This is a genomic window from Hymenobacter cavernae, assembly GCF_014641455.1.
GTDB lineage: Bacteria > Bacteroidota > Bacteroidia > Cytophagales > Hymenobacteraceae > Hymenobacter > Hymenobacter cavernae.
Genome location: NZ_BMHT01000006.1, coordinates 403,580 through 461,250, shown reverse-complemented (window position 1 = coordinate 461,250; position 57,671 = coordinate 403,580). Strand labels below are relative to the sequence as shown.

41 protein-coding genes and 1 tRNA gene (2 of these 42 running past the window's edge) are annotated in these 57,671 nt (G+C 56.7%); 22 read left to right on the top strand and 20 right to left on the bottom strand.

Annotated elements, in window-relative coordinates; genetic code table 11:
* Both fabF and rnc read left to right on the top strand, forming a co-directional pair.
* Nucleotides 1-658, top strand: partial view of a beta-ketoacyl-ACP synthase II gene (gene fabF, locus IEX74_RS17970; protein ID WP_188815389.1) — the 3' portion only. 593 nt of this gene lie to the left of the window's left edge; 658 of the gene's 1,251 nt are visible here — the last part of the coding sequence; the start codon falls outside the window, past its left edge; the stop codon is at nt 656-658.
* Nucleotides 658-1,407, top strand: a complete 750-nt coding sequence (gene rnc, locus IEX74_RS17965) for a ribonuclease III (protein WP_188815388.1) — start codon at nt 658-660, stop codon at nt 1,405-1,407. Before fabF ends, rnc begins: the two co-directional genes overlap by 1 nt.
* Nucleotides 1,408-1,817: 410 nt before the next feature.
* Here the strand turns inward: rnc and IEX74_RS17960 are convergent, their stop codons facing one another.
* On the bottom strand, nt 1,818-1,997 hold the full coding sequence (locus IEX74_RS17960) for a hypothetical protein (protein WP_188815387.1): 180 nt from the start codon (nt 1,995-1,997) through the stop codon (nt 1,818-1,820).
* Nucleotides 1,998-2,321: 324 nt separating this feature from the next.
* Here IEX74_RS17960 and nadE point away from each other — a divergent pair, with 324 nt between their 5' ends.
* Together nadE and lgt are read left to right on the top strand one after the other, a co-directional pair.
* Complete coding sequence (gene nadE, locus IEX74_RS17955) at nt 2,322-4,325, top strand: NAD(+) synthase (protein ID WP_188815386.1); 2,004 nt, start codon at nt 2,322-2,324, stop codon at nt 4,323-4,325.
* Between the two features lie 121 nt (nt 4,326-4,446).
* Nucleotides 4,447-5,337: a prolipoprotein diacylglyceryl transferase gene (lgt, locus tag IEX74_RS17950; protein WP_188815385.1), complete on the top strand. Its 891-nt coding sequence runs from the start codon at nt 4,447-4,449 to the stop codon at nt 5,335-5,337.
* A gap of 51 nt (nt 5,338-5,388) precedes the next feature.
* On the opposite strand, the gene IEX74_RS17945 is transcribed toward lgt, so the two are convergent.
* Both IEX74_RS17945 and yidD read right to left on the bottom strand, forming a co-directional pair.
* Nucleotides 5,389-6,315, bottom strand: coding sequence for a hypothetical protein (locus IEX74_RS17945; RefSeq protein ID WP_188815384.1), 927 nt, complete (start codon nt 6,313-6,315; stop codon nt 5,389-5,391).
* Nucleotides 6,316-6,403: 88 nt separating this feature from the next.
* Entirely contained in the window at nt 6,404-6,625 is a 222-nt protein-coding gene (gene yidD, locus IEX74_RS17940) for a membrane protein insertion efficiency factor YidD (protein WP_188815383.1), read from the bottom strand.
* Between the two features lie 237 nt (nt 6,626-6,862).
* Here yidD and IEX74_RS17935 point away from each other — a divergent pair, with 237 nt between their 5' ends.
* Nucleotides 6,863-7,669, top strand: coding sequence for a hypothetical protein (locus IEX74_RS17935; RefSeq protein ID WP_188815382.1), 807 nt, complete (start codon nt 6,863-6,865; stop codon nt 7,667-7,669).
* The gene (locus tag IEX74_RS17930) at nt 7,666-9,804 is read left to right on the top strand and encodes a helix-hairpin-helix domain-containing protein (RefSeq protein ID WP_188815381.1); all 2,139 of its coding nucleotides are present in this window, start codon (nt 7,666-7,668) and stop codon (nt 9,802-9,804) included. Before IEX74_RS17935 ends, IEX74_RS17930 begins: the two co-directional genes overlap by 4 nt.
* A 44-nt stretch (nt 9,805-9,848) precedes the next feature.
* Here the strand turns inward: IEX74_RS17930 and IEX74_RS17925 are convergent, their stop codons facing one another.
* The 7 genes from IEX74_RS17925 to IEX74_RS17895 form a co-directional block, all read right to left on the bottom strand.
* Nucleotides 9,849-12,689 carry a reprolysin-like metallopeptidase gene (locus tag IEX74_RS17925; RefSeq protein WP_188815380.1) on the bottom strand — a complete coding sequence of 947 codons (2,841 nt, stop codon included), beginning with the start codon at nt 12,687-12,689 and terminating at the stop codon, nt 9,849-9,851.
* 75 nt (nt 12,690-12,764) lie between these two features.
* Complete coding sequence (locus tag IEX74_RS17920) at nt 12,765-13,274, bottom strand: hypothetical protein (protein WP_188815379.1); 510 nt, start codon at nt 13,272-13,274, stop codon at nt 12,765-12,767.
* A 261-nt stretch (nt 13,275-13,535) separates the two neighbouring features.
* Complete coding sequence (locus IEX74_RS17915) at nt 13,536-16,151, bottom strand: reprolysin-like metallopeptidase (protein WP_188815378.1); 2,616 nt, start codon at nt 16,149-16,151, stop codon at nt 13,536-13,538.
* A gap of 290 nt (nt 16,152-16,441) precedes the next feature.
* Nucleotides 16,442-18,388 (bottom strand): DUF3857 domain-containing protein, encoded by a 1,947-nt coding sequence (locus tag IEX74_RS17910; RefSeq protein ID WP_188815377.1) that lies wholly within the window; start codon nt 18,386-18,388, stop codon nt 16,442-16,444.
* 8 nt (nt 18,389-18,396) lie between these two features.
* The gene (locus IEX74_RS17905) at nt 18,397-20,454 is read right to left on the bottom strand and encodes a DUF3858 domain-containing protein (protein ID WP_188815376.1); all 2,058 of its coding nucleotides are present in this window, start codon (nt 20,452-20,454) and stop codon (nt 18,397-18,399) included.
* A gap of 151 nt (nt 20,455-20,605) precedes the next feature.
* Nucleotides 20,606-22,663 carry a DUF3858 domain-containing protein gene (locus IEX74_RS17900; protein ID WP_188815375.1) on the bottom strand — a complete coding sequence of 686 codons (2,058 nt, stop codon included), beginning with the start codon at nt 22,661-22,663 and terminating at the stop codon, nt 20,606-20,608.
* A gap of 139 nt (nt 22,664-22,802) precedes the next feature.
* Complete coding sequence (locus IEX74_RS17895; protein ID WP_188815374.1) at nt 22,803-23,993, bottom strand: MFS transporter; 1,191 nt, start codon at nt 23,991-23,993, stop codon at nt 22,803-22,805.
* Between the two features lie 454 nt (nt 23,994-24,447).
* On the opposite strand from IEX74_RS17895, the gene IEX74_RS17890 reads away from it, so the two are divergent.
* From IEX74_RS17890 to IEX74_RS17875, 4 genes are all read left to right on the top strand, one after another.
* On the top strand, nt 24,448-25,527 hold the full coding sequence (locus IEX74_RS17890) for a TlpA disulfide reductase family protein (protein WP_188815373.1): 1,080 nt from the start codon (nt 24,448-24,450) through the stop codon (nt 25,525-25,527).
* A 12-nt stretch (nt 25,528-25,539) separates the two neighbouring features.
* The gene (locus tag IEX74_RS17885) at nt 25,540-26,682 is read left to right on the top strand and encodes a redoxin domain-containing protein (protein WP_188815372.1); all 1,143 of its coding nucleotides are present in this window, start codon (nt 25,540-25,542) and stop codon (nt 26,680-26,682) included.
* A gap of 198 nt (nt 26,683-26,880) precedes the next feature.
* The gene (locus tag IEX74_RS17880; protein ID WP_188815371.1) at nt 26,881-28,758 is read left to right on the top strand and encodes an ABC transporter ATP-binding protein; all 1,878 of its coding nucleotides are present in this window, start codon (nt 26,881-26,883) and stop codon (nt 28,756-28,758) included.
* Between the two features lie 104 nt (nt 28,759-28,862).
* Nucleotides 28,863-29,468, top strand: a complete 606-nt coding sequence (locus IEX74_RS17875) for a DUF4136 domain-containing protein (RefSeq protein ID WP_188815370.1) — start codon at nt 28,863-28,865, stop codon at nt 29,466-29,468.
* Between the two features lie 211 nt (nt 29,469-29,679).
* Here IEX74_RS17875 and IEX74_RS17870 read toward each other — a convergent pair whose 3' ends face one another.
* Nucleotides 29,680-30,582: a hypothetical protein gene (locus tag IEX74_RS17870; RefSeq protein ID WP_188815369.1), complete on the bottom strand. Its 903-nt coding sequence runs from the start codon at nt 30,580-30,582 to the stop codon at nt 29,680-29,682.
* Between the two features lie 60 nt (nt 30,583-30,642).
* Between IEX74_RS17870 and IEX74_RS17865 the strand changes: the two genes are divergently transcribed.
* Together IEX74_RS17865 and IEX74_RS17860 are read left to right on the top strand one after the other, a co-directional pair.
* Nucleotides 30,643-31,845 (top strand): MJ1255/VC2487 family glycosyltransferase, encoded by a 1,203-nt coding sequence (locus tag IEX74_RS17865; protein ID WP_229755358.1) that lies wholly within the window; start codon nt 30,643-30,645, stop codon nt 31,843-31,845.
* Between the two features lie 110 nt (nt 31,846-31,955).
* Entirely contained in the window at nt 31,956-33,944 is a 1,989-nt protein-coding gene (locus IEX74_RS17860) for a peptidylprolyl isomerase (protein ID WP_188815368.1), read from the top strand.
* 82 nt (nt 33,945-34,026) lie between these two features.
* Here the strand turns inward: IEX74_RS17860 and IEX74_RS17855 are convergent, their stop codons facing one another.
* Nucleotides 34,027-37,017: a T9SS type A sorting domain-containing protein gene (locus tag IEX74_RS17855; protein ID WP_188815367.1), complete on the bottom strand. Its 2,991-nt coding sequence runs from the start codon at nt 37,015-37,017 to the stop codon at nt 34,027-34,029.
* A 329-nt stretch (nt 37,018-37,346) separates the two neighbouring features.
* Nucleotides 37,347-37,688 (bottom strand): cupin domain-containing protein, encoded by a 342-nt coding sequence (locus IEX74_RS17850; RefSeq protein ID WP_188815366.1) that lies wholly within the window; start codon nt 37,686-37,688, stop codon nt 37,347-37,349.
* A 205-nt stretch (nt 37,689-37,893) separates the two neighbouring features.
* Here IEX74_RS17850 and IEX74_RS17845 point away from each other — a divergent pair, with 205 nt between their 5' ends.
* Both IEX74_RS17845 and cysK read left to right on the top strand, forming a co-directional pair.
* Nucleotides 37,894-38,724 carry a serine O-acetyltransferase gene (locus tag IEX74_RS17845; protein ID WP_188815365.1) on the top strand — a complete coding sequence of 277 codons (831 nt, stop codon included), beginning with the start codon at nt 37,894-37,896 and terminating at the stop codon, nt 38,722-38,724.
* A 164-nt stretch (nt 38,725-38,888) separates the two neighbouring features.
* A complete protein-coding gene (gene cysK / locus IEX74_RS17840) occupies nt 38,889-39,809 on the top strand; it encodes a cysteine synthase A (RefSeq protein WP_188815364.1) in 921 nt (306 codons plus the stop codon).
* 234 nt (nt 39,810-40,043) lie between these two features.
* On the opposite strand, the gene IEX74_RS17835 is transcribed toward cysK, so the two are convergent.
* The 3 genes from IEX74_RS17835 to IEX74_RS17825 form a co-directional block, all read right to left on the bottom strand.
* Nucleotides 40,044-40,117, bottom strand: a tRNA-Ala gene (locus IEX74_RS17835).
* A 169-nt stretch (nt 40,118-40,286) separates the two neighbouring features.
* Complete coding sequence (locus tag IEX74_RS17830; RefSeq protein WP_188815363.1) at nt 40,287-43,679, bottom strand: TonB-dependent receptor; 3,393 nt, start codon at nt 43,677-43,679, stop codon at nt 40,287-40,289.
* Between the two features lie 152 nt (nt 43,680-43,831).
* A complete protein-coding gene (locus tag IEX74_RS17825; protein ID WP_229755357.1) occupies nt 43,832-44,452 on the bottom strand; it encodes a C40 family peptidase in 621 nt (206 codons plus the stop codon).
* Nucleotides 44,453-44,560: 108 nt separating this feature from the next.
* Here IEX74_RS17825 and IEX74_RS17820 point away from each other — a divergent pair, with 108 nt between their 5' ends.
* Nucleotides 44,561-45,970 carry an FAD-binding oxidoreductase gene (locus tag IEX74_RS17820; RefSeq protein ID WP_188815362.1) on the top strand — a complete coding sequence of 470 codons (1,410 nt, stop codon included), beginning with the start codon at nt 44,561-44,563 and terminating at the stop codon, nt 45,968-45,970.
* Between the two features lie 106 nt (nt 45,971-46,076).
* Here the strand turns inward: IEX74_RS17820 and IEX74_RS17815 are convergent, their stop codons facing one another.
* From IEX74_RS17815 to IEX74_RS17800, 4 genes are all read right to left on the bottom strand, one after another.
* On the bottom strand, nt 46,077-46,730 hold the full coding sequence (locus IEX74_RS17815; protein WP_188815361.1) for an alpha/beta hydrolase: 654 nt from the start codon (nt 46,728-46,730) through the stop codon (nt 46,077-46,079).
* A 5-nt stretch (nt 46,731-46,735) separates the two neighbouring features.
* A complete protein-coding gene (locus IEX74_RS17810; protein ID WP_188815360.1) occupies nt 46,736-47,674 on the bottom strand; it encodes a ring-cleaving dioxygenase in 939 nt (312 codons plus the stop codon).
* Nucleotides 47,675-47,995: 321 nt separating this feature from the next.
* Nucleotides 47,996-48,535 (bottom strand): cupin domain-containing protein, encoded by a 540-nt coding sequence (locus IEX74_RS17805; RefSeq protein ID WP_188815359.1) that lies wholly within the window; start codon nt 48,533-48,535, stop codon nt 47,996-47,998.
* Between the two features lie 625 nt (nt 48,536-49,160).
* Nucleotides 49,161-49,670, bottom strand: a complete 510-nt coding sequence (locus tag IEX74_RS17800) for an acyl-CoA-binding protein (RefSeq protein WP_229755356.1) — start codon at nt 49,668-49,670, stop codon at nt 49,161-49,163.
* 115 nt (nt 49,671-49,785) lie between these two features.
* On the opposite strand from IEX74_RS17800, the gene asnB reads away from it, so the two are divergent.
* From asnB to IEX74_RS17765, 7 genes are all read left to right on the top strand, one after another.
* Nucleotides 49,786-51,693, top strand: coding sequence for an asparagine synthase (glutamine-hydrolyzing) (gene asnB, locus IEX74_RS17795; RefSeq protein ID WP_188815357.1), 1,908 nt, complete (start codon nt 49,786-49,788; stop codon nt 51,691-51,693).
* An 86-nt stretch (nt 51,694-51,779) separates the two neighbouring features.
* Nucleotides 51,780-53,123 (top strand): UDP-glucose dehydrogenase family protein, encoded by a 1,344-nt coding sequence (locus tag IEX74_RS17790; protein ID WP_188815356.1) that lies wholly within the window; start codon nt 51,780-51,782, stop codon nt 53,121-53,123.
* Between the two features lie 93 nt (nt 53,124-53,216).
* Nucleotides 53,217-54,167, top strand: coding sequence for a UDP-glucuronic acid decarboxylase family protein (locus IEX74_RS17785; RefSeq protein WP_188815355.1), 951 nt, complete (start codon nt 53,217-53,219; stop codon nt 54,165-54,167).
* A 109-nt stretch (nt 54,168-54,276) separates the two neighbouring features.
* Nucleotides 54,277-54,699, top strand: a complete 423-nt coding sequence (locus IEX74_RS17780; protein WP_188815354.1) for a sugar 3,4-ketoisomerase — start codon at nt 54,277-54,279, stop codon at nt 54,697-54,699.
* The gene (locus IEX74_RS17775) at nt 54,687-55,631 is read left to right on the top strand and encodes a hypothetical protein (protein ID WP_188815353.1); all 945 of its coding nucleotides are present in this window, start codon (nt 54,687-54,689) and stop codon (nt 55,629-55,631) included. The genes IEX74_RS17780 and IEX74_RS17775 overlap by 13 nt, the downstream gene beginning before the upstream one ends.
* A 16-nt stretch (nt 55,632-55,647) precedes the next feature.
* Nucleotides 55,648-56,760 (top strand): DegT/DnrJ/EryC1/StrS family aminotransferase, encoded by a 1,113-nt coding sequence (locus IEX74_RS17770; RefSeq protein WP_188815352.1) that lies wholly within the window; start codon nt 55,648-55,650, stop codon nt 56,758-56,760.
* A gap of 93 nt (nt 56,761-56,853) precedes the next feature.
* Nucleotides 56,854-57,671: the 5' portion of a glycosyltransferase family 2 protein gene (locus IEX74_RS17765; RefSeq protein WP_188815351.1), read on the top strand. Its footprint extends 151 nt past the window's final position; only the first 818 of its 969 coding nucleotides appear in the window; the start codon lies at nt 56,854-56,856; its stop codon lies off the right edge, out of view.

Below are 57,671 nucleotides of genomic sequence, written 5' to 3'. Positions count from 1 at the left end.
GGGGGTGGGCGGCTTTAATGCCCTGAAAGCGATGAGCGAACGGAACGACGCGCCTGAGGTAGCTTCTCGCCCTTACGACAAGGAGCGTGACGGCTTTGTGCTGGGCGAGGGTTCCGGCGCGCTGGTTCTGGAAGAGTATGAGCATGCGAAAGCCCGTGGCGCCAAAATCTACGCTGAGCTAATTGGCGGCGGCATGTCGGCTGATGCTTATCACATTACGGCTCCTGATCCGGAAGGTAATGGTGTGATGCTGGTGATGAAGAACGCGCTTCGGGATGCTGGTATCAGCCCCGAGGAGGTTGACTATATCAACACCCACGGCACGAGTACGCCCCTAGGTGATGGTGCCGAAATCAAAGCCATTGAGAAGGTATTTGGCGAGCACGCCTACAACTTGAACATCAGCTCGACCAAGAGCATGACGGGTCACTTGCTGGGTGGTGCCGGGGGCATAGAAGCCGTTGCTGCCATCCTGGCGATGCAGCACAGCCTGGTGCCGCCCACGATCAATCACTTCACCGACGACCCCGAACTGGATCCGCGCCTGAACTTCACGTTCAACCAAGCGCAGGCGCGCGAAGTGAATGTTGCGATGAGCAATACGTTTGGCTTCGGCGGGCATAATACGTCGGTCATTTTCCGCAAATTCAAAGAATAATGCCTCGTTCCGGCCAGCCACTCCCGCTGTTCGGGTTTTTCCGACGGTTTCTTGGTCAAGACCGCGTCTTTCGGCAAGCAATTGCCACGGTAATCGGCCGCACGCCTGACAACGTGCGGCTTTATCATTTGGCCTTTACGCACTCCTCTCTGGTGCGGCAGCAACCCGAGCAGGGGCGCCACCAAAGCAATGAGCGCCTGGAGTTTCTGGGCGATGCTATCCTAGGTTCGGTGGTGGCGGAGTACCTGTTTCGGAAGTATCCTTACGAGCAGGAAGGCTTTCTCACCGAAACCCGCTCCCGCATTGTGAACCGGGAAAGCCTGAACAACCTAGCTTTGAAAATCGGCCTCGATAAGCTCGTGCAGCTCGACCCGACACAGGGGCGAGTGTCTAGGTCGCGTTCGGTCAATGGCAATGCGTTGGAGGCGCTCGTAGGGGCTGTATACCTCGACCACGGCTACAAGGCAGCCCGCAAGTTTGTGCTGAGTCGATTGATCAAGCCGTACGTAGACGTGAAAGCGCTGGCTACGACCACCAGTAACTTCAAAAGCAAGCTGATCGAGTGGGCCCAGCGACAGGGCAAAAACCTGCGCTACGACATTTCGGGGCAGCCACAAACAGGTGGTGCTATAGAATTTTCGGCTACGGTATTGATTGACGACGAGCCCGTTGCTACTGGGATGGGCTTATCAAAGAAACAAGCGGAGCAAACGGCAGCGGAGCGGGCGCTGGCTGTACTAGGCATTTGAAAACAGCTTCCGATAGCTAGGTTAAGCCTTTCTCTGAATACCAGGGCGATTTAGCCAGTGTCGAAAAGCTAGGGTGCCGAGCGCGTAGGCAACCACGTCAAATGGGTCGTGTACGTAATGCGAAGACCAATGCGGCACTATCGCCTCAAAGACAACTGAAACGTATATCCACGCTGCTGCCAGCCACGAGTCCGGGAAGGTGAAAGCTAGGTTTCGGGTTAGACGCCGTTGCACCACCAGTGTCAACGTCAACAGAATGGGCATGCAGACAAGGTCGGCTAAGTAGCCTGTAACGTAAGTCGACAATGTCCAAGAGCCGAAAAGTTGGAGGGCTTTGTAGAGACTATAGAGCACGGTGGCTACCACAAAAAGCGGGTGCCGCAACTCCGGCAAGGCTACCATCAGACGAGCTAGCCCGCGACTACTACTCCTAGCCAAATGAAGAAAGAAATGATAGCGGCAAAAAGCATTTGGCCGCTAAGCACAACGTATTTCCACAGGCGAGTAAAGGAACCGTCGGTCGGATATATCTGGATGAACACTTTGGGCGCTTTCTCATCCTTACGTTCCTCTTCAGCTCGGCGGAGCATACTTTGGTAAGACTGCGGGTCGAGTAACTCACCGCAATGCTGGCACCGATCTTCGTAGTGCAAGTTCCAAGCAGACCAATGCCCGCAGTGAGGACATTTTTTTGTATTGGTGCTGGAGGAGTTATCCACGGTAGGTTAGGCTAAAGGATAGACGCTTGGGCTGAACCTAAAGCAAGGAGATGACCCGCTGCAATTATGCATGAAGATAGCGTAATTACTCTGGAAATGGTAGGCTACGTACCTGAGTAATACTTGTTTTTACCCAGCAAAGACAACCTGTCGAGCCTAAAACCAGTTGTTCTCTCAAACCCTTTTCTACTGCTCATGAGAATTGCCGGCGCTGCCCTCAACCAGATTCCTTTTGATTGGCAACATAACCTCCGCAATATCGAGGAGGCGATTAAGCAGGCTAAAGCGCAAAGCGTGGAGCTGCTGTGCCTGCCCGAACTGTGCCTAACCGGCTACAACTGCGAAGACCTTTTTCTTAGCAATTGGCTACCCGAAGCTGCCTTAACGCATCTGCAAAAGATTCGGCCCTGGACACAGGGTATTGCGGTGTGCGTGGGTCTGCCGGTGCGCCTAAATGGTCGCACGTACAACACCGCCTGCGTGCTGCGCGACGGCGAAATCTTAGGTTTTGCGGCCAAGCAGTTTCTGGCTAATGATGGCGTGCACTACGAACCCAGGTTTTTTGTGTCGTGGCAGGCGGGGCAAACGGCCCAGTTCACTTGGGAAAGTGAGGAGTATACCATCGGCGACTTGGTGTTTGAGCACAAAGGCGTGAAATTCGGCTTTGAAATCTGTGAAGATGCTTGGCGACCAGCAGCTGACCGGCCAGCGGGGCGGTTGATACCACGGGGCGTGCAGTTGATTCTCAACCCTTCGGCGAGTCATTTCGCAATGAGCAAAACCGACCAGCGCTATCACATCGTGCTGGAAGCTTCGCGCGATTATTGTTGTACGTATCTGTACGCCAACCTGCTCGGAAATGAGGCGGGGCGTACGATATACGATGGCGAAATCCTGGTGGCGCGCAATGGGCACCTGATTACCCGCAACCAGCTCATGAGCTTCAAGGAAGTGGATCTGGAATGCACTGATGTGGATTTTGATGCCGATCTGCCCATTGCCGAAGAAATCACCCCATTGCCCGCCCCTGACGAATACCGCGAGCTAAACCAAGCCTTGAGCCTAGGTTTGTTCGACTACTTGCGCAAGGCACATAGCCGTGGCTTTGTGCTTTCGCTTAGCGGTGGTGCCGACTCGTGCATGTGTGCCGTAGCCGTAGCCGAGATGGTGCGGCTCGGGGTGGCGGAGCTAGGCGCGGCCGAGTTTATGCGCCGTTCAGGCTGCTTTTCGGAAGAAGATATTGCGCAATTGGCGGGTGAAGTTGATGCAGGGTTTGCCAACGTTATGAATCCAGAGAACAGCGGTAGCCAACCTAGCTCGGCTGCTCCTGGCACGGCTAAAGTTTCGCAGGAGGCAGTGGCTCGCGCTGCGACACAGCCACCGCAAGCCGCGCAATTTGCCACGGCCAATAAGCCGCTGGTGGAGCGCCTCCTGACGTGCGCTTACCAAGGCACCGTCAACTCCTCGGACGATACTTATCTGTCAGCTAAGGAGTTGGCGGATTCCATTGGCGCCGTGTTCTTCGACTGGACCATCGACGACGAGGTGAAAGGCTACGTGGGCAAGATTGAGCATGCCCTAGGTCGGCCGCTGACTTGGCAAACCGATGACCTAGCTTTGCAAAATATTCAGGCGCGGGTGCGTGCTCCTGGTATCTGGCTGGTAGCCAACGTGAAAAACTGCCTGCTCATCACGACCTCCAACCGCTCGGAAGCTTCTGTAGGCTACTGCACCATGGATGGCGATACGGCCGGCAGTATTTCGCCCATTGCCGGCGTTGATAAGTACTTCGTGAAACAGTGGCTGCGTTGGGCGCAGCAGGAGCTAGGATATACTGCCCTAGGTCGAGTAAACGACTTGCAACCCACCGCCGAGCTACGGCCTTTGGAGGAAAAACAAACTGACGAGCGCGACCTAATGCCGTACCCGTTGCTGAATCGGATAGAGCGCCTGGCTTTCTATAATCGCTTGAGCCCGAAGCAAGTGCTTGCTACGCTTACGGAGGAAGAAAAAGGAACAGAACCGGAACTGCTCAAAACCTACGTGAAGCGCTTCTACTCGCTGTGGGCGCGCAACCAGTGGAAGCGTGAGCGGTACGCCCCATCCTTCCATCTTGACGACTACAACGTGGATCCACGCTCCTGGCTGCGTTTCCCGATCCTGAGCGGTGGTTACCACGAGGAGTTGGATGCACTCTAAGAGCAAGTGTTTGTGCGTAGCTCGATAAGCTTTTAACAGGTGCAACGTTCTGGATAGGCGCGGCTGCAAGTCGCGTCTACATTCCATTACCTTTGCGCCTACCTCTTAACGCTCCTTGCTCATGCTTTCCCTTTTGGCTTACATCACCTGGACCGCCTCACCTATCATTGCTCAGCTAGGTCCGCTAACGCTGCGCTGGTACGGGCTGCTGTTCATGTCGGGGTTCGTAATCGGAACCTTCGTGCTGACGCACATCTATAAATCGGAAGGCGTGCGGCCGCACTGGGTGGATGTCATTACGGTGTACATGCTGATCGGGACGGTAGTGGGGGCGCGGCTCGGACACTGCCTGTTCTACGACCCTGACTATTATCTGGCGCACCCGCTTGACATTCTCAAGATCTGGGAAGGTGGGCTAGCCAGCCACGGAGCTACCCTAGGTATCTTGTTGGCCGTGTGGCTTTTCTCGCGCAAAAACAAGTTTGATTACCTCTGGACACTCGACCGTATCGTGATTGTGGTAGCCTCAGGCGGTGCGATGATTCGCCTGGGCAACCTGTTCAATTCCGAAATCATCGGGCGTGTGACGGATGTGCCGTGGGCCTTCAAATTTGCGCGCTACAACGAGATTCACCACGAGCTAACGAACATTCCGAATGAGCTGCGCCACCCGACGCAGATTTACGAGTCGCTGTTTTGCGTGTTCCTATTCATCCTGCTCTACTCGATGTGGAACCGCACGAAAGAAAATACGCCGCGCGGTTTGCTGTTCGGGCTGTTCGTTGTATTGCTCTTTACCTTCCGCTTTCTGGTCGAGTTCCTAAAGGAAAACCAAGTAGATTTTGAGAATAACCTGCCCCTGAACATGGGCCAACTCCTCAGTATTCCGCTGATTCTTATTGGTATTTGGGTGGTGCTGCGGGCTGGTAAGTGGCCCGGTAATCCGTTTGGCTATGCACCCCGCGACTTGGATCAGGAGTCTACAACGAAAGAAGCCGTCAAGATTAAATAGAAAAAGGCCCGCCGAAAGCGGGCCTTTTTCGTGGGCACAACCTAGGTTATGCTAGAGCTTGTACTGGTATAAGCTACCTTCCTCGGTGCTGATGACTACGGTCTGATTGTCCGTGAAGGTAATTCCTTCCGTCTGACCCGCGCCGGTTAGGTCTACGTGGCGCGGCTTGGCTTTCAGGATGGCATTGAAGTCGCTGCCTTCCAGCACGAATAATTCTTCACGAGCTAGCAACACCAGCCGACGGCCGTCGGGGCTGAGGCTGGCATCGGTCACTTCGCCGGGAATAGCTAGCTTGGCAATCAGCTTGGCCGTTTGCTGACCGGGCTGGTCATTGAGCGCGTACACTTTGCTGGTGGTTTGTTGCGCGCGGTCTTTAGTGAATAAGTACAGCTTGCCCGCATGCCAGATCGAGGCTTCACAATCAAAATTCCGGTCGTCTTTCTTTGGCGGAAACTCAGTCTGATCGGCGTAAGCAAACGGAATTTGGCTGACCTGCTGCGGCGCGGCAGGATTCACCCGGTACACGACTAAGTTCTTGCGGCTGTTGTTGTTATTACCCGCATCTACTACGTACAGGGTGCCTTTATCATCCTTGGCTAAGCTTTCCCAGTCGTGGTTGGCCACAGGCAAACTTATCTCCTGAAGCAGCTTGCCTTCCGCATTCACTTTATACAAAGTAGGCGAGTTGCCGGCATCGGCGTTGGTGTAGAACGTGCCGGGCTGATCGGCGAGGGCTAAGCTGGAGCTTTCGGGCACGTTGGAGAACGTGGCTAGCTTACTCAAGCCCGGTATAGCCACATCGATGAAGCGGTTTTCCAGGGTGTCTTCTTGATTCTTCTTGCCTTTCTTGCCGTCCTTTTTACCGCCTTTTTTTGAGTCCTTGTGCGTCTTTACGGTGCTGTCTTCGTTCTGCGCCTGCGAGCAGCTGCTGCCGCTGAGCACACCGACCAGCGCGGTAAGTACGAGAATTGTACGCATCAGTTAATTAGGTATTTATATGAAAAAGAGCTGCTCCGAACAAGTAGTCCGGGCAGCTACAGATAGGTGTTATACGGCGCTTACACGCTTAAGGTACAGGGTCGTAGCCGTGCCCGCCCCACGGGTGGCAGCGGCTGATGCGGCGCAACGCCAGCCAGCCGCCCCGCCACGGCCCGTGCTTCTGCACTGCCTGCGCCGCATAGGCCGAGCACGTTGGCTGGTAGCGGCAACTGGCCGGGGTGAGCGGCGAAATCAGATGCCGGTACACCCAAATAAGACCTAGCAGGAGTTGGCGAAAAAGGAAGTTCATAGCTGATTAGCTAAGCAGGTCATCTTTAGAACAAAATTGAGTTCCGGCATACTTGTTGGGTCTTTTTATAAAATATTTCTAAGGTAGATAACCTAGGCGCTGCCGTTTGCGCAACGCCGTGTATAGCTAGGTAAGAAGTGAAAAGTTGCAGCCTGTCGGGCTTGGCAGCTATTCGGTTATGGAGTGTTTATGAGAAAACTATACGTTCTGCTAATTAGTGCATTACTGATTGGTGCTGTGGCACAGGCCCAGGGCAATGGGCCAGGTGTGCGCGGGGCGCGGGCGGCGGGGCTGGGCAATGCCTCCGTCACGCTGACGGACGTTTGGTCGATTGGCAACAACGTGGCGGGCCTAGGTCAGGTGACGCAGAAAAGTATCGGCTTCTACGCGGCAAATCAATTTGTGATGAGTGCCCTCAGCTCCGCCGCGCTGGCTGTCGCGCTACCCATCGGCGCAGTAGCAGAAACAGATACAAAGGCAAAGAATGGAGTAGTTGGTCTTGAAGCCCAGCGCTTTGGCGATAAGCGCTACGCCGAACAGCGCCTTGGTGCAGGCTACGGCTACCGTGGCGGGCAGGTAAGCGTGGGCGTGCGCGCCGACTTATTGCAGTTGAGCATGGAAGGACTAGGTAGCCGCCGCGCCGTGGCACTGTCGTTGGGCGGACAAGCCGAGATTGTGCCGCGCCGGCTGGTATTCGGGGCTTATCTCTATAATCTCAACCAGGCGAAGCTGGCTCACTACGAAGAGGAGCGGGTGCCAACGGTATTGAAGGCCGGTTTTTCGTACCGACCTGGCAAGAAGCTGATGCTCAACGTGGAAACGGAGAAAGACGTGGAGCAGGATGCCGATTTCAAAGCAGGGCTAGAATATCAAGTTACCGAAGCATTGCACCTGCGCGCTGGGTTTTCGTCCCTCACCGAGCAGACAACCGCTGGGCTAGGTTTCCTCACCGGCCGCTTTCGCATCGACTATGCCGCAGCTTGGCAGACTGCCCTGGGTTTGAGCCAATACGTTGGCGTCAGTTTCCAAACGGCTGTCAAATGAGGCGCAGGTTAAGACGCAGCATCGCCTACATCGGCACGTTGCTGCTGGCCGCTGGGCTGGCGTTGCCGTTGCAGGCGCAGGAGTACGTGCGCCCGCCGGCTGATATCGACCGGTTGGTACAGGAACTGTTTGCCGAAATTCAAAGCGCGCAGGTGCCCTACGAAGACCTTTACGAAGCACTGCTGCAATTTTATCAGACGCCGCTCAGCCTGAACACCGCTAGTCGCGAAGAGTTACGGGCGTTGCTGCTGCTCTCCGAAACGCAGATTACGGCGCTGCTGGAACATCGGGAAAAACGCGGCGCGTTGCTGAGTTTGTATGAGCTGCAAAGTGTTCAAGGCTTTGACTTGCGCACCATTTACCGCGTTGCGCCGTTCGTGGCGGTGCAGGATGGCGGCGCAAACCGCACACGCGAACCGCTGTGGCAGCGCATCTGGCAGGAGGATAATAACGCTTTGTTCGTGCGCTATGAGCGGGTGCCGCAGCAGCGCAAGGGCTACACCCCGCCTGACACAACCAGCGGCGGCCGCCTTACAAGCCGCTACCTAGGTTCGCCGGATAAACTGCTGCTGCGCTACCGCGTGAGTCGGCCGCACGATTTCAGCGTGGGCCTGACGGCAGAAAAAGACGCCGGCGAGCCATTGCGCTGGAACTCGGCCGCAAACCAATACGGTGCTGATTTCTACTCGGCTCATCTGATGTTGCAGGAGCGCGGCCGGCTCAAGACCCTAGCTTTGGGTGACTATCAGCTTCAGTTTGGGCAAGGGCTATTGTTGTCGTCGGGGTTGCAGGTGGGTAAGGGCGCCGAGACGATTACCTCTATCCGGCGCAGCAGCCTGGGCGTGCGGCCGTATTCATCGGTGCTGGAAAGTACGTTTTTTCGCGGGCTGGCAGCTACCGTTGTGGTCAGCAAAACGGTGCGGGCCACCGGCTTTTTCTCGCTGAAAAACGTCGATGCGAACCGCCAGACCAGCGGCGATTCATTGGCCGAATTCGACGAATACTCGTCTGGTATCCTGCTCACGGGCTTTCACCGCACGGCAACGGAGCTGGCCAACCGCCACCGGATGCGCGAGCAGATTACGGGCGGCAATATGACCTATACCAGCGCAAACGGCAACTTCTCCGCTGGCGGCACTGTGGTCGATACGCACTATAGTACGGCTATTCAGAAGCGGCCCGAGCTGTACAATAAGTATGAGTTTCGGGGTACGCACAACCTGGCCGCGAGCCTGCACTACAACTACGTGGTGCGCAACGTGCTGCTGTTTGGCGAAGCCGGCCGCTCCAGCAGTGGCGGCCTAGGTACCGTGAATGGCCTGCTGGCAACACTGACGCCGAACGTGGATGCCTCGGTGCTGTACCGCCACTACGCCCGCGACTTTCACACGTTCTACGGCAATGCGCTGAGCGAAAACACCCGCAACATCAACGAGAGTGGCTTGTACCTAGGTCTAAAAGTAAGGCCGGTGGCCCGCTGGGAGGTTTCCACTTATTACGACCGGTTTCGTTTTCCGTGGCTGAAGTACCAGGTGGGTGCTCCGTCGGTGGGGCACGACTGGCTGGCGCGGTTGGCGTTCACACCTACCAAAACCAGCCTGCTCTACGTGCAGCTGCGCACCCGCGTGAAAGCCTACGACGCCGACCCGGTGCCGGGCCGGGCGGTGCGCCCCATGCCGATGCCAGTGCCCACGGAGCGCCGCAGCCTGTTGCTGTTTTACGATGCCAGTCCCACGTCCGTGCTCAGCCTACGCACGCGGGTGCAAGGCACGCGCTACCGCGAAGGCACTGGGCTGTTGCGTACGGGCTTTGTGTTGGCTCAGGATGCAGCCGTGCATATCGGCCCGAGGGTGCGGCTGAGTGGCAGGTACGCCCTTTTCGACACCGACGACTATGACACGCGTCAGTATGTGTTTGAGCAAGATGTGCTGTATGCCTTTTCGGTGCCGCCGCTCTACGGCCAAGGCACGCGGGTGTATAGTCTCGTTGAGTTTCGCTGCACGCGGCACCTCACGCTATGGCTGCGCTATGCGGAAACAAATTACCGCAATCAGAAAACAATAGGCTCGGGGCTGGAAGAAATTCAGGGTTCGCGCCGCTCGGAGGTGAAGGCACAGATGCGGTATAAATTCTAGGTAGCGCGAAGCTCAGGCTTGGCGCTATGGTGCGCTACATTTTGCTACTGCTTAAGCAAGCGCAGCACGGTAGTGCCTTCGGGCAACGCTAGGTGCAGGTGGTAAACGCCATTGGCAAGCTGGCCTAGGTCGAACGGATGCAGGAGGGAAGCCGCGCTTTTAGTTAGCTTTTCCTGGAGCACCGTGCGACCTAGGGCATCCGTCACGCGCAGTTCTATTTTGCCGCGTTGTGCATTATCCAAGGCCAGTTGAAACTGACCCGTGCTCGGGTTTGGATAAACGGCTATGCCCGCCTGCACCGCGTTAATCTGATTGCCCAGAATGATATACGTAATGCTGATTTCGTTGGTATAAGCGGAAGGACCGATGGCATTGGTGGCGCGCACGCGGTAGTAATAGGTGCCGGGCACCGTCAGCAGATCGGCGTAGGAAACAACATTCGCCGCCGTAGTGGTCAGGCGCTGGTAGCTGGTCGTATTCGCCAAAGAGCGTTCTATCTCAAAGCCCGTTTCAGAGTTGGAAGCATCGATCCAACCTAGGTTGACGATGGCGGTGTTTAGGGCGGCGCTTAGAGCCAGGGGAGGCAGCGGCGGCAGGGCGCACACCGCAAAGCTGACAAGCTGCGACTGGCTCGTTCTGCCGCTAGTACCGGTGAGCGTGAGCTGGTAAGTGCCTGCTGCGGCCGCTGTCGTGGCTGTGAGCAGGAGCTGCGTACTGTTGCCCGGCGATACAAGGTTATTGGTAAAGGTAGCTGTAACGCCGGCTGGCAGCCCACTGACTGTGAACGTGATAGGACTGGAAAAACCTAGCACCGGCGTAGTCGTGATGGTGGCTGAAGCGGGCGTGCTACCGGCGCAAGCCGTTGTAGCAGGTGAGGTGCTGCTGATGACAAAGCCAGGAGCAGTCGGTGCCTGAATGGTAAAGTTCTGCCTCGAAATAGCGAAGAAGATGTTGCCCACGGCTTCTACCTTGATGCGTGCCGTGGTCGTATTGGCTAGGTTACTTGGCAGCGTAATCACCTCGCTGCCGTCGTTGGGCGTATTCGCCGCCAGCACCGTCGGAAAAGTCAGGCCGCCATCGGTGGAAAGCGAGATTCTGACCGTAGCTGCGTTGATGGGCGCCGCCGTGGTGTTGGCCACGTCCCAGGTCACGGCCTGCGCAACGCCCGTATACCAGGTTGCACCCGCCGTGCTGGGTGAAGTAATAAGGAAAGAACCCGTATTTGCCGCCACCACTACCTGCATCGAGTCGTAGCCGATGGCGCCGCCGGTCGGGCGATTGTCGCGGGCTACCAGGCGGAAGGTCAGGCGGCGGGCGTAGGCGGGTAGCTGCTCACCTAGGGTCGAGGTGTTGTTTAGTAAGTCGGTGAGGTGGGGAAAGGTGCGCGAAGAACTGCTCGCAGGTGGAAAAACCCGGAAAATTGGAGCATCGCCCGAGGGCGTTCTGGGGGAACCGGCAGGACCTAGGTTGAACTGCTCCCACGAATACGTAAGGGCGTCCCCGTCAGGGTCGGTGGCACTGCCGGTGAGCGTGAAGGGCGTATTGATCGGAATGGCATAGCTGCTGCCGGCATTCACCACCGGCGGCAGGTTGCCGTTGGGCGTATTCACGCTGCACGTCGCCGTGCCGGTGAGGTATTCCGTAATCTGATCGAGGCTGTGGGAATGAAAATACGGGTCGCTGTTGAGCTGCAAATCATCGGAGCCACAGATGCCGGCGTAGCCCATGATCGTGGAGCCGCCGCCCGGCTCGTAGGCCGAGTTCGCTGCGCGGTTGCCGCCGCCACAGTTAAGCGACACGCTGTTAAAAGTATGCTCCGCCCCAAACTGGTGCCCCATCTCGTGCGCAACGTAGTCGATATCGAAAGCGTCGCCGAGCGGCGTAGGCAGACCGGTCGAGCCGCGGGCTTTCTGGCCGGCCCGGCACACAACACCTAGCCCCGCAATGCCACCATCGGCCGTGTTGAAAACGTGGCCAATGTCGTAGTTGGCCGTGCCAATCACGGAGTCGATAGTGCGTTGGTTAGTGGTGAGGGTCGTGGTGTTGCTCAGGTTGGTGTACGGGTCAGCCGTTGGGTCGAGGTAGATAAGCTGATCGGTGTTGGCAATCAAGATCAGTCGCACCGATAGCTCCTGCTCATACACGCCATTCACCCGGTTGATGGAAGTCACCATTCGAGCCAAAACGTCACTTTTCGTGGGAGTGGCGCCTGCTACTGCCGCGGCATATTCGCCGGTGCAGGCCAGCGCCAGTCGGTAGGTGCGAAGCTGGTTGTCGTTGGGAAGGTGTTGAGCATTAGATGCTTGAGAAGTGTGCTCAGCTTCCGCGTTCAGACAGGCCCAAGAGGGCAGGCTCTGCATAGCCGAGTGCTCAAACACAAGGTGCTGCGTTGTGTCGCCGCTAGCGGCTGGGTCGATAAACACCGTTTTGCCGCGCATCCGAATCATGGCGTGAAAGCCGGCGGGAGTCAGGTCGAGGCGGGCTGAGGCACCTAGGTCGTCAATTCCGCGCGCTTCGTAGGTCTTGATATTTGGATAGCGGTCGGCTAGCTCGGGAGCCATTACGAGCACTTCGGCCACCCGGAAGCGGGCTGACGAGCCATCGGGCAGCGGCAACGAGAGCACCGTGGCCGAAGTGCGAGCGGCACCCGCACCCGGCGCCTGCTGCAAGGTTTGTCGTAAGTCATTCAACCGAAAATTCACCGCCCGATACCGCGCCAGATGCGTTGTAGTAGCGTGCACAGCCACCGTCTGTGGGCTGTCGGACCAGAGTACCCGCTGCGCGGCTACGTGCTGCGGGCGTAGCACCGTTGCCATGAGCAAACTCAGCAGAAACGTGAGCCTAGGCCAATAGCTAGGTTGACGAGACATAACAATAGAGACCATAAATAAAGAAGCTAAGTAACCACTTTGGTATAAAGTGAATCGGCGGGCTTACGTGAATCGGCAAGTTGTAGCCACCTAGTTTGTATTGAAACCAGCTTCGCTAAAAGGTTGCTTGCTGCCGGCTGGCAAGCTGGCTTTGTCGAAGCAGAGGTAGTGGGCCGTATCGCCGGGGCGGTATGGCTCGATGAGCAGGCTCTGGCCTTCGTAGATGATCATGGCCCGCAAGCCTGTGGGCGTAAGATCCAGGCGCACACGATTTTCGGGTTGGTTTGGTAGTTCGCCGGCGTAGGTGCGCAGCATTGGGTAGCGGGCGGCCAGCTCCGGCGCCATCACCGTGGTGGCGCGCATCCGAAACCACAGGCGCGAGCCATCCGGCAAGGGCAGCGCCAGCAGCAGCCCCGACGAGCCATCGACTGGCACATCGGCCAATGCTTTCTGTAAGCCTTCCAGGTCGAGGGCGGCCACGTAGTAGCGGCTCGGGGCAAACCTAGGTTTGCCGAGCTGCTGCGCTTGCTCGGCCGGTACGGTTTGCCAGAAATCAGGGCCAGTTTCCTGTGCGGTGGTCGCGCTTGATGAGCTAGGCATATGAGCAGGAGCTGAGCAGGCCAATACGACGCAGCAAACGCTTGTGAGCGAGAAAGTAGCGAACAAACGTAAGTGCGGCAGCATAGCTAGGTGCGAAGCAAAGACAAAGAAATGAGATACGCTTTTTGGCGTTGGTTGGGCATGCTTCAACGTCTACTGGCAGGCATATCTTACAAAAGACAAGTTGGAAAAGCAGGCACAAAAAAAGCGGCTCCCATTCGGGAGCCGCTTCTGACTGTTGCGCAAAGCAAGTAGAACGGGCTACTGCTTGAGCAGGCGCGTAACCGTGGAGCCGTCGGGCAGCGCCAGGTGAAGCTGGTAGATACCGTTGGCCAACTGGCTTAGGTCGACAGAATGCTGTAATGGGGCAGCACCCTTGTTCAGCTTTTGGCTGAGCATCGTACGACCTAGGCCATCGGTGATGTGCAGCTGCACGGCACCGCGCTGGGCGTTGTTGATCTGCAACTGGAACACGCCCGTGCTGGGGTTCGGATAAACCTCGACGCCCTTCAGGATGCCCGGCTGCACCGAGGCCAGCGGGCAGGCCGCCGTCGACACGATGAGGCTGATAACCTTGCTCTGCGTGATGCTGCCGCTGGTGCCCGTCACGGTTATTGGGTAGGTGCCTGGTGCTACAGTGGCCGCGGTGCTGAGCAGGAGCTGGGTGCTGTTGCCGGCCAGCAAGGTGGCTGGGGCGAAGGTGGCGGTTACGCCGGCGGGCAAACCAGTTGCCGTCAGGGCCACTTGGCCTTTGAAGTTCTGGAATTGACCTACAAACATCGGTACCGTAACGGCAGTGCCGGGGCACACGGCCAAGCCGCCAGCTGGCGCACAGGCGGGCGTCAGGAAGAACGTGGGCGTGGTAGACACCTGCACGGCGAAGTCGTTGTCGGAGATGTCGAAGAAGATGTTGCCTTCGGCTTCTACTTTGAGACGAGCAGCGGCAATGTTACCGTAGATCGGCGGAATCGTCACGTACTCGCAGCCATCATTAGGCGTGTTCGACAGCAAGTTGATGCTGAACGTACGGCCACCGTCCACCGACAGCAGGATGTTGACCCCAGCCGCGCTGATGGGCGCTGCCGTGGTATTAGCCACGTCCCAGGTTACTTGCTGCGGAATACCGGCCGTGAGGGTCAGGTTAGCTGCGTTCGGAGCCGTTACGACGAAGGGGCCGGTGTTGGGAATAGCCGAAACGGTGGTCGTGGCGTAGTCAACGGCACCACCCGTAACGCGGTTGTCGCGGGCCACGAAGCGGAAGTTCATCGTGCGGGCGTAGCTCGGCAGAATCTCGCCGATTACGGGCACGTTAGTGAGGAGCGCACCTGGCTGACCGCCCGGACGCACGGCCGATGGGAACGTACGCGAAGGATTCGGCGTGGGCGGGAAGAAGCGGAAAATTGGCGCATTGCCGCTTGGTGCGTTCGGTGCGCCGGCCGGACCTAGGTCGAACTCTTCCCAGGAGTAGGTGAGTCGGTCGCCGTCGGGATCAGTAGCTGAGCCGGTGAGCGTGAAGGGCGTGTTCAGCGGAATGTTGTAGCTAGGTCCGGCATTCACTACCGGCGCCTGGTTGCCCGTAGGCGTGTTCGCGCTGCAATTGCCATTGCCCCGCACGTAGGTCGTGATTTCGTCGAAGCTGCGGCTGTGGAAATACGGGTCGCTGTTCGACTGCGTGTTGTTGGCGCCGCAAATACCAGCGTAGGCCATGATGGTGGTGCCGCTGCCGGGCTCGTAGGCGTTGGCTGCCGAGCGGTTGCCGCCGGCGCACGAACCTAGGTTGCCGTTGAAGGTGTGGTTGCCGCCAAACTGGTGACCTATTTCGTGGGCTACGTAGTCAATGTCGAAGGCGTCGCCGGTGGGGTTAGGCAGGCCCGTGGAGCCGCGGGCTTTCTGGCCGGCCCGGCATACAACACCTAGCCCAGCGATGCCGCCATCAGCCGTATTGAAGATGTGACCAATGTCGTAGTTGGCCGTGCCAATCACGTTATCGATGGTCGTTTGGTTCGTGGTCAGCGTGGCGCTGTTGCTCAGGTTGGTGAAGGGGTCCGTTGCGGGGTCCAGGTAGATAACCTGATCCGTAGTCGGGATCAGTACGAAGCGAATTGCTAGCTCCTGCTCGTAAACACCACTCACCCGGTTTATCGAGGCGACAATGCCGGCCAGGGCTTCTGCTTTGGTTGGGGCCGTTGTGTTCACCGACTTATTGCGGGCATACTCACCCGTACACGACACCGCCAGGCGGTAGGTCCGTAGGATGTCGCCGTTCGGTGCCAGCACCGAGCTAGGTGTCAGAGCCGCGGCTGTAGAGGTTTCGGTGGTATAGCAGGTGCGTTGCTGACTGGCAAAATCCATAGCGCGCCGGTCGAACACCAAGTGATGAGAATCATCGCCTTTCGCGGCCGGGTCAATGAATACAATGTTATTGAACGAGCGGATCATGGCGTGAAAACCCGCCGGGCTCACATCGAGCCGAGCGCTGGCATTGGGGTCGTCGATGCCTTCCGCCACGTACGTCTTGATCATGGGGTAGCGCGCTGCCAGCGCCGGGTCCATCACCAGCGACTCGGCTACCCGGAAGCGGCCCGAGGAGCCGTCGGGCAGAGGTAGCGAGATGATGGTGCTGGATTTACGCGCGGCGTCTGTTGCGGCGGCTGGTGCCGTTCGTAGCGCGTCGCGCACGGCATCCAATTGGAAAGCCACCGCACGATATTGCTTAAGCGAATTAGTCACCGGGCGGGCCTGCGCGGGCACTTGTGGGTCATCAGCCCACAGAACTCGTTGAGCAGCCGCCTGCTGTGGAATAGCGAGTCCTGCACTTAGCAGAGCCGCCAGCAGGGCGGGTCGCCAAGTAGTAGGAAGGGTAAAAGTTGGCTTCATAGTAGAAAAAAGATGAATAGTTGGTGAAGGTTAGGCGCCAACAATATAGAATGTAATTGACTAAAAACTAGGGGTTATAGCATGATGACGATATTTTATTGTGGTTTTGAAGGATAAAAGCCGTTTTTAAGCGTCTGTAGGGCATTTTAGAAAATGACAACAGGCTCCTGAGATTGTGCTTTTGGCTTCTGCTCAAGGTGTTAAGTGCCTGAATAATCAGGCATATACTTAAAAAGCCCGTCAGGATCTGACAGGCTTTTCAAGGTAGGCTAGGGTAGTCGGGCCGTAAATCAGCTTTCCGTTTTAACCAGCACAAGCTGCGCTTTGTCGGCAGCGTTTATTTTGCGGCGGAACTCGACGTATGCTGGGTATTCGGTGCGGGGAAAGCGGGTGCGCGGCATGTGCAGGCTGCGCACGTACTGGAGCGTGCCATCAGGCAGCGTCTGCATCTGGGTGGAGTAGGTGCCGAAGGCGGTAGTCAGCTTCACCGGGGCCGGAATGCTTTCGGTTTGAAAGCCGGCCGGCACGTGAATGCGCACCGTATCGGCGTGCGAAAATGCGCTGGCCAGCCAGATATCGGTCTGCCGCTCGCCTACTGGTGCCGACACAGCGGGCAGGCGGCTCAGCAGGTTTGGGACCACGAACACCCGCCGCCCGCTGGGCGTGCCAAACTGCGGCAGCGTCAGACCTAGGGTCTCGTTGATGGTGGGAATGGCGGCTTTAGCGTCATCCGTTAGAGCAAACTTGCTGATACTGAAATTGCTGAGCGGCAACGATTCCGCAATGCGTTTCTTCTGCTGCGCCGGATCCAGGCCGTGCAGCAGCTGGCTGAACTGGTCTTGTTCCAGCCCCGTACGGCGGGTGTGCAGCATGGCTGTGGCGCTGCCCTGCGCATCGAGGTATACATCAGCGCGCCGTTCGCGCCGGTTTTCGGCGGCGCCGTAGCGGGGCGTGCACACGATCTGTCCGCCGCCCGGCGTGAGCAGCAGCGCATGACGGTTGCCGGTGAAGCTGCCCATATACCCCAGGGCCGTGTTCTGGCTCGTGCATTCCAGCCAAACGGTGTCTCGCTTGGCTGCTTTCGTGAGGGGCACGCACAGTACGACGTGGTTGAACTGGTTGCTTGGGAAATCCGTCCGAATGTCGGGCTCATCGGCCCGCACCAGGGCGCAGTAGCTCTGCACGCCGGCCGCTTTCAGTAGCGCCATGCAGTAGTTCGACAGCGCTTTGCAGTCGCCGTAGCCGGTGTTGCTCACGTTGGTAGCCGGAATGGTCTGCCAGCCACCTAGCCCTAGTTGCACCGACACGTAGCGGGTCGACGATTGCAGCATATCATACACGCGGCGGATGCGCGTGCGCTCGTCGGGGGCATCTTTTACCAGCGCCGCCACGCGGGCTTGCACCGCCTCCGGCAGCACGTCGCGACCCGTATTCAGCTCGTAGTTCCACAGACCTAGGTCTTGCCAAGAAGTTAGGCTGCCCCGGTGCCCTTGCACTTCAAACGTGGTAGGGGCCGTGGCTACCGCGGGCACCATTTCCGACAAAGGCGGACCGTAGGGCTCTTCCTCCTGGGCCGGCAATGCCGTCAGCTCCCACTGATACACCTGCAAGTCGCCCTGCTGACTATGGGCAACGGCCACGCCTTTTGGTAGGTGCCGCTCCTGAAAGCGCAGCGGCAGGCTAGCCGGCGTGAGCACCCGAAAGCTGGCTTGCTCCACGGCAAGCTGCTCGTCGGATTGGGGCTGCCAGGTGGTATAAAACAGCGAGTTATCCGAAACAACCTCGTATTCAAAGCTTACCGTGTAGGGGTAGCTAGGTTGGCGTAGATCGGCCACGCGGCCGCGGGCATCGGTGGCCAGGCTGAAGCCGTCTGAGAGGCCGTAGTCCTTCACGTCGGAAGCGCGGAGCTGCCGCACGGCCTGCCCTTCGGCGTCGTACACGGTGCCGCGCAGGTAGCTCACGCTGCTCAGCTGGTCGTAATACACCAGCTGCGTGGCCCAGTTGGCACCGGCTTCGTCGAGCACTGTTGTGGCGCGGCGCACCGTGCGCACCGTGCGCCCGGCCGATTTCACGAGCAGCGTTTCTTCTTCCGTCCGAATGACGGCGTGGGCATTTTCGCGCAAAGCCGGCGCCAGCGTGGCCACCGGGTAGTGCGGCTCCTTGCCACCGGCCGCTGCGGCCAGCGCCGTGGTCAGGCAGATGCCTGTATTCAACAAGAACAAGCTGGAAAAGCGCATGGGCAGGCTCACGATTTCTTTTTGACTACAATCTGTTCGCCGTGCTTGGCCAGCATGCGCGTGTAGAACTCGCGTAAGCTAGCATACTCTTCAGCCGAATACACGGGCTTGCGCAGGTTCATGCGGCTTATCACCTGCACCGCGCCGTTCAGGTTCGTAACGCTGTACATAAAACGCCCACCATTGTCTGGCAATTCTACGATGGCCTGCTTGGGCAGCTCTTCCGTCACGTAGCCCGCTGGCAGCGTAATAGTGAGCATGGTCGTTTCCTCCATTCCCGCTCCGAAGTTCACCGGGAAGCGACGATCTTCGTGTATAAACGGGTTTTTGGAGCCCGCGAATTCGCGTATGGGATTAAGGTACAAGGTAGTAGCGGCAGCATCGTTGCCGGTTGTCGCAAATTCATAATCCAGGCTCAGGGGCTTCTGCAAGTCGTCCTGCTGATGGAAGGCGTACTTACCTAGACTCCAGTTGTCGTGGCCTTTGGCTAGCTCCTCCATGTATTTCTTTTCGCCCTGGGTGCGCAGCCGTTCGCGTTGGTGCTGAGCCTCGTAGCCGCCGTGCTCCTGGTGCACGTTGCCCGTCAGGGCGCCATGCTCATCCAGCTTCAGGTCCACCTTGCGATACTCCACATAGCGCTGGTTGGGCTGCAAATCGATCCAGCGTGAATCCTCGGCTTTGGGCATAATAAGACGGCCCTGCCCGCTCAGGCAGCGGGTGGGCAGCGTGCCGCAGGGCAGCAGCTCCTCGGTCGCATCAACCAGCATTTCCTGCTTGTCGGGGAGCATTACGTGAGCTACCACGTAGTTGAACTTCGAAAGTAGTGGCAGATTCTGGTTTACCGCGCCATTGTCGCGGGTACTGAGCAGCACGGGGTTGGCCTCCAGGCCTGCGTCGCGCAGCAGCGCAATAAGCAGCAGGTTGACGTCGGCGGCGTTGCCGGTGTGCTGATCATAGGCGTGGCGCAGGGTGCTGGTGGCGTAGAATCTGTTCTGTCCGTTGTGCTTTATTGATTGGCGCACAAGCTGATGCACCGCCGCCACGCGGGCACCTAGGTCGGTGTGCTGCGCCATAATGGCTGCTACTTTTTCTTTGAGGAAGCCACCACGTTTGAGTTGCGCCCCGAAGGTTTCGTCGTCGAGCAGGCTGGTATTAATCTTCTCCCACGTCGCGGCCACGCTTCGGTAGGCTTCGTTGGGCCACTGCACACCGGCTAGCTCAAAGTCGATGCGCGACACGTAGTCGTCGGACGTAGTCATAAACGGCTCGTCGTTGAAAGCCGGCACGTTCTGCATGGCCCAGCGGTAATTAGTGACGCGAGCCGTTACGGTTTCGGAGCTGGCTGCCTGCCGTCCGCTACCGCCCGACCACGAGCTTTCGCCAGTGAAACCGCCGGCAAAGCGGATGGTAAACTGGCCGGTATTTTCCGTGCGCTCCTGCACGGTAAGGGCTTCGTAGCCCTGCATCAGCATTTTATAATCAAAATACTCGGGAATGCCCGCCCGGTACTCGCTCCAGCGTACCGGAATGGAATGCTGAAATTGCCAATCCTGAAAGTTGAACAAAAAGTCGGAGTTGACGGTGTAGGCCACCTCTATTACCGAGCCTACGCGCACATTGGGCAGCGTGAACTTGCGCACAGATGTATTGGTGCTGCGCTGCTCACTGAACACGGCCGATGACTCCAACTTGTCTTTGGTCAGTTGCCCATTCACCATATTATAAGTGTAGCCGCGCAGGTTGACCAGCTTTTCTTCCTGCTTGTCTTTCTTATAAAGCGGCACCTTGAGGGTGGCCCAGTCGTAGCCCGACTTTTTCAGGATCTTGATGCGCAGCACCCGGTCGTACACCACTTTGAAATCGTTTTCCATCATCTCGAAGCGGGAGCGGCCGAAGTCGCAGAGAATGACGGCTTCAGCGGCGCTGTCGGCCACAAAATTTTTGGCTTCAAAATCCTGCGGATCGGGCTTGCCAAATTTGATTGGATCGGCCTGGCCGTAGGCTGTCAGACCGGTGCCACTGAGCACCGCCAGGGCTAGCACGCCACGGAGTACACGTAGTTGCATAAAGCTAGAAGTAATTAAAGTTGAGAGTTTTAGAATAAAATGTGGTCGATGCAGTTGACCAGGGAAAGAACCTAGGAATATATATGATCCTATGTTTTTCGACGTTTCTGGTTAGTACCTGGGTTTGGTGTCAAGGGTAGATCAAGCAGGGCTACTTGTGCTGGAGCACGAGCATTTCGGCGTGCTTGGCAATGGCGCGGTTATAAAATTCCCGCAGTGCCCCGTACTCGTCGGGGCTGTATACTGACTTGAGCAGCTGAAGGCGGGAAATGATTTGCAGCGTGCTGGGCGTAGGCTGCGTAACGCTGTACAGGAACTTACCCCCATTATTGGGCAGAGCTAGCACCACGTTGGCTGGCTTTTCCTGCACTACGTAGCTGGTCGGCAGCGTGAGCGTGACCATCTGCATGTACTCGTGGGGCATGCTGAAATCGACCGGGAACTGCCGCTCTTCGTGCTTGAATGGGTTGGTGAGTTGGCCAAGGGTTTGAGCCAGCGGCAGATAAAGCAAGGCAGCAGGCGTTTCGGGTGCCGGCAGCGCCAACGGCAAATCAGCTTGCAGGATTTTAGATGGATCCTGTAGCCCTTGCAACACCAATGGCCCCGTGAAACGCCAGTCGGACCAGCGGCGGGTGAGCTGCGTCTGGTAAGTGCTTTCACCTAGCGCCAGCACCTGTTTGCGTGCTTCCAAGCCCGCATAACCATCATACTCCAGGTGCAATTTCCCCTGCAAGCCTCCTTTGTCGTCGAGGGCTAACTGAGCGGTGGTGAATTGCACGTACCGCTTGGCAGGCACCAGGGGAACCCACCGGCCCGTGGTGGCTATCAGGCGACCTTCCCCATTCAGGCAGCGTTCTGGCAGCACCCCCGCCGGCAACAGCGGCTCGGTCGCATCTAGCAGCAAATCCGATTTATCAGGCAAAGCAACGTGTGCTATGACGTAGTTGAACTGACTCTGCTCCGGCAAATTGGTCTGGATGCGGCCGTGCCGGCGGGTGCTGAGCAGCAAGGGGTTGGCCTCCAAACCCGCGGCGCGCAAAGTCTGCACCAGCAGCAGGTTCACATCGGAAGAGCTACCTAGGTGCTGCTCGCATACTTTGCGCAATGACTGCGAAGCGTAAATTCGCTCCTGGCCGTTGTATTTTACTTGCTGCTGCACCAGGGCCAGCACGGCAGCCGCGCGTTCGGCCGGGCTAGCTGCCGCTTTCTGCAATGCCTGGGCCTCGGCACCTAGGGGTGCGTTCTGCTTTAATAAAGCGCCGAACAGTTCTTCCTTTTGCAGATTGTCAGCTATTTTCTCCCAGGTGCCCGTCACGTCATGGTAATCGTTGCCGGACCGGGAAAAGTCAGAGCCGGAGAGCTCAAAATTGACGCTGCGTATGTAGTCGCGTGCAGTGGTCATGAATGGCTCTTCCCGGAAAGCTGGCGCGTTCTGTAGTACCCAGCGGCACTGCAAGGCCTGCCCCGTAATAACGGCGTTGTGGCCGCTATTCATGGTTAACCTGTTGCCGAAGCCATCCTTGGCATCCTCGCTGTAGGAGGTGCTATAGGGCACGGCCTGGGTTTCCTGCACGGCAAAGGGCAGGTAGCCACGAATCGTTTGTTTGTAGCGGAAAAACTGCGGCAGCGTGGCTCGGTACTCACTCCAGCGCACCGGAACATCGTGCTGAAACTGCCAGTCTTGCAGGTTGAATACGAAATCTGATTTGATCGTATAGCTGAACTCGATGATAGAGCCCTCGCGCACGTTGGGTAACGTGAACGAATACAGTCGGTGGTTTTTGTCGATAACTTCCTTGAAGCCCGCTTTGCTGATATCGAGCTTGTCTTTCACCAGGTTACCATCTACCAGGTTGTAGGTGATGCCTTTAAGCTTTTGCAGCTCTTCTACCTCATTGTCTTTTACATAGAGCGGGACCTGCACAGTGGCCCATTCGTAGCCCGCTTTGCGCAGAATGCGGATACGTGCCACGCGCTCAAATATCACCTGAAACTTCTCCCGCGCGCCTTCAATTCGCGACTTGCCAAAATCGCAGAGAATCTCGGCCGGCGCGGCACTATCAGGGCGCGAGGTTGGCGCAACTGTGGCGAAATCAGCAGCAGTAACTTCTCCGAATTGAATCGGATCTTTCAGCTTTGGTGCCTGCCCGTAAGAATTAGTAGTAAGAGTTAAAAGCAGCAGCGAAATGCCACTCAGATAACGAAACATAAAGCAAGTATAAAAGCTAGGCTTCGCTAAGCCCGCCAGGTTGATAATTGGATAAATAAAGGAGATGAACGCGCTAATAGATTGCGCACAAAGCTCAGCTTAAAAATGCAATAAAAATATTAGATATTAATAATTAAATTTAGTTAATACTTGGGGCTGAACGCTGGCGCGTGGTCGTCCAAAGCAGGTAAGCTAAAGCTAGGGCGGGAAGTAGAGCGCTTAGGGCGTGTACGTAGGGCAAGCGGCTGGCTACGTTACCATAAATCCAGCCGGCCAGCAGCGCACCTAGCCCAATTCCGGCCTCCAGAGCAATGTACATGGTAGCCACACCGCGGCCGCGCCGCTCCTCGTGGCTCAGGTCGATGGTCCACGCGTAAAGGGTAGGGGAGTTGAGGCCAGCACCTAGGCCAAACAGAACGGCTGCCAGTAGAAACACCGCCGCCGATTGCGCTAGGGCTAGCAATGCCATTGACACCGCCAAAATAGCCGACGACACCTGCAATACCGGCACCCGGCCGTAGCGGTCGGAAGCCCGACCGGCTACCAACCGGATGAACAGCGACGCAACCGTGTAGCAGGTGAAAAATAAGCCTTTGTTGTGAATGCCGAGCAAGCCGCTTTGGTCGGGTATTACGGTCAGCACGGCGCCGTAGGGGAACAGGCACAGCAGCGTCACGAGGGCCGGAGCCAGCACGCGTGGCTCCAGGATTTCGCGCCAGTTCAGTTGCAGCAGGTGCCAGCTAAAGCGTTGCCGTTGGGCCTTGGGCAGCGTCTCCGTCATGGTGCCCTGCACTACCAGCGACAGCAGCGCCGCGCCCGAGGAGCAGTAAAACATGGTGTTCAGGGAGAAGTGCGTAGCCAGCCAGCCGCCCACCGACGGGCCCGCCGCCATACCTAGGGAGCCAGCGACGCCGAGCAGGCCCATTGCTTCGCCACGTCGCGCCACGGGAATAATATCGGCGACGAAAGCCGCGGTGCCAGTCGGCTTGAAGCCGGTGCTGAAGCCGTGTACCAAGCGCAGCAGCAGAAACCCCGCAACCGTGCTAGCCCACGGATAAAAAAAGCCGCACACGAAGCAGACCAGCGACCCAAACACCATCACTGGAATGCGGCCCACCGTGTCGGCCAGCTTGCCGCTGAACGGGCGCGACAAGCCCGCGGTGAGCGTAAAAAGCGCGATAATAAAGCCTTTGTAATCGGCGCCGCCCAGCCGCGTCAGGTAGTCGGGCAGCTCCGGCAGAAGCATATTGAAGCTGGCAAAAAAGAGAAAGGAACTCAGACACATCAGCCAGAAACCTGGCGTGTACACGCTGTTTTTAAAGAAAAACATGAGCAAAGAAGACCTTAGTCAGCTACTGGTTAACCTAGGTTGTGTAGCCAATAGCTGCCTTGGTCGAGAGTGTGGACGAAAACGAAGAGGGTAATTTTGAGCACGAAGTTAGTGCTCGTACTGCTGCCCCATTGCTGCTCCATATACCATTGACCCGATATCAGGTTGCCGCCAAAGAAGCGGGCGGCTACCAAGCCTTGATGAGCACCTTCGCATTAGCGAGGCGAAGGTCGACAGGGCGGAGTGCGTAAGTCATCCGCAAGCAGTACATTACAGCAGCCTATTCGAGCATGGTCGGGCTCGGAGAGTTGATACTTTAACCCTACGTGGTTCCTGCCGAACAGATTTTCTCTGCCCAGTATTATTCCGCAACTTAGGTTAGGTAGTCTGCTCTATATATTACTTGTGGTCTGTTTCTCGTTCAGGGGCATTATATCGGATTAGTTAAAAGTTTATGAACAAAATTTTGCTAAGCTGGCTGCTGCTGGCACCTAGCCTAGCTTTTGCCCAGGAATCCACGCCCTTCGTCGTGCGAGGCACTGTGGGTAAGCTCAATCAGCCGGCGAAAGTCTACCTGGTATACGGGCCAGAGGTACTGGATTCAGCCACGCTGCAAAACGGGCACTTTGAGCTACGAGACCGCACGCAATGGTCCCATTCAGCTGACTTGGTGCTGGAGCGCCAGGGGAAGTTGAGGCAGAGTGGGGTGGGCCCGTTTTCGTCCGAGCGGGTCCGGCTCTTTCTCAGTTCGGAACCCGTGACGGTGACCAGTGCCGACTCGCTGCCGAAGGCCCGCGTGACGGGTGGCCCGCAACTGGCAGCCTACCAGCGCATAGAGGCGGCCTTGCAGCCTTTTACGGGCCGATTCAGGGCCGCGCGCACGCAACCGGAAATGGCAGCAGTCCAAAAGGAGTACGTGCAAAGTTGCTTGGCCCTTGTGAAGGCCAACCCCACGGCCTGGGCGAGCCTCAGCTTGCTCCAGCAATTGCGTCCGGTGGAGCAGCCCGAGTATGCGGTGGTAGGTCCGCTCTACGAAGCCTTGAGTCCTGAGTTGAAAAGTAGCCCATCCGGCCGTATGTACGGCGAGTTGGTGCGCGGGCTGAAAGCAACGACAGTAGGCAGCGAGGCTCCCGGCTTCACGCTCCCCACGCCCGAAGGCAAGTCCGTGTCGCTGCGCGAGTACCGTGGCCAGTACGTGCTGGTCGATTTCTGGGCTTCGTGGTGTGGCCCTTGCCGCCAGGAATACCCCGTGCTGCTGCGAGCTTATAGCAAGTACAAAGGGCGCAACTTTGCTATCCTAGGTGTGTCGCTCGACGAGGAAAAGACCCGGGCCAAGTGGGTGAAAGCCATTGCCGATGACCACCTGACCTGGACGCAGGTATCCGACCTGCAAGGCTTCCAGAGCGCAGTGGCTAAGCGCTACGGCATTCAGAGCATTCCGCAGAACTTTCTGCTGGACCCCACCGGCCGCATAGTAGCCACAAACCTGCACGGGGAGGAGTTGCAGACCAAGCTAGCCCAACTGCTCAAATAAGCACCCTTCCGCATGAAACTACTGCTCTTCGTGCTGGTGCTGCTTCCTGGGTTGGTGGTTGGCCAACAGCCCTTTACCTATTCCCTCAAAGGGCAGCTAGGTCGGGTGCCGGCAACAGCCACGCTGTACCTGCGCAACAACGGGCACGTGCTGGATTCGGCCCATGTGCGCGACGGCCGCTTTGCGTTTCGGGGCACCAGCCAGCGGCCCCAGCACGTGCAGCTGCTGCTCGCTCCTACGGGTGTACTGCCTACCGTATTCCGCAACACGAAGTCCGTCCCTGCTGACTTCGCCGAGCTGTTTCTGGAGCCCACGCCGGTGGTGCTCACCAGCGATAACCTGCTCTGGCACGCCACCATTACCGGTGGATCCGTCAATAAGGAATACCAGCTCTTCACTGCCCAGCGACAGGACCTGCTCGACGAACTGTATGGGGAGCGGCACCCGGGCGATGCCACTCGCGTAATAACCCTGGCGAGCTATCAGCAGGAGCGTCCGCACCACCTGCGCTTGATTACGAAGTTCATCCGGGAGCATCCTGCTTCCTGGGTCAGCCTGGATTTGTTGGAGCAGCGGCGCCTAGGTCCGGCGCAATACGACGAGGTAGCACCCCTCTACGCTCTACTCAGCCCCACGCTCCGCGACAGTGCGCCGGGGCGTGCCTATGGGCAGCTGGTGGATAGCTTACGCACCGTTGCCCCAGGAGCCGCTGCCCCCAACCTCACGCTGGCTACCGCGACTGGGAAGCACGTCTCGGTGCAGGACTATCGAGGCCAGTATCTATTGCTCCTCTTCTGGTCCTCGCAGTGGGAAGGGGGCATGCAACTGAACTCCCTGCGAGAGGTGTGCAACCGCTACGCCGACCTTCCCTTGGCCGTGCTCAACGTGTCGCTCGATGACCAGCAGCACCGCAAGCAGTGGCTGCGAGCGGTGACCGACCGACCGCTACCAGGCACACCCGCCTCCGATTTGGAAGGCCTCACCGGACGCTCGGCGCAACGTTACCACATCGACCAACTGCCGCAGAACTTCCTGCTAGACCCTACCGGTCGCATTGTAGCCGTGAACCTCTACGGGGAAGAGTTGGCCAAGGCATTGACCAAGTATCTCCCTCCAGCGCGCACTAAACTGACGGACGACGGCAAGCAAAAGTAGAACCTAGGAAGTAGTAAGCAGCTCTTTTTCCTATTGGCGAGTGTAGCTAGTGGTGCTATCGTGGCGCAGGAATTCTTTCTGCGATGAGCAACACGAGTTCTGACGTTCGTTCTCGGGCTAGGATTGTCGCCGCTGGTATGCACTGCCAAAACGGCCGCTCCCGTACTTCGGCCCGAAGTATGACGTAAGAGCTAGCCTATGTCTTGGTTATCATCACTTTTCACGCAGGTATCTGCCAAAAAACCTAGGCCCGAGGGCAAGCCAAACCTCACGGTGCGGGAGCGGTTTTCGGCGCTGCGCAACCTGCCCGAATTTTTGCGGCTCATCTGGGAAACCAGCCCTGGCCTCACCCTAGGTAACATTGGCTTGCGCTTGCTGCGAGCGGCGCTGTTGCCGGCCATGTTCTACGTGGGACAGCTCATTCTTGACTCCATTATCGGGTTAGCGCGCACTTCTCACGGTACCGCGTCGTTGATGCCCGTTTTCAAGCTGGTGGCCCTGGAGTTCGGCCTGGCTATTCTTTCCGATGCCCTAGGTCGGGCCGTGGCGTTGCTCGACAGTCTGCTTGGCGACCTGTTTGCCAACCGCTCCTCGGTGCGCCTGATGGAGCACGCCGCCCGCCTCGACCTCGACCAGTTCGAAGACAGTGTATTCTACGATAAGCTGGAGCGCGCCCGCCGCCAGACGCTTTCGCGCACGGTGCTGATGGCGCAGGTGCTGAGCCAGGCGCAGGATATCATCACGATGGTGCTGCTGGCCGTGGGACTGGTCGCGTTCAATCCGTGGCTGCTGGTGCTGCTGCTGGTGGCCGTCATTCCGGCGTTCTGGGGCGAGTCGCACTTCAACGAGCGCAGCTACTCGCTCGTGCACAGTTGGACGCCCGAGCGGCGTGAGCTGGACTACCTGCGCCAAACCGGCGCCTCCGACGAAACGGCCAAGGAAATCAAGATCTTCGGTTTGTCTGGATTCTTGATCGACCGTTTTCGCACGCTTTCCGATCAGTTCTATGCGCAGAATAAATCGTTGGTAGTGCGGCGCGCCGGTTGGGGTACTTTCTTCGCGGCCTTGGGCGCGGCGGGCTACTACGCGGCTTACTTGTACATCATCACCGATGCCGTGCGCGGGCAAATTTCGGTAGGGCAGCTCACGTTTCTGGCTAGCTCTTTCCGGCAGATGCGCAGCTTGCTGGAGGGTGTGCTGAGCCGCTTCAGCAGCGTGGCCGAAGGGGCGTTGTACCTGCAAGATTTCTTTGATTTCTTCCACATGCAGCCGCAAATTACCCGCAATGAAACGCAGCCCGTGCGGCCTTTCCCGCGCCCGATTCGCCTAGGTTTTCAGTTCGAGAATGTTGGGTTTAAGTACCGTAATGCGGAAAAGTGGGCCATTCGCAACCTCAGCTTCACGCTGCGGGCCGGTGAAAAGCTAGCTTTGGTGGGTGAAAATGGCGCGGGCAAAACAACGCTCGTGAAGTTACTTTCTCGCCTCTACGACCCCACGGAAGGCCGCATCCTGCTCGACGGCTACGATCTGCGCGAGTACGACCCCGCCGAGCTGCGCCAGGAAATTGGCGTGATCTTCCAGGATTTCGTGCGCTTCCAGCTTTCGGCGGGGCAGAACCTGGCTGTGGGCCGCATCGAGGAAAAAGAAAACCAGGATCGGATTCAGTCGGCGGCGGCGCAGAGCTTGGCGGATACGGTCGTGAAAAAGCTGCCCAACGGCTACGAGCAGATGATCGGGCGGCGCTTTGCCGGCGGCGTCGATCTCAGCGGGGGCGAGTGGCAGAAAATTGCCCTAGGTCGGGCCTACATGCGCGATGCGCAGCTGCTCATTCTCGATGAGCCGACTGCCGCACTCGATGCCCGCGCCGAGCACGAAGTGTTCCAGCGTTTTGCCGACCTGACGGCTGGCAAAACGGCCGTGCTCATCTCACACCGCTTCAGCACCGTGCGCATGGCCGACCGGATTCTGGTCATTGAGCACGGGCAGTTTGTGGAGATTGGCTCACATGCCGAGCTGCTGGCGCGCGGCGGCCGCTACGCCGAATTATTCGCTTTGCAGGCGGCGGGCTACCGTTAAACCTCGACCCAAAATTTTTTTCGAGCTTTTGATTGGTAGTCAGCGCCTAAGAAGAGTGAGTTTCGTATCTTGGTTGGTGTGTTTCCCCCCACGTTTAGGACCGTATGAAACTTACTTCTACTCTTTTTGCCGGAGTTGGGCTTTGTCTGGCACTATCTGGCTGCTTCGCGGCACGTGAGGCTCGCGTTGAATCGGATTATAGCTACAGCGGAAACTTCCGCCGCTACCGCACCTACGAGTTTGTGGCCGGCGACGGCCTGGCGGCTGATACCAGCAAGCTAGGTAACATTTTGCGGGAAGCCATCCGCACCCGGATGCGGATTCAGGGCTACAAGCCCGCCCGCAACCGGCCGGATTTGCTCGTGTCGTTTCGCTTATTTGAGGGCGACATGCGTTTCCAAGGTTACTCCCAGCAGGATATTACCCAATGGGTGAAAAACGGCATGGTAGAAGACGAAGAAACGCCCTCCGATGAGCGGGTCGGCTACCAGCCCGTGCGGCTGCTGCTCACCGATGGCACCCTGCTGATTACCCTCATCGACCACCGCACCAACCGCGCCGTCTGGAACGGCTACGCTTCGGGTGTGGAGGTGCCGCAAGGCCCTCGTGGAATGGTGGTGCTGCGCCGCTCCGTGGGCTCCATCTTCGACCGCTACCGCGTCTTTACCCAAGGCTACAACGAGAGCGGAACGACCGTTAGTGAAGACTAAGCTGCTGCCAACACTAGCTACCTAGGTAGGCAAATGACAGAAGCCCAGCCGAACGCGCTGCTAATAGCACGGTTGGGTGGGCTTCTTTTCGTCTAGGAGTTTTTGAAGAAGAACTCAGTGAGTTTTTTCGGGGCATTCAGACCGTCATGCTTCAACAAGCGGACGCCAGATGAAGTATGACGGTCTTTCTGCTGATTATCAAACCAATAGATTAGCGCCGGGCTGAGGGAATGCGGAACTGCAAGCCTAGGCTAGGAATAATGGTGAAGCCGCTGAGGCGGGTGGTTTCGTTGTTCAGCAGCGCGTACGTTCCATAATCCTGGTAGTAGATAGCAAGCGCCGGCACTATGTAAGCGTAGCGGTAGCCCAGTTTTAAGCTCAGAAAGCCACCATAAGCCGAGAAGTTCTTACGCTGTAGCGGTAGAGTCGGAAGCTGGCTGGTGCCGGCGTTGTTGTAGATTCTGCGCGGGTCGAAGCCGTAGCGTAGGAAAGTGTGGCTGTATACCAGGCCGTAGGAAAACGCTCCGGCTTGCTCTTCCGGGCCAAAAGATGTGCTAAATACCAGGGGCACAATCAGATCGTGCCGGCTGGCGTTGAAGTTGAGCAGGTTTGATATGTTGTCGAGGAAGGCTAGGTTGGGAAGCTTAGCGCGCTGGGTAGCGTATTGCAAACCGATGCTGCCGTAGGTGGCGCCGGCTGGTCCGCCGGGGTGCTCGGGCGTGCCAATGGGCCCCAGAAACTGGTACATGGCATCGAAAACGTGGGAGCCGAAGGCGTACTTATACCCCACATCGAGGCGGTCGACGAGGCCGTAGCGCACGTAGAGGTCGGCGGTGGGCTGCACCGGGTCGAGCACGTAGGAGAGGGCTGCCGCCTGGAGCTTCGCAACGGAGGCGCTGTAGCGGATAGTGTCTTTATTAGCAGCCGACTGCGCGAAGTCTTTCACGGCGCCACCCGCTTTGCCTAGGGTAGAAGTAGCAATGTTGAAAGACGCGTTGCCGCCGATCTTAAATTCTCCCTTCGGCGTGACTTTACCGGAACTCACAATGGTGCGCGGAGCGGTACAAGCCGTGGCGGCCAGCGCCAGCAAACAAAATAAATAAGCGGTTTTCATGAGTGAATAGAGCTGAGAAGAAGCGGCAAAATTCGGAAAAGGAAAGATGATCTGGCATTTATGCCAAAACCAAGCCGAAACCTAGGTTGGGAGCGGGCAGCTACTTCTCGCCGGCAACAGTTGCGCAGCGCCAGGTTCGGCCAGGAAGTTGCTGTTCTGTTTCTGAATTTACTCAGCTACTCAATGAACATCTTATACGGCGTACCGGGCGAAGGACTCGGGCACGCAACCCGCAGCAAAGTGGTAATCGGACATTTGCTCAGCCAGGGGCACGACGTGCGGGTGGTGAGCAGCTCGCGGGCCTTTCAGGTGTTGGCCGCTAATTTTCCGGGGCGCGTCTACGAAATCCGGGGCTTTCACCTGGCGTATAAGAACCTGACCGTATCGAAGTCGCGGACGGCCGCCATGACGCTGCGCACGGCGCCGGAAAACCTGCTCGCCAACTTCACGCGCTACCGCGAGCTGCTGCGCAATTTTGCCCCCGATATCGTCATTTCCGACTTCGAGTCGTTCAGCTACTTCTTCGCAAAAGCGCACAAGCTGCCCGTTATCAGTATTGATAATATGCAGATTATCAGCCGGGCGGAGCTGAATATTGCGGTGCCGACCGCCGAGCGCGGCAACCTAGGTCTGGCTCGCCGGATTGTGCGTGCCAAGCTGCCGGGCAGTCAGCACTACTTCATTTCCACATTTTTCCCGCTGCCCGTCACGAAGGAAAAGACGACGCTGGTTCCGCCCATCATTCGCCCCGAAATACTCGCGGCCCGCGCCACTACCGGCGCGCACGTACTGGTCTATCAATCAGCAACTACGCAGAAAGATTTGGTACCGCTGCTGCAAAGCTTGCCCAGGCAAGAATTCCGGGTATACGGCTTCAACAAAGAAGAAAACCACGGCAACGTGCAGCTGCGCGCCTTCAGCGAACAGGGCTTTATTGAAGACCTAGCCAGCGCCAGCGCAGTTATCACGAACGGCGGTTTTTCCCTGATCAGCGAAGCCGTGTACCTGCGCAAGCCCATCTGCGCCATCCCGATTCCGGCCCAATTCGAGCAGTTCCTGAACGCGGCGGAAGTCGAAAAGCTAGGGTACGGCCGGCACTTCACTGCTCTCACCGCCGACAGCGTGAAAGCCTTTCTCTACGACCTAGGTAGCTTCGGGCAGGCGCTGGCCGGCTACGAGCAAGCTGGCAACACGACGCTTTTTACACAAGTGGATGAGGTGTTGCGCGCCGCCGAAGCCGGACTTTTGCCGGTGCGGCGCTGAGCCGCCGCGAGAACCAGAAGGCTGTTTGCATACCATGAAGGCGTACGCACAAAACCTAGCCTTGCGCAGAATGGCGTGGCCTCCAGCGTATTTTGGCTATTTTGCTAGCCATGAAACGATCTGCCTTTTGGGTTTTTTCGGCCGCTGCTGCCGTTGGTAGCCTCCGCTTCCTGCTAGCATGCGCTCCGTCGGCACGCGTGAGCACGCCCGCCGTTGCACCGGTGAATAAGTTTGCCGCCGACAGCACCCTGCGCCGAATTGCCACGATGCAGGATGAGCGCCGCACTTCCGCGTTGTTACCGTATCTATCAAAGCCAGAGGCGCTTTACCGGCGTGAAGCGGCGCTTGCCCTGGCTTCCGTGCAAGACAAAGCCGCTACGCCCGCTTTGCTGGCGCTCCTCACCGATTCGGATGCTTCGGTGCGTAAAGTCACGGCGTATGCCCTAGGTCAAACGGCTGATTCGGCGGCGGAAAGTGCTTTGCAACGACGAGTTATTGTAGAGCCTGACCCGGCAGCGCGGCGTTACCTGCTGGAAGCCCTAGGTCGTTGCACCACGCGCGCGGGTTTGGCTAGTCTATCGCGCCTGCCAGCAAACTTAGCCAGCGACACGGCGGCGCTGGCTGGTCAGGCCTGGGGGTTATATCGTGCTGGTTTGCGCGGACTTACCTCGGAGGAAGCCGTAGGGCGCGTGGTGCAGCTGCTGGCCCCGACGAACCCGTATGATGCGCGCTTGGCGGCGGCCAACATGTTGGCGCGTACGCGTAGCCTCAACCTGACGCCGTACGCGGCCACGCTCCTTGGCGTCGCCCAAACCGATCCTACCTATGCCGTGCGCAGTGCCGTGGCCGCATCGCTCAGCAAAGCGGCCGCCGTGCCGAGCGTGCCCGGCGTACTGGCAGTTTTAGCCCGCCGCGACCCGGATTATCGGGTGCGGCTCAGCGCCTTGCGTGCCATGACCGCTGCCATGTACGCTCCTGTAAAGGAAGCCGCCTGGGCGGCTCTCACCGATCCAAATGATCAGGTGGCCCTCGTGGCGGCCGAGTTTTTTCTGGCTAACGCCAGCGGGGAGCCCGGCACTATTTTCCTTGAAAAAGCAAACCAGCTGACGCAGTGGCGGGTGCGCGCTACCTTGCTGGCCGCCGCCTTGAAATTCGGCGGCCCGATACGGGGCGCCATTCGCACTGCCGTGCAGCAGCGCTACGCGGCTAGCTCCGATGTGTACGAAAAAGGCTATTTGCTGAAAGCCCTGGGCGAAGATCCGGGCGCGTACGAGTTCGTGGAAAAGGCAGTTTTTCCGAAGCCTACTTCCCTGGTAATTGGCACTTACGGCATGGAAGCGCTGGTAAGTATGCGCCGGTTGGCTGATTTTCCCGCCGAGCAGAAGGCCGCCTTCGCCCTCACGCTTCAGCGTGGCGTGGCGAGCGGCGACGTGGCCATTATGGGCGTTGCCGCCGAAGCTATTCGCGACCCGAAGCTAGGTATGCGCTCCTTGTTTGTCAGCAGTGACTTTCTGAAAACTGCCCGCGACAAACTCACGCTGCCGCGTGATCTGGAGGCCTGGGAGTCGTTGCAGCAAACCATTGCTTACCTGGATAACGTGGCGGCGCCGTCGTTGCCCGTTGCCAAGGCAGCAGCGCACCCGATTGATTGGACGTTGGTGCAAACTATCCCGGCCGGTCAGCGGGCAGCCGTGCGCACCAGCAAGGGTCTGATTGTCTTTCACTTGCTGGTGAATGACGCGCCTGGTTCGGTAGCTAGCTTTGTGGCGCTCACGCGGGAAGGCTTCTACAAGGGTAAGACTATCCACCGTGTCGTGCCCAACTTCGTTGCGCAGGGCGGCTGCCCGCGCGGCGATGGCTGGGGCAGCACCGACTACAATCTGCGCTCGGAATTTGCCGATCTGCGCTACGGAGAAGGAGCCGTGGGGCTGGCTTCGGCGGGCAAAGACACGGAAAGCTGTCAGTGGTTTATCACCCACTCGCCCACTCCACACCTCGATGGGCGCTATACCATTTTTGCGCAGGTAATCAGCGGGACGGACGTGGTAAGCCGCCTCGAAATTGGCGACCGGATCGAGAATATTGAGCTGGTGAAATAGCGGGCGTATTTGCCTGTAAAGCAAGAGCGGCCGCCAGGTATCTGGCGGCCGCTCTTGGTTAGAAGTCAGAGGAAAGTACGGTTTATTGCTTCGCGAAGCGAACCGTCTGACGCGGCAGGCTAGCTCCTTGCGCCTGCATCAGGTAGATGCCGGCCGGGAGGGAAGCCGGCAGTTGCAGCCGTAGCTCATGAGCTGAGTTAGCAACCAACGTCTGGGTTTGCAGCACCCGGCCAGTCACATCCAGCAACATAACCTGAATGCTGCCCGTAGCCGTCGGTAGCCGCAGCGTAATCTGATCGGTAGCAGGATTCGGGTAAAGTGCAAGTTGCTCAGCAGTAGCTGAGTGCGTAGCTAGGATAGTTGGCTGCAAAGCCACTGCCAGCACCGATGAGTAGCGCGTACCACCTGTCAGTCCGGCTTGCCGCAGCCGGTAATACGCCTGCGTAGCCGCTGCCAAGGGCCGATCCTGATACGAGTACGTGTGCGAAGTCGAAGCGCCGCCCCGCTGGCTGGCGCTTTCTACAAACCCGATTTGCTGCCAGATTACGCCATCAAACGAGCGCTCAACGGCATAGCCTTTCGGGTTGCCCGATTGCACCACCCAGGCCAAGTCAATTACACGGGGCTGGGCTTGGGAGGCCTGGAAGCTGAGCAGCTCCTTCGTCAATGGATTGCTACCGGCGGCAATCGAGCCAAACGTGAAGGCCTCGAAGCTGGCTACGGCGCCTGCCGAGGCTACCGAGCCTGCCGTCAGGCTGCCACCTAGTTCGCCGTTGCCTTCTGTCAACCAAGTAGCTCCATCAAACCGCGCTACCTGCAAATCGGACGAAAAATCGTTGATGCCGCTGCGGAAAGCATCTTCCCAGTAAAGACGTACCTGCACGGCGTCAGTGGAGCCGGTGCGGGCCAGCGTCCAATGTTCCACCTGACTTACGCGCTGCAATGGCGCTACAACGCTGGTCGTAGCGTGCGGCGTAGCCATGTATTCGGCCGTGAAACCCGTAGCGGGTTGGCTCGGTGCGGAGATGCCAAGCCGTGCCCATACGCCGGCTTTGCCCAACGGAAACACAAATGCCTGCGCACCTAGCTTCTGAAGTGGGCCCGCAACGTATGATCCGGCATTACCGGCCGAAGCCGTGGCGCCATCGGTGAGGGTTAGCAGGTTGGTAGCGGTGGTGTACAGTAAGCCATTGGTAAGCGCCAAGTGACCCGCGAGTTGAAATGGTGCGGCCAGCATTACCGTTTTGCCGGCTCCATCTAATGCAACATTAACGAGCGTGGTAGTACCGTTGTTTGTGAGAATCAGACTTTTGGTGAAAGTCACGGAGCCGTCGTACGTACCGGCCGCCGCGTCGATGGTGCCACTTTCCGGCACCAGGGTAGCTGCTTCCTGCAAATGGCTTTCGGTGCCGGTTTGCGGACTGCTGCGGTCAACGTGCAGGTAAGCTAGGTCAGCCTGAAAACCAGCTGCGGCGGTGGCGTCTGCGCGGGTATCCAGGAAGGGCGAGTAGTCGATCCGGCTGCCCGCGTCAGCCTTCGGAACTTCAGCGAAGCCTGCGGCTGGGCCTTGTAGTGTTACGACCAGACCGCCCTTACCGGCGGGTCCTTGTACGGCGGCCGCATTGTTGCTGCCCAGCCAGTTAAGCGAAGCCTCCACCGTCTGTGCCAGGTTGATCGTGCGGATGGCCGTGGCGCAGCTATCCAAACGGTTATTGCGAATGCTGTCACCCGACGACACCAGACCTAGGTTGCCGGCCGCGTCAAAGAAGGGCGTGTAGCCGTTGCTGGCCGTTGGGCGGTTCTGCACCTGCACGCCGCGCTGGCATTGCGCTACTACATTGTTGAAGATCTTATTGTTAGCACCTTCCACCACGATGCCGAAGCCGTTGATATTCAACATACTCACGGTATCATTTGCCAGGTAGCCCCGAATAGTATTGCCCTGAATAAAGGCCCCACCCGTCACCATATCGCCATTTACGCCACCTACAATACCCGTAGCGCTTCGGTCGCGGTCGATGAAAGCAATGCCGGCGTTATCTGTTGTTATGCGAGTTGGTGCCCCTACAGTGCGAACAATGTAGTTGTCGCGCACTACAAAGCTGCCGGGACCACTAGCCCGGCCTGTGCCCGTGCAAGATTTTAGCTCCATGCCGTTTGAGGCATTGTTGCGGATATAATTGCGCTCAATGAGAGCCGCGGGCGTCATGAAGCTGCTGCCAGCACGCAGGCCACCGGCACCTAGGATAGCCATTGCCTGACCACCATTCAGCGTAAATCGGCAGTTGCGTACCACCAGGCCGCTTACACTGCCATCGTTCACGTCGATGCCCGTGCGACGGTTCATCTCATACAAGCCATCCTCAATCAGGATATTTATCTTGCTGCCATTCACCAGAAACAGCCCGCGGCCCGCGCCATTGTTCGAGGTGTTCGTACCTAGGGCTGTCCGGGCCGCGCGTACGCGCCGGAAGGTGATGTTTTCTGACTTGCCAGCCAGGCTGTTCCAATAAATACCACACTGCCGGTTGCGCACGGTTTCGACGTCTTCCAGCAGAATGTTCGCACGATTGTGCGCATTATCCGTCTGAATACCAAAGTCGTAGGCCTTGATGGTGAGGTTAGCCAAGGTAAGCGGCGCGCCAGTCGTGCCGCCGGTAGTCGTCATGAAAATGCCCGTTTCGCTGGTCTGCGTAGGTGAGGGAGCTAGGCCGCCATCAAAGATGGTAGCCGTGGCTGAGTCGGCCGCCAACGTGCCCGCCCCGCGCAGACTGATGTTTTTACTCCAGACAACTCGCTCGGTATAGGTGCCCGCATCAATAAAGATCGTTGTGGTGCCTGTACCAGCCTCAGTCAGTGCCTTTTGCACCGTTGCATAAGGCGCCGCGGCGCTACCATCGCCGGTCACATCACTACCGGCCGTCGTCGTGAATCGGTCGCCGCTGGTGGTGGCATCGTTCACGTAAAGCTGAGCGGGCGTTGGGCTGCTCTGCGCGAAAGAATTTTGGGCAGCAAAACCGCTAACAAGAGTTAGGGTAGTGCTGATAGAAAAAAGGTGTATTATTTGTCTCATATGTAAAAAATACTCTTTTTTGGCTTTTGCTGGAAGAAGATCAGAATGCTGAAATGAAATTGTCTCATTCTGAAAAAAGTACGTTGAAAGCTTTTTCATTTTGAGCTTAAGTAAGGTTTGTGGCTGACTGATAGTTGTTTATAGGAATATAAATTTAATATTACCTATACATGATAAATATTTTGCTAATAACTTTTATGATTAATTAAGTATAACAAGGAGCTTTGTCTGTCTTCGATAAATAATAAATGACCTAAAATATAGTTTGCAAAAAAAACGCCAACCCTGATCAGGGTTGGCGTTTAAGAAAGCTAGGTTTCCAGTGAAGATTATTTCTCCTCGCGGGCGTGAACCTGTGCCGGCGGGGTGGTTGCTTCCACGGCGCTAAAGGCTTCCAGGATCTTGTAGGTATGCGTGGCGCCTTTGGGTACCACCCACGAGTTGCCGGTTTCCAGCAACACTACCTGCCCTTCCGAGTGCAGTTCGGCCCGGCCGCTAAGCACGTAGCCCACAGTTTCGTAGTCGCGAGAAACGGGCTCTTTGGGGTCGCCGGGCTGTTCATTTTCCCAGAGCCGCATGGCTACGTGTATGCCCGAGGCCAGGTACTTTTCGCCATCGTGGCCTTTGGGAGAATAACGGGAATCTACTTTCGTGATGGTGGTATCGGCCATAGTAAGAGAAGTTTAGGTGAAGAAGGGCGGTAAGTAATGCTGCTAACGGACCGGCTACGGCTGTGGTTGTGAGCAGGGGAGAAGTACTTCGGTAAAACTTTCGGGTCCGACCGTGGGTTGCTGAGTATTGTACCCATAGTGCGCTGGAAGCCGTAGCCTGCTTACAACCTAGGTGCGCTCTTGCCCGCGTTACTCTCCCGATTTTATGCATTCTGCTTTTGTTCGATCTTTGGCCCTGGCTCACCAGCAAGCCGCGGCGCCACTGCCGGCGCAGGCCTTCTGCCAGCTCACCGAGCAGCTGCTGCAATTACTTTTCCCGGAGCGCGCCGCCCGCCCGGTCGGTAGCGCCGATGCGGTAGCAGCCCTGCTCAGCCAGCTGCGCGCCGAGTTTACGGAGCTGCTGCACATGGTAGCCGATCTGCCCAAGCCCGCCGTCGATATTGTAGCGGCGTTTGTGGCCCAGCTGCCCACACTCCGCAACCACCTGCTGCACGACGCCGCGGCCATTGCCGCCGCCGATCCGGCTGCCCAGGGTGTCACGGAGGTTATTGCCACTTATCCGGGCTTCTACGCCATTGCCCTGCACCGACTGTCGCACGCGCTTTATCAGCTCGGAGTGCCGCGCCTGCCGCGTCTGCTGAGCGAGTATGCCCACGCCCGCACCGGTATTGATATTCACCCCGGTGCCCGCATCGGGCTGTCGTTCTGCATCGACCACGGCACGGGCATCGTCATTGGCGAAACCACCGTTATTGGTGCGCACGTCAAGATTTTTCAGGGCGTTACCCTAGGTGCGCTCAGCGTGGCCAAGCACCTGCAAGGCATCAAGCGCCACCCCACCATCGAAGACCATGTGGTGGTGTATGCCGGCGCTACCATTCTAGGCGGCAACACGGTTGTCGGGAGCCACAGCATTATTGGCGGCAACGTCTGGCTCACCGAGAGCGTCCCTTCTCACTCACGGGTGTATCACCGCGCCCAAATTCAGGTGACCCGCTCGGAAGATCCGCTGGCAGATATTACCTTTTCGATATAAATAAAATTTCTGGTAGAATTGGCAAAAGATTGATAACGACAAATCTGCAGCGCTGCCGTAGTGCCGGCAAAAAGCTAGGTTTTGCCCAGCAGTGGGTATTTCAGAACAAACCAGCCTTATCAATCTTTTACTCGTTAACCACCCAATCCTTTAATCCTTCAACAATGAAAGCAAGTACCATCCTTGACACCATTGGCAACACACCGCTGCTGCGCCTAAACCGTCTGTTCACCGAGCGCCCCGATGTGGAAGTGTGGGTGAAGCTGGAGCGCGCCAATCCGGGTGGCAGCATCAAAGACCGCATTGCTCTTTCCATGATCGAGCAGGCCGAGCAAGATGGCATCCTGAACAAAGACAGCCTGATCGTGGAGCCTACTTCCGGCAACACCGGCGTAGGTCTAGCTATGGTGGCGGCGGTAAAAGGCTATAAGCTCACGCTGGTTATGCCCGAGTCCATGTCAATCGAGCGCCGCCGCCTGATGGCTGCCTACGGCGCCAACCTGGAACTGACGCCCCGCGAGAAAGGCATGAAGGGCGCCATTGAGAAAGCCAATGAGATAGTGCGCGACACCCCCGGCGCCTGGATGCCCATGCAGTTCTCCAACCCCGCCAACATCAAGGTGCACGCAGAAACAACTGCCCTAGAAATTCTGCGCGACGCGCCCGAAGGCTTCCACTACCACATTACCGGTGTCGGCACCGGCGGTCACATCACGGGCGTTACGGAGGTGCTTAAAAAGCATTTTCCGGAGCTGAAAACCTTCGCCGTTGAACCCGAACTATCGGCTGTTATTAGCGGCGGTGCCCCCGGCCCGCACCCGATTCAGGGCCTCGCTGCCGGTTTTATCCCGGAGAACCTGCACGTCGATATTCTGGACGGTACTATCCAGATAAGCCAGCAGGAAGCATTTGATATGGCCCGCCGCGCCGCTCGCGAAGAAGGCATCTTTATGGGTATATCGTCAGGAGCTTCTCTGGCGGCTGTGGCCAAGAAGCTCCCCGAGATACCTGAAGGCAGCCGCATACTCACCTTCTGCTACGACACCGGCGAGCGATATCTGTCGGTAGAAGGCCTTTTCGTCTGAACCACGGATTCGGGCAGATTCATCGGGTTACACGAATTTCGTGGATAATTCGCTTCAGCTCCCTTCCCGATTTATTTAAACAAGAGAAGCCTTCCCGCTTGCGGGAAGGCTTCTCTTGTTAACTAGACCTAGGTTGTTAATCGTCCACAAAATCCGTGGAATCCGATGAACTCATGATTCAGACAAACAAAAAAGCCCGGCTAGTTTAGCCGGGCTTTTTCAAGATAATAGGAGTGGAGAATATCGGAGTCGAACCGATGACCTCTTGCATGCCATGCAAGCGCTCTAGCCAGCTGAGCTAATCCCCCAAGATCTTATTGCCATCCGCCATTTGCGTTTTGGTGGGACAAAAGTACTGCGGTTTTCTAAATCTGCAAGCGTGTAGTTTAGTTTTAGAGAAAAAAAGATTGAAGCTAAGTATAAAAAAAGCGGGCGAAGAATGCTCTCCGCCCGCTTTTAAGTTGATAATCAGTTGGCTTAGTTGAAGATGTAACGTAAGCCCATCTGCATATAGTAAGTCGAAGTAGTCGAGATATTGTTACGGAACGTCGTCGACACAGGCTGGTTGCGGTCAGTACCCAAACGGAAAGTTGGTTTTACTGTGCCACCGGGAACTAGGCTAGCCGTATTGGTTGGTACCAAGATCGAAGCGTTGCCGTTTGAGGCATTGTTTACAAGCTGATACAGACCCCAGTTCTTGTTGAGCAAGTTGCCAACGTTGAAGATATCAATTGTGAACTGTAGCGTATTACGCTTGCCAGCTGTTACAAAGACATCTTGCGCAAATTTGAAGTCGAACTGATTGCGCCATGGTAGCTTAGCTCCGTTGCGCTCAGCGTACTGACCACGACGTGAACTCAGATAAGGATCCTGTTCGATATAGCGGAAGAAGATATCGCTCTGCTGCTTGGCCGTATAGTTATTTGGCGCAGCAGTAGTGCCGTAATTGAAGTCGGTGAAGGTAATCTCCGACGCATCTTTCGGTACATAGATCAAGTCGTTAGTCTGACCATCACGGTTGAAGTCACTACCGTAGATGTAGGAGAAACGACCTTGGATTGAGCCTTGGTAGAACACCGAAACTTGTGTAGCTAGGTGGTTGAGGTATTCCTTCCGGTAAGAAAGTGAACCTACAAGGCGGCTGGGCACTACGTAGCTGGTGTAGCTCAGCGGCGGATTGTTGGAGTTATTCACAATCTGAGTGAGAGACCAAGTGTTGATCAACTGGTCACCGCTACCGTCATAAAGCACACGGGCATCGCTGCGTACGTAAGCTAACGAAGCAAATAAACCATTGCTGAAGCGCTTGTCCAATTTAGCAGTAGCCGACCAATAGTAGCCTTTGTTACCATTGGTTAGTACAACAGCATTGAAAGGTTGCGTACCTGTCGAGCTAGCTAAGCCACCATTAGTTAAAGGAACCGTAAACTTCTGCGTGTTGGAGTTTGGATAGATGTCCCGGTTATCAGGATAACCGCCTACTGTTAGGGGGACGGGGTTTACCAGGTTATAGTTTTGACCTAGAGCTACCCGGATATCTTTGTTATAGATACCTTCCAACGTACCAACGATACCACCAGGTAACTGAGCGTCAACAGCTAAGCTGCTTTTCCAGGCTTGTGGGTTCTTGAAGTTAGGATCCGTTGCGCTGATCGTACTAGGAATGATTGAGCCGGGCGTTGGCGGCGTTGCCGGGCGATAGGCGTTCGGATCAGGGTTGAATCCGTTCATACCAGGAGGCAAGCCATTCGGGTTATTTATGGTAGACCAAGTTTGTGTGACCTGTAGCAAGCCAGCATCACCTGACTGCGATACAATCCATACGGTTGGCACTCGACCAGCGAAGATGCCCGAACCGCCGCGGAGCTGCAAGGTACGGTCGCCTTTAACATCCCAATTGAAGCCAACACGTGGCGAAAGAAGCACTCGGTTTTTAGGAAGAACACCGGTGTCGATCTTTTTGCCACCTGTGAACGTCAGCTCAGATACGAGCGGGTGAGTTTTTACTTCGTCTACGTTCAGGTAAGCATTCAACTCAGCACGTAGACCTGCCGTTACACGCAGGCGGTCGGTGACAGCATATTCATCTTGTGCATAAAGAGAGCCTTGTGCTGTTTTGAAGCGAGGGAAAGCCTGCTCGTAGCCAGGTAGCAGCGAATACGTAAGAGCGAAGTCAATGGGATTAACTCCATTTGCAAAGTCGTCCCAAGAGTTGAAGGTGTAATAGCTGGTAGCGAAACGCTGGAATCCGTTTTTAGTAACCTGCATATCACCCTGAAGACCAGCAGTCAAGGTGTGCTTGCCTACTGTGGTCGTTACAAAGTCAACAATAGAGGTAGTTTTTACATCACGTAGGTTACCAGCAGTAAATGGCTCGTAACCGAATGAAGTATAAGGATTGCCATATCCCGTATAAGTTGTGTTAGCAGTATTGCGGGGACTGGTACCGTCTAGAATGTCAACGAAGGGGAATACCGAGCTATTAGAGCTACGGGGGTCATTCTGGTGCGTGTAGGTGCCACGCAGTGTGTTGAAGAATTTGCCACCGAATGTCGAGTTTAACTCTGCTGCGAACGAGTAGAAGTTTGACTCTTGGAAATAGTTAGCGTTCGAGAAGGGTAAGGCGAAGTTACTCTGGCGTGTGTTAGGAAACCCACCCAGCGGGCTTCTGGAAGTACTAACAAAGCTAGGTGACTTACTTTCTACCTGGTTGTAGCGTATCGTGAAGTGGTGGTTGGCGTTAATATTCCAATCAAGACGACCTAGGATACGCGTGTTCTGACTTTTGAAGTCATAAGCCTGATAAGGGCCTGTTTCATAGCCGTACTTTTCGCGTAGGAAAGCGCTGTAAGCATCTAGGTTAGTAGCGGTCGGGCGTACGATGTTAGAGGGGGTATTGCTGCCACCGTATGGTAGCGCATCCGTAGAAGCAAAGTTTGCCTGGCCTGGGTTGATTTCGTCACCCTTTTCCGCATTTACGAAAAAGAACAATTTGTCCTTGATAATTGGCCCACCTAAACGGAAGCCGTACTGCTTGATGTTTTGGGTTTGCTTCGTGAACTTATCGTATCCAACCTCGTTACCCGTGAAATTCTGGTTGCGCCAGTACTCGTAGATTGAACCTGAAAATTCGTTTGTCCCCGAGCGGGTAACGGCGTTTACAGCACTACCAATGAAACCTGACTGACGAACGTCGAAGGGCGTAATATTTACCGTGATTTCTTGAATGGCATCCAGCGAAATGGGCGAGCCATTAGCCGGCAGGTTGCCTCCAATACCGAAGTTGTTGTTGAAGTCAGCACCGTCGACAGTGATATTGTTCTGACGGAAGTTGCCGCCACCAATAGCACCTGTCGAAGGTGATGCTTGCGGGGTCAGACGCAAAAAGTCATTCAGGCTACGAGTAACAGTAGGAAGCCGTTGAATTTGCTCGGTGCCGATATTTGTAACGGAGCCGGAGCGCTCAGCATTGAGAATTGAGCTAGGATCAGTGCCCGTAACGGTTACACCAGCTAGTTGTGTGCTAGCTTCAGCTAGGTTAATATCTAAGCGCTGATTCTGACCTAAGGTCAGGAAAATGCCCTCACGACTAACATCCTGATAACCTACAAACGTCACACGCACGGTGTAAGGACCACCTACACGCAGGTTTTGCAAATTAAAACGACCTTCCGAGTTGGTTGCAGCCGGATAGGTGGTATTCGTAGGCGTGTGCACTGCAATAACGGTGGCACCCGGCAGACCCGCCCCAGACTGATCGGTAATGGTACCGCTCATACTGGAGGTCGTTGTGCCCTGGCTCCAACCGATGTGCCCCGACAGCAACGTCAGGAGCAGCAGCAGTAGATGGAGTAAACGTATTTGTTTCATAAAGAGTGAAAAAAGTGAAGAAAGAGGCTGAACAGGTGTGGGCAAAAGCCGCACAAAGCTACAAACGAGTTTAAAGCATTATGTTACCAAATTGTTACTCCTAGGTAAAGTGTTATAATAAACCCTGAAAAGTCTAAGTAACGCGATGTTATTCACAGTCTTGGCCGTACTGCCTTTATAAAGCGACTGAGATAATAATCGGTGTCAAACGTATTTTCGACGACTCCTAGGCTCGTAGAAGAGTGAATAAACTGCACTTCTTCGGCTGTAGCCAGCGTAACCAGGCCCACGTGGGTGATAACGGAACTGCCCGGTGCAGCCCCGAAAAATACTAAATCGCCTACCTGGAGGTTCTGCGGCTTTACAGGCTCGCCCCAGACCGCCTGTTCGTTGGAAGAACGAGGAATCTGAACATCAATGGCAGCAAAAGCGGCGCATAGCAACCCAGAGCAGTCGATGCCTAAGCGGGTGGTGCCACCAAACTTGTAGGGAGTGCCTTCGTAAGAGCGGGCCGTCTCGATTACGGTCGCTAAGGCTTTCGGCATGTTTGCGGGTAACGCGCGGTGCTCCGAAGCCGGGCGCTTCACCACAACTTTTGTTTTGCCGCTGCCGGAAGGTGCTTTCACCTTCGACTTGGCCATGGGCGTGCTGCGCCGATGGCGGTCCGCTGCTTTCAGGCGGGCCATCTCGCGCGCCGAATGATAGCGGCCGTTCCGATAATTTACTTTTCGGGAGCTACCGCAACCCGCCAGCCAAACGACCAACCCAAGCATAAATACCGTTAGTAAGCAGTGCCAACGGACCGAATGCTGTACCTTCGTAACGTGTTCCTGCATCGGGGGACAAAGATACGTGAATAGGCCATTCGACCTTCTGCCTCTATGAATTTTCAACCGCTAACACCTGAACTGGTTTCGGCCTTCGAACAAATTGTAGGCCACCAGCACGTCCTGACTGCTCACGGCGTGGAAGCCGAAATTTATGCCGACTACGGCCGTGACCACACCGAGGACCTGCATTTTGCCCCGGATGTTGTACTCCGCCCTGCTAACGCTGAAGAGATCAGCCAAATTGTACGGCTCTGCTACGAACATCACATTCCCGTGACACCGCGCGGCGCCGGAACGGGCCTTAGTGGTGGCGCGCTGCCCATTCACAATGGCGTAGTGATTAGTACTGAGCGGCTTAACAAAATCATCGAGATTGATGAGCGCAATTTGCAGGCTACGGTAGAGCCCGGTGTTATCAACCAGGTTTTCCAGGAGGCGGTGCAGGCAAAAGGACTGTTCTATCCGCCCGACCCTGCCAGCAAGGGCAGCTGCACCCTAGGTGGCAACCTCGCCCACAGCAGCGGTGGGCCCAAGGCCGTGAAATATGGTACCACCCGGGACTATGTGCTGAACTTGCAGGTAGTGCTGCCCACGGGCGACCTGATCTGGACGGCCGCCAACACCCTCAAAAATTCCACCGGCTACAATCTTACCCAACTTATGGTTGGCTCGGAAGGCACACTGGGCATTATTACCAAGGTAGTGTTCCGGCTTTTACCTTACCCCCAGCAGAATATTCTTATGCTCGTGCCCTTCCGGCAGATCGAGCAAGCAGCGGAGGCTGTATCCGCCGTGTTCCGGGCCGGCATCATTCCTTCGGGTATGGAATTCATGGAGCGTGAAGCGATTGCCTGGTCTTCCGACTACCTGCAAATTCCGCTCACCCTGCCCGAAGATATTCACGCCCACTTACTGATTGAGCTGGACGGTCAGGACTTAGATGAACTTTATAAAGAAGCGGAGCAGGTATATGACGTGTTAGGGCACTATGACGTAGGCGAAGTCCTGCTGGCCGACAACGCCACGCAGAAAGACGAGTTGTGGCGCATCCGCCGCAACATCGGCAACTCGGTGCGTTATAACTCGGTCTATAAAGAGGAAGATACCGTCGTGCCTCGCGCGGAACTGCCCATTCTTCTGAAGGGCGTAAAAGAAATCGGGGCCCGTTATGGCTTCAAGAGCGTATGTTACGGCCACGCCGGCGACGGCAATCTACACGTCAATATCATCCGCGGCGACTTGAATGACGAGCAGTGGAACGTAGGATTGCGTCAGCCTATCTCTGAGATTTTTGAGCTATGCGTAAAGCTAGGTGGCACTATCTCGGGTGAACACGGCATCGGGCTGGTGCAGAAAGGCTACATCGGCATTGCCTTACCAGAAGTCAACCTGGACTTGATGCGCGGCATCAAGCGGGTGTTTGACCCGGCCGGAATCCTGAACCCCGGTAAAATCTTCTAAACCTAGGTCTGCCGCCGGAAATCTTCCTTTCGGATTTTAGATAAGCAACAAAGCCTTTCCAGTCGCTGGAAAGGCTTTGTTGCTTGTGGTGGTTGCCAACTTTATGTTAGACAGAGCGCTCAGCCGGTAGCAGGAAGTGCTTTTGGAACCAAGCAGCGCCCGCCAGCACATCGGCCTGCGTGAGGTTGTGGCCGGCGGGCGTATCGTGGCGGGTGAGCTGAAAACCGGCGCTGGTTAGCAGGGCGGCGTAGCGGTCGGTGGCGGCTGCATCGACGGTAGGGTCGCGGGAACCGGGGTTGAAAAATACAGGTTGACGCCGCTCGGTCGTAGGGCTAGGTACCTCACGGGTGAGCGGCTGCATCGGGCGCCAGAGCACCGCGCCAGCCAGCAGCTCCGGGTAGAGCAGGAGCAGGCTGCCCGCAATGTTGGCCCCGTTGGAATAGCCCACGGCCACCATCTGCTTCACGTCGAAGCCTTCCCGCTGGCTTACCTGTTGCAGAAAATGCGCTAGCTCGTGGGTGCGAAACCGCACGTCCTCTTCATCGAAGACGCCCATGCCCAAGCGGCGGAAGAAGCGAGGCATGCCGCCTTCCAACACGTTACCGCGCACACTAAGCACGTTCAAACCTGTGCCGAAATAACTGGCCAGCGGCAGCAGGTCGCGCTCATCGCCGCCGGTGCCGTGCAGCAGCAGCAGCGTGGTTCCCGTCGGTGTGCCGGTGGCTGGCTGATAGATATAATGCAGCGGTTGGTAGTTCATGGCGCCTACAGGGTGAGTTTGGGCAAATGAGCTTCCAGCTGCGGGCGCAGCGGCTCGTGTTGGCTGGGCAGCATCAGGTGCGTACCTAGCTCGGCTAGCGGCTCATCGACGGTAAAGCCGGGGTTGTCGGTGGCTACTTCGAAGAGCACCCCGCCCGGCTCGCGGAAGTAGATGGCGTGGAAATAGTCGCGGTCGATCTGCGGCGTGACGTTGAAGCCTTTGGCGGCAATCTTCTGGCGAAAGTGCAGATGCGCGGCGTCATCCTTCACCCGAAACGCAACGTGGTGCACCGAGCCGGCTGCCACCTGCCCGCGGACTTCGCCGGGCGCTTCTACTAAGTCCACGAGAGCCGCGCCTTCTACCGTATCCGTCGCGAAACGGTAGCGGTTAACGTGCTGCTCTACAAGCTGGTAGCCAAAAATATCCGTTAGCACGTCGGCGGTGCCTTTGATGTTGGCCAACGTGAGCGTAATGTGGTGGAAGCCTTTGGTAGCTACCTCGGTACTTACCTCGGGCGTCGTCCAGGGCGCGCGCGGGTCGGGGCTCTTCGAGACTGTTAGCTCCAGCTTTAGGCCATCCGGGTCCAGAAAGGTGAGGTATTGTTCGCCGAACTTCTCGGCGGGCTTATTATAGGTCACGCCAAAATGCTCGAAGCGCTTCAGCCAGAAATCTAGGCTGCCTTCGGGCACGGAGTAGCCAATCTCGGTGGCTTGCCCGGTGCCGCGCCTGCCGGGCTGCATGCCCTCCCACGGAAAGAAGGTAAGGATGGTACCGGCTGAGCCGACTTCATCGCCATAGTAGAAGTGATAGGTGCCGGGGTCGTCGAAATTGACGGTCTTCTTCACAAAGCGCAGACCTAGCACCTTGGTGTAGAAATCGAGGTTGCGCTGCGCCTTACCGGCAATAGCGGTGATATGATGCAGGCCTAAAACACGGTCGTCCATGGCAGCAGAAGGTTGAAAGTGAAAGAAGGTAAACGGTTGAGAGATAGTAGCTAAGTGAACTGAAAGCTTGAATTGCTCGGGTTGGGAGCAGAGACAAACCAGCTCTGTGCTACTCAGTGCTTATACAAATGTACGTACATTTAATGTATATACATGTATTGGTAGAAAAACTTCTTTCTCTCGACGCTAAAATCCTTATTCCCGCTTTCTGGTGCGAGCACCAACCGCTGACGGTAGCCGAGGAATGGTGCTTGAGCTTTTCTTCTAAAGGTCTGAACCTAGGTCTGCCAAGCTTAATGCAAACGACTGACCTTGTAGCCTTTACATGGTATAAGGCTGCAACTCCTGCTGGTAGCGGCCATCGGCGAAAGCGCGGCGGGCGCTGCGGCGCAGCAGGGGCTGAAGCAGGCTGAACAAACCCGGCAGGTTCGTGTCGGATAGCTCCACGATAGCGCCCATGTGCCAGAACTTTTTGGGCATCCCGTTGGCTTTCACCAGGCCATCGGAAGCCAGACCGTAGGCAATTTTCAGGGTGTTCTCAAAGCCCGCGTGGCCGGGCGAAATCGTGACGCGAAAACGGTTGTAGTCAGCGCTGTGATTGAAGAACCGATGCACCGATTTGCGCGGGGCTGCGGCCTTTTCGCCCGGTTGCAAGACCACGATCTTCTTGTCTACTTCCAGGCTCAGCTCGCCTTCGAGGCATTCAAAGTACTCGTCGTACGTTTCGTAGTAGTGCAGGCCGTTGCCGCCGCCGGGCTTCAGCTCTACGTCGATGATGGTGACGGCCTCACCGGGTTCGTGGACAAACTTCTGGAAGTAGATCCAGTCACCGATGGATGGGTTTTCGAACAAGCGTTTCATAGCTGCTAAGGAAAGAAAGTGAGAAGGGTAAATTGCTGGCCATCATCTTCTTCCATCTGCTTGACTTGCCTGCTGCCGAGAACCTAGGTTGTCAAGTTGGGGCGGGTATCCGGCCTTCTTTCTTCAAAAGTGCAGCGCATCCTCAGCCTTTGAAATGGCCAAAAACATGGACTGGCAATCCGGGCTTCTGAATTGAATAAACAGATGCTTGAATTGTAGGCGAAGGCTCGAACTGCATCTACTGGACCTCGGAGCGCAACGCAGAAAACTGGCTCATTACCTTAAAAATCATTCAGCGCACTACCGACATGTACGCCAGCCTCGTGCCGTATGCGCCCGGCAACAGCACCGGCACCATGCCCCACATTCCGGTGCGCTTCGTGCGAGATAAGTAGCTCATAGATGAGCCTACTGCCGTGGGAACGCGCCACGGCGCGTTCGTCGTTGAACGATGCTGCTTCGCACCTACTCTGGGCATATCGCCCGGACGAGAACGCGCCGTGGCGCGCTCCTACTGCACCCCCGCTTAGAACACCGTTGTATAAAACAGCGGGCTAGGTTCCGGGTATCCTACAAAGGACGCCCGGAACCTAGCCCGCTGTTTTAGCTTACAAGCTACGGCAAGCTAAATAGCCTCCTGCTCGCCTTTCAGCTTGTCTTCGCCGCCGTAGGGGGCGCCGGCAGTAATATCGCCTTGCAGGCCGCCGTCGGAAACGCCGGGGCTGCTTTCCGGCTGCTGGGCCGTGGTGGTGTTCTCCGGCGGGTTCACCTGCGAGCCGGTTGCCGGCTGACCAGTACCCGTAATCACAGTAGCTTTTTCGCCAACGGGTCCGGCTATTTCGTCTACTTTTGCAATGTACTGGCGCCGGGCATCCTCTTGACTCACACCTTTAAACTTACTCCACGAATCCCACTGGGCCTGCGACATGCCCTTGGGCCCGTTGGGGTTATCAGGGGAGTCATCACCGACTTCGTGGTCTTTCGCGTCGTGGTCGCCGTCAGTTGCTTGTTTATAAAGCCCGTAAAGCTCCGTCATGTGGGGTGCCGCCTGAGCCGGGGGCAGACTATCTACGCGGGATACGGCGGCTTCAAATTGCTGCTGCAAAGTCATTCGGTTCTGGAGGTCCATAGCCATCTGGTTAAGAAGGGGGAATTGCTGTGGTGTACTACCATGGCACGGCTTTGGTTACGGGCGCGGCTGCTACCTTGCGCAGCGTAAGCCCCGATAGTTTGTAATTTGGTTGCCAATTATGTGTGGAATCACCGGAACATTTGCTTTTACAGACGCTGGTCGCGCTTCGCTCGCCTCCTTGCAGGCCTCAACCGATGCTATCGTTAGCCGCGGCCCCGATTCGCAGGGTCACTTTGTGTATGACCGCTGCGGCCTAGGTTTTCGCCGGCTGGCTATTCTCGACCTCACCGCCGATGGCAATCAGCCCATGACGGATGAATCGGAACGCTACACGATTGTCTTCAACGGCGAGATCTTCAACTTCCGCGAGCTGCGCCAAAAGCTCATGAAGAAAGGCTACCGGTTTCATTCTCAAACCGATACTGAAGTAATCCTTCAGCTCTACATCTCCGAAGGCCGTGGCTTTCTGAAGAAGCTGAATGGCTTCTTTGCTCTCGCCATCTACGACAAAGAGGAAGACTCGCTCTTCATCGCCCGCGACCGAATGGGGGAGAAGCCCCTGCTCGTATACCGCGACGAAGACAAGCTGCTGTTTGCCTCGGAGATGAAGTCATTGCTGGCCCTAGGTATTCCGCGCAAGCTGGACTACGTGTCGCTGAGCAACTACTTGCAGCTCAACTACATTCCGGGTCCGGCTACTATCTTCAAAGGCGTGAAGAAGGTACTGCCAGGGCATTACTTATATATCAAAGGGAAAAAAGTTGTCCGCAAGCGCTGGTACAAGATTCCCTACGACCCGAAGAAGGTTCAGAAGAATAAGCTGAGCTACGAGCAGCAACAGCAAAAGCTCGTCGAGCTGCTCGATGAAGCTACTTCGCGCCGGTTGGTGGCCGATGTGCCGCTGGGTGCGTTCCTGAGTGGCGGCATTGATTCGTCGGTCATCGTGGCCCTGGCGTCGCGTCACACCCAGCACCTGAACACGTTCAGCATCGGCTACCGCGACGAGCCTTTCTTCGACGAAACCAAGTATGCTAAGTTGGTGGCCGATAAGTATAAGACCAACCACACGGTTTTCTCGCTCACCAACCAGGACCTCTACGACCATATCTTCGACGTGCTCAACTACCTGGATGAGCCCTTCGCCGATTCGTCGGCGCTGGCGGTGTACATCCTCAGCAAGCGCACGCGCGAGCAGGTAACGGTCGCCCTTTCCGGTGACGGCGCCGATGAGATGTTTGCTGGCTATAACAAGCACATGGGCGAGCTGCAAGTACGGCAGGGCGGCTTTAAGGCCGAAGCCGTAACGGGCCTGAATCTGCTCTGGGACGTGCTTCCGAAGTCGCGCAACTCGTTCTTTGGCAATAAGATCCGGCAGTTTCAGCGCTTTTCGCGTGGCATGCTCAGCGGCCCGAAAGACCGCTACTGGGATTGGGCTTCGTTCGTGAGCGAGAAAGATGCGCGTAACCTCTTAGGGGCAGAGGCTCGGAAAAAGGTAGGCAAGAAGCTAGCTGAGAAGCGCCGCCGCGACATTCTGGAAAACCTGCACGCTGAAGGCGACCTGAACGAGGTGCTGCTCACCGACATGCAACTGGTGCTGCCCTACGACATGCTAGCCAAAGTTGACCTGATGAGCATGGCCAACTCGCTGGAAGTTCGTCCGCCGTTCCTGGACCCGAACGTGGTCAACTTTGCATTTTCATTGCCGGTTGAAAGCAAAATCGACGCGAAAATGAAAAAGCGGATTGTGCAGGATGCTTTCCGCGAGATGCTGCCCGAAGAGTTGTACAAGCGCCCTAAGCATGGCTTCGAAGTGCCGCTACTGAAGTGGTTCCGCAACGAATTGCGCCCCCTGATTACGGACGATCTGCTTTCCGACGAGTTCATTGAGGCGCAGGGCATCTTCGACGTAGATGCCGTGCGGGCGCTCAAAACGCAGCTGTTTTCCCGCAATCCCGGCGACATCCACGCGCGCATCTGGGCCCTTATCGTGTTCCAGCATTGGTGGAAGAAGTGGATGCTACAGTAAAGTACAGGATGCTGCAATAACCGAATGCTCTTATATTTAGCCGAAACAAGATAAATAAGGATTTCTTCATATTTAATCTTTTCATCATGAAAATCGCAGTAGTTGGTACCGGCTATGTCGGCCTTGTAACAGGCACGTGCTTCGCCGAAGTGGGTATTGATGTCACTTGTATCGACATCGATCAAAAGAAAATTGACAACCTGAAGCAAGGCATCCTGCCTATCTACGAGCCCGGTCTGGAAGAAATCGTGACCCGCAACGTAGAGGCCGACCGCTTGCATTTCTCCACCAACCTAGGTGAGGCCATTCAGGATTGCGACGTGGCTTTCATTGCGGTAGGCACTCCTCCCGGCGAAGACGGCTCGGCCGACCTGAAATACGTGCTAGCCGTAGCGCGTAGCATCGGCGAGAACATGACCGACTATTGCGTGATTGTGACCAAGAGTACGGTGCCGGTTGGCACGGCCGCCAAGGTGCGCAAGGAAATCGAGCAAGCTTTGGAGCGCCGCGATGCTGACCTCGAATTCGATGTGGCTTCTAACCCGGAGTTCCTGAAAGAAGGCGCTGCCATCGACGACTTCCTCAAGCCCGACCGAATTGTGGTGGGTGTGGCCTCGGAGCGCGCCGAAGAAGTGATGAGCAAGCTCTACAAGCCCTTCCTGCTCAATGGGCACCCCATTATCTTCATGGACATTCCGTCGGCGGAAATGACCAAGTACGCCGCCAACTCGATGCTGGCGACGAAGATTTCGTTCATGAACGACATCGCCAACCTGTGCGAAATCATGGGTGCCGACGTGAACATGGTGCGGAAAGGTATCGGCTCTGATGCCCGGATTGGGCACCGCTTCATCTATCCTGGTATCGGTTACGGCGGTTCGTGCTTCCCCAAAGACGTGAAAGCGCTCATCAAAACGGCCGAGGAGAACGGCTATAAGATGCAGGTGCTCAAAGCGGTGGAAGAAGTAAACGAAGCGCAGAAGTCTGTACTGTTCGACAAAGTGAGCAAACACTTCGGCGGTGAGCTAAAAGGCAAGAAGATTGCCTTATGGGGTCTGTCGTTCAAGCCCAAAACGGATGACATGCGCGAAGCTCCTTCGCTGGTAATCATCGAGAAGCTGCTGGAAGCCGGCTGCATCGTGTCGGCCTACGATCCGGTGGCAATGCCTGAGGCCAAGCACACGCTGGGCGACAGCATCACCTACGCCAAAGACAAGTTTGATGCGCTGATTGACGCCGACGCGCTACTCGTCGTTACGGAGTGGCCCGAGTTCCGCTCGCCTAACTTCGGCGTAGTCGGCAAGCTTATGAAAGAAAAGACCATCTTCGACGGTCGTAACATCTACGATCCGAAAGAACTAGCCGAGGTCGGCTTTACATATCACTGCATCGGCATCAAAACTGCCCACAAAGAACCCGCGTCAGTATAGGGCTAATTGTTGATTATCAGCTAGGTGTAGCGGCAAACAGACGATTGTACCTAGCTGCTAACAACCAACAATCAGCAATTAACAATCAACTACATGTCTGATAAAAAGCGCATACTTATTACCGGCGGCGCCGGCTTCCTAGGGTCTCACCTGTGCGACCGGTTCTTGGCAGAAGGCTACCATGTTATTGCCATGGATAACCTCATCACCGGGAGCCTGACCAATATTGAGCATCTGTTTGGAAAAGAGGACTTTGAGTTCTATCACCACGATGTATCGAAGTTCGTGTTTGTGCCGGGCAAGCTGGATTACATCCTGCACTTCGCTTCGCCCGCCTCGCCCATCGACTACCTGAAAATTCCGATTCAGACGCTGAAAGTAGGCTCGCTCGGCACGCACAACCTCCTAGGTCTGGCGCGGGTGAAGAACGCCCGCATTCTGATTGCCAGCACGTCGGAAGTGTACGGCGACCCGGAAGTACACCCGCAGGTAGAAGAGTACTTCGGCAACGTGAACCCCGTAGGCCCACGCGGTTGCTACGACGAAGCCAAGCGCTTCCAGGAAGCCATTACGATGGCTTACCACACGCACCACGGCTTGGAAACGCGTATCATCCGCATCTTCAATACCTACGGCCCGCGCATGCGTCTCGACGACGGCCGCGTACTGCCAGCTTTCCTGTCGCAGGCCCTGCGCGGGGAGAACCTGACAGTGTTCGGTGACGGCTCGCAAACCCGCTCGTTCTGCTACGTCGACGACTTAGTGGAAGGCATCTACCGCCTGCTGCTCTCCGATTATCCGATGCCCGTGAACATCGGCAATCCGTCGGAAATCACGATCAAGGAGTTCGGTGAGGAAATTGCCAAGCTGGCCGGCGTTGAGTTCAAGCCCGTATACCAGCCCTTGCCGCAGAATGACCCCATGAAGCGCAAGCCCGACATCACGAAGGCCAAGGAAATTCTAGGTTGGGAGCCCAAAGTCGACCGCGCTGAAGGGCTGCGCCGGACGTTAGAGTTCTTCAAGGAGCATGTACCGGTAGCGTAACGCCACGCTACCTAGGTCCGAAAACCCCAGCTACTGACAAGTAGTTGGGGTTTTTTGATATTTTATATAAGTTTACCTGCTACTTCTTTGCCGTCCAGTGCCCACCTATATGCAGAATGACCACTCTTGGAAGAAGCCTTATCTGATTGAGTTCCCGAAGATTGGCAACCCACATGAGGGTTACATTTCCGTAGGAGAGGGCGGCGGACAGATTCCGTTTGAAATCAAGCGCAGCTTCTGGACGTATTTCACGCCGGAAAGCATTGTGCGCGGGCGCCACGCCCATTACCAAACCGAGCAGGTATTGATAGCGGTGACGGGCCGTATCGTGGTGATTACAGAGTTGCCGGATGGTGAAATTCTGACCTTCCCTTTGGAGCAGGCAAATGTCGGCGTGTACATTCCGCCGAACGTGTGGCACACCATGCAGTATTCGCACACGGCCGTGCAGCTGGTGCTGGCTTCCTGCCCCTACGATGCCAGTGATTACATCCGGGACTACTCACTCTTTCGGCAGACATGGGCGAAGTAGCAGCTGCGCTCGTCGCGGCCAGGGCCGAAAAGCTGTTTTTCTACTCGCCGTATGCTGGTGTGCGGGCCCTCGATCAAGCCAGGCAGCAGGAGCTATTCGGTACAGGTCGGGCGCTGCGGTTCACAGAATCGCCAGATCAACAGGTGTTTGAGGCGGTTACCTTAAGCGGAGTTGTGCAGTTTCTCTACACGTTTCTGGCTTGGGATACGGATTTCTTCGGCACAAACACTTACAAGCTATTTACGGTTTTGTACGACCTAGGTACGCCGCTGTCGGAGCTGGCGCAGGCAGCCGTCGCCTTCGAAAACCACCTGCATCAGCAAGGAAAATTCTACTGCTTCGCGGAACTGCCCACGGAAGACAACAAGCTAGCTCAGGCATTGACCAAGGCAGGTTGGCGGTTAGTAGAAAATCGGCTGACGTATTTTCACGATGCTATTAGCGACTTCCTGCATGAGCGCTATCCCGTGCGCGCTGCTCAGCCGACGGAGGCTGCTCTTGTTGGCGCCATTGCCGCTGCCGCTCGCAACGAGTACGACCGTTTCCACGCCGATGAGTGGTTTGGCAAGGAGCGGGCTGACGCTTTTCTGGCGCGCTATGCCTCTGCTGCCGTGCTCGGCTACTGCGACCAAGTGCTGGTGCCCGCCGAACCAGATAAGCCAGTAGACTCTTTCCTGGCCATCAGCGACCTGTCTGCCGATGCGGAAAAGCTAGGTTGCTGCTTGTCGCGGGTGGTACTAACGGCAGTGGGGCCTGCAAACCGCGGCTGGCATCTGAAGCTGGTCGCCGAAACCATCCAGCGTGCCCGCCAGCTCAACAAGCAGTACGTGCTGATGACCACGCAGGCTACCAACCGCGCCGTTTTCCGGACCAACGAAAAGCTAGGTTTCAAACTAAGCGGCAGCAGCCAGATTATTGCCTGCTCCAACTAACACTAACCGGGCACCTATGGCCATTCCTTTTCTTTCTTTCGGCCCCCAAAACCAGCAGATACGGGCGCAGGTGCTGGCCGCCATGACGCAGGTGTTCGATTCGGAGTGGTACGTGCTGGGCGAGTCCGTAAAACGGTTTGAGGCTGAATATGCGGTATTCAACCAGACCACGGCCTGCGTGGGCGTAGCCAATGGCTTGGATGCTTTGCACTTAGCGCTAAAAGCCCTCGGCATTCAGGCCGGCGACGAAGTGCTGGTTCCTTCCAATACCTACATTGCTACCTGGCTGGCCGTGTCGCTAGTAGGGGCAACGCCGGTGCCGGTAGAGCCGAACCTAGGTACCTACAACCTCGACCCGGCTCGCCTTGAAGCCGCTATTACGCCGCGCACCCGCGCCATCATGCCGGTGCATTTGTACGGGGAGGCCTGCGAGATGCCGGCGATTATGACCATTGCCGAAGCACATGGTCTGCACGTGGTGGAAGACAATGCGCAGGCGCAAGGCGCGTCCTTCGGCGGACAGCTGACGGGCAGCTTTGGCGCAATCAACGCAACCAGCTTTTATCCCGGCAAAAACCTAGGTGCCCTTGGCGACGCCGGCGCCATCACGACCAATGATGAAAAGTTGGCGCAGCAAATCCGTATCCTGCGGAACTACGGCTCCCAGCAGAAGTACTACAACGAAGTTCTCGGCTACAACTCGCGCCTCGACGAGCTGCAAGCCGCCATCCTCAGCGCCAAGCTGCCCATGCTCACCGAATGGACGCAGCAGCGGCAGGCACTGGCCGCTCAGTACCAGGAGGCGCTGGCCGGCTTATCGGGTTTGCAATTGCCGCAAGTAGCACCGAACGCTACGCACGTATACCATCTCTACGTAGTGCGCACCCCGCACCGCGACGCGCTGCAACGCTACCTCGCTGAGCGTGAAATAGGTACGCTCATTCATTATCCGGTGCCGCCGCATTTGCAGGTAGCTTACCAAAACCTAGGTTACAAAGCCGGTGATTTCCCCTTGGCTGAAGAAATAGCCGCCACCTGCCTGAGCCTGCCGCTGTGGCCTGGCATGAGCCCCGGGCAAGTGCAGACAGTCGCGGAGCACATCCGCGCTTTCTACACGGCTCACGCGTGAGCTGTCTTATCCTCGGCGCCTAACCAACGGCCGCGCTTATTCCAGCTAAAAAGCGGCTGATCGAGCCGTTCGGCTGCTTACCTTTAGCCCCCTATGCCCAAGCTCTCCATCGTCATTCCATGCTATTTCAACGAGGCAAATATTCCTATTACTGCCCGTGAGCTGATTGCCAATGAAGCGCTGTTCCCGCCCGAAGTCACCTTCGAATATGTACTGGTCGACGATGGCTCGCGCGATAATACCTTGCGCGAGTTGCTCACGTTTCGAGCCGCCTACCCCGACAAGGTACGCGTGGTAGAGCTGGCTGGCAATGTCGGCTCCTACAATGCCATTGTGGCGGGCATGGAACATGCCACCGGCGACTGTCTGGCCATCATCACCGCCGATATGCAGGACCCCCCGGAGCTGATGGTGCAGATGTACGAGTACTGGAAAAAAGGACTAAAGCTGATTATTGGCAACCGCCAGGATCGGGAAGAAACAGGCTTGCAGAAGTTCTTCGCCAATACGTTTCATGCCCTGATGAAGCGCATTGCCCTACCCAACATCCCCGACGGCGGCTTCGATTTCGTATTCTTCGACCGGCACGTAGCCGAAGAGATTTTGCGGCTGAAAGAGCGCAACAGCAATATCTTCTACCTGATGGTGTGGCTCGGCTACCCCTACGTGAACATCCCCTACGTGCGGCGCAAACGAAAGCTCGGTAAGTCGCGCTGGACGCTCCAGAAGAAGGTGAAGCTGCTGATCGACTCCATCATGGCTTTTTCCTTCTTTCCTATTCGGGCTATTTCCGTGCTGGGTATCCTGCTGGGTTTCGGAGCCTTGTTCTACGGCATCTACATCGCCGTGTTGAAAGAACTGGGCGACATTCAGGTGGAAGGCTGGACGGCCCTGATGGTGGTGATGCTGTT

Excerpts from the sequence above, each read along its gene's own strand:
- rnc (WP_188815388.1), top strand. The coding sequence starts at position 658 with ATGCCTCGTTCCGGCCAGCCACTCCCGCTGTTCGGGTTTTTCCGACGG.
- IEX74_RS17960 (WP_188815387.1), bottom strand. The coding sequence starts at position 1,997 with ATGCTCCGCCGAGCTGAAGAGGAACGTAAGGATGAGAAAGCGCCCAAA.
- nadE (WP_188815386.1), top strand. The coding sequence starts at position 2,322 with ATGAGAATTGCCGGCGCTGCCCTCAACCAGATTCCTTTTGATTGGCAA.
- lgt (WP_188815385.1), top strand. The coding sequence starts at position 4,447 with ATGCTTTCCCTTTTGGCTTACATCACCTGGACCGCCTCACCTATCATT.
- IEX74_RS17945 (WP_188815384.1), bottom strand. The coding sequence starts at position 6,315 with ATGCGTACAATTCTCGTACTTACCGCGCTGGTCGGTGTGCTCAGCGGC.
- yidD (WP_188815383.1), bottom strand. The coding sequence starts at position 6,625 with ATGAACTTCCTTTTTCGCCAACTCCTGCTAGGTCTTATTTGGGTGTAC.
- IEX74_RS17930 (WP_188815381.1), top strand. The coding sequence starts at position 7,666 with ATGAGGCGCAGGTTAAGACGCAGCATCGCCTACATCGGCACGTTGCTG.
- IEX74_RS17925 (WP_188815380.1), bottom strand. The coding sequence starts at position 12,689 with ATGGTCTCTATTGTTATGTCTCGTCAACCTAGCTATTGGCCTAGGCTC.
- IEX74_RS17920 (WP_188815379.1), bottom strand. The coding sequence starts at position 13,274 with ATGCCTAGCTCATCAAGCGCGACCACCGCACAGGAAACTGGCCCTGAT.
- IEX74_RS17915 (WP_188815378.1), bottom strand. The coding sequence starts at position 16,151 with ATGAAGCCAACTTTTACCCTTCCTACTACTTGGCGACCCGCCCTGCTG.
- IEX74_RS17910 (WP_188815377.1), bottom strand. The coding sequence starts at position 18,388 with ATGCGCTTTTCCAGCTTGTTCTTGTTGAATACAGGCATCTGCCTGACC.
- IEX74_RS17905 (WP_188815376.1), bottom strand. The coding sequence starts at position 20,454 with ATGCAACTACGTGTACTCCGTGGCGTGCTAGCCCTGGCGGTGCTCAGT.
- IEX74_RS17900 (WP_188815375.1), bottom strand. The coding sequence starts at position 22,663 with ATGTTTCGTTATCTGAGTGGCATTTCGCTGCTGCTTTTAACTCTTACT.
- IEX74_RS17895 (WP_188815374.1), bottom strand. The coding sequence starts at position 23,993 with ATGTTTTTCTTTAAAAACAGCGTGTACACGCCAGGTTTCTGGCTGATG.
- IEX74_RS17890 (WP_188815373.1), top strand. The coding sequence starts at position 24,448 with ATGAACAAAATTTTGCTAAGCTGGCTGCTGCTGGCACCTAGCCTAGCT.
- IEX74_RS17885 (WP_188815372.1), top strand. The coding sequence starts at position 25,540 with ATGAAACTACTGCTCTTCGTGCTGGTGCTGCTTCCTGGGTTGGTGGTT.
- IEX74_RS17880 (WP_188815371.1), top strand. The coding sequence starts at position 26,881 with ATGTCTTGGTTATCATCACTTTTCACGCAGGTATCTGCCAAAAAACCT.
- IEX74_RS17875 (WP_188815370.1), top strand. The coding sequence starts at position 28,863 with ATGAAACTTACTTCTACTCTTTTTGCCGGAGTTGGGCTTTGTCTGGCA.
- IEX74_RS17870 (WP_188815369.1), bottom strand. The coding sequence starts at position 30,582 with ATGAAAACCGCTTATTTATTTTGTTTGCTGGCGCTGGCCGCCACGGCT.
- IEX74_RS17865 (WP_229755358.1), top strand. The coding sequence starts at position 30,643 with ATGCCAAAACCAAGCCGAAACCTAGGTTGGGAGCGGGCAGCTACTTCT.
- IEX74_RS17860 (WP_188815368.1), top strand. The coding sequence starts at position 31,956 with ATGAAACGATCTGCCTTTTGGGTTTTTTCGGCCGCTGCTGCCGTTGGT.
- IEX74_RS17855 (WP_188815367.1), bottom strand. The coding sequence starts at position 37,017 with ATGAGACAAATAATACACCTTTTTTCTATCAGCACTACCCTAACTCTT.
- IEX74_RS17850 (WP_188815366.1), bottom strand. The coding sequence starts at position 37,688 with ATGGCCGATACCACCATCACGAAAGTAGATTCCCGTTATTCTCCCAAA.
- IEX74_RS17845 (WP_188815365.1), top strand. The coding sequence starts at position 37,894 with ATGCATTCTGCTTTTGTTCGATCTTTGGCCCTGGCTCACCAGCAAGCC.
- cysK (WP_188815364.1), top strand. The coding sequence starts at position 38,889 with ATGAAAGCAAGTACCATCCTTGACACCATTGGCAACACACCGCTGCTG.
- IEX74_RS17830 (WP_188815363.1), bottom strand. The coding sequence starts at position 43,679 with ATGAAACAAATACGTTTACTCCATCTACTGCTGCTGCTCCTGACGTTG.
- IEX74_RS17825 (WP_229755357.1), bottom strand. The coding sequence starts at position 44,452 with ATGCTTGGGTTGGTCGTTTGGCTGGCGGGTTGCGGTAGCTCCCGAAAA.
- IEX74_RS17820 (WP_188815362.1), top strand. The coding sequence starts at position 44,561 with ATGAATTTTCAACCGCTAACACCTGAACTGGTTTCGGCCTTCGAACAA.
- IEX74_RS17815 (WP_188815361.1), bottom strand. The coding sequence starts at position 46,730 with ATGAACTACCAACCGCTGCATTATATCTATCAGCCAGCCACCGGCACA.
- IEX74_RS17810 (WP_188815360.1), bottom strand. The coding sequence starts at position 47,674 with ATGGACGACCGTGTTTTAGGCCTGCATCATATCACCGCTATTGCCGGT.
- IEX74_RS17805 (WP_188815359.1), bottom strand. The coding sequence starts at position 48,535 with ATGAAACGCTTGTTCGAAAACCCATCCATCGGTGACTGGATCTACTTC.
- IEX74_RS17800 (WP_229755356.1), bottom strand. The coding sequence starts at position 49,670 with ATGGCTATGGACCTCCAGAACCGAATGACTTTGCAGCAGCAATTTGAA.
- asnB (WP_188815357.1), top strand. The coding sequence starts at position 49,786 with ATGTGTGGAATCACCGGAACATTTGCTTTTACAGACGCTGGTCGCGCT.
- IEX74_RS17790 (WP_188815356.1), top strand. The coding sequence starts at position 51,780 with ATGAAAATCGCAGTAGTTGGTACCGGCTATGTCGGCCTTGTAACAGGC.
- IEX74_RS17785 (WP_188815355.1), top strand. The coding sequence starts at position 53,217 with ATGTCTGATAAAAAGCGCATACTTATTACCGGCGGCGCCGGCTTCCTA.
- IEX74_RS17780 (WP_188815354.1), top strand. The coding sequence starts at position 54,277 with ATGCAGAATGACCACTCTTGGAAGAAGCCTTATCTGATTGAGTTCCCG.
- IEX74_RS17775 (WP_188815353.1), top strand. The coding sequence starts at position 54,687 with ATGGGCGAAGTAGCAGCTGCGCTCGTCGCGGCCAGGGCCGAAAAGCTG.
- IEX74_RS17770 (WP_188815352.1), top strand. The coding sequence starts at position 55,648 with ATGGCCATTCCTTTTCTTTCTTTCGGCCCCCAAAACCAGCAGATACGG.